Origin of the sequence: Corynebacterium sp. CCUG 51687, from assembly GCF_024453995.1 — a bacterium.
GTDB lineage: Bacteria > Actinomycetota > Actinomycetes > Mycobacteriales > Mycobacteriaceae > Corynebacterium > Corynebacterium pseudogenitalium.
Window position 1 is genome coordinate 285,571 of the sequence record NZ_JAGPYT010000001.1, and the last position, 57,671, is coordinate 343,241.

Annotated in this window: 54 protein-coding genes (1 of these 54 running past the window's edge); 39 read left to right on the forward strand and 15 right to left on the reverse strand. The window is 55.7% G+C overall.

What is annotated here, in order from left to right:
* The 28 genes from KBX13_RS01400 to secG all read left to right on the forward strand — a co-directional run.
* Positions 1-335 carry the end of an aspartate carbamoyltransferase catalytic subunit gene (locus KBX13_RS01400; RefSeq protein WP_071572590.1) on the forward strand. 586 nt of this gene lie to the left of the window's left edge, so the window shows 335 of its 921 coding nt (coding positions 587-921); its start codon lies beyond the left edge, outside the window; its stop codon occupies positions 333-335.
* A 2-nt stretch (positions 336-337) separates the two neighbouring features.
* Entirely contained in the window at positions 338-1,618 is a 1,281-nt protein-coding gene (locus KBX13_RS01405; RefSeq protein ID WP_070362401.1) for a dihydroorotase, read from the forward strand.
* A 14-nt stretch (positions 1,619-1,632) separates the two neighbouring features.
* A complete protein-coding gene (gene carA / locus KBX13_RS01410; protein ID WP_071572591.1) occupies positions 1,633-2,778 on the forward strand; it encodes a glutamine-hydrolyzing carbamoyl-phosphate synthase small subunit in 1,146 nt (381 codons plus the stop codon).
* Positions 2,779-2,802: 24 nt separating this feature from the next.
* Positions 2,803-6,153 carry a carbamoyl-phosphate synthase large subunit gene (gene carB, locus KBX13_RS01415; RefSeq protein WP_070362403.1) on the forward strand — a complete coding sequence of 1,117 codons (3,351 nt, stop codon included), beginning with the start codon at positions 2,803-2,805 and terminating at the stop codon, positions 6,151-6,153.
* A gap of 2 nt (positions 6,154-6,155) precedes the next feature.
* Positions 6,156-6,956: an orotidine-5'-phosphate decarboxylase gene (gene pyrF, locus KBX13_RS01420; protein WP_256005037.1), complete on the forward strand. Its 801-nt coding sequence runs from the start codon at positions 6,156-6,158 to the stop codon at positions 6,954-6,956.
* Between the two features lie 217 nt (positions 6,957-7,173).
* Entirely contained in the window at positions 7,174-7,497 is a 324-nt protein-coding gene (gene mihF, locus KBX13_RS01425) for an integration host factor, actinobacterial type (protein WP_070363511.1), read from the forward strand.
* 4 nt (positions 7,498-7,501) lie between these two features.
* Positions 7,502-8,095, forward strand: a complete 594-nt coding sequence (gene gmk, locus KBX13_RS01430) for a guanylate kinase (RefSeq protein ID WP_070362405.1) — start codon at positions 7,502-7,504, stop codon at positions 8,093-8,095.
* 36 nt (positions 8,096-8,131) lie between these two features.
* Entirely contained in the window at positions 8,132-8,434 is a 303-nt protein-coding gene (rpoZ, locus tag KBX13_RS01435) for a DNA-directed RNA polymerase subunit omega (RefSeq protein WP_240492815.1), read from the forward strand.
* A gap of 85 nt (positions 8,435-8,519) precedes the next feature.
* Positions 8,520-9,737, forward strand: coding sequence for a bifunctional phosphopantothenoylcysteine decarboxylase/phosphopantothenate--cysteine ligase CoaBC (gene coaBC, locus KBX13_RS01440; protein ID WP_256020392.1), 1,218 nt, complete (start codon positions 8,520-8,522; stop codon positions 9,735-9,737).
* A gap of 122 nt (positions 9,738-9,859) precedes the next feature.
* Positions 9,860-11,086 (forward strand): methionine adenosyltransferase, encoded by a 1,227-nt coding sequence (metK, locus tag KBX13_RS01445; RefSeq protein ID WP_070477058.1) that lies wholly within the window; start codon positions 9,860-9,862, stop codon positions 11,084-11,086.
* Positions 11,087-11,097: 11 nt separating this feature from the next.
* Positions 11,098-13,107, forward strand: a complete 2,010-nt coding sequence (locus KBX13_RS01450) for a primosomal protein N' (RefSeq protein ID WP_256020393.1) — start codon at positions 11,098-11,100, stop codon at positions 13,105-13,107.
* 42 nt (positions 13,108-13,149) lie between these two features.
* Positions 13,150-13,650, forward strand: coding sequence for a peptide deformylase (gene def, locus KBX13_RS01455; RefSeq protein WP_256000212.1), 501 nt, complete (start codon positions 13,150-13,152; stop codon positions 13,648-13,650).
* Positions 13,650-14,582 (forward strand): methionyl-tRNA formyltransferase, encoded by a 933-nt coding sequence (fmt, locus tag KBX13_RS01460; RefSeq protein ID WP_070477064.1) that lies wholly within the window; start codon positions 13,650-13,652, stop codon positions 14,580-14,582. The genes def and fmt overlap by 1 nt, the downstream gene beginning before the upstream one ends.
* On the forward strand, positions 14,579-16,033 hold the full coding sequence (locus tag KBX13_RS01465; protein WP_256020395.1) for an RsmB/NOP family class I SAM-dependent RNA methyltransferase: 1,455 nt from the start codon (positions 14,579-14,581) through the stop codon (positions 16,031-16,033). Before fmt ends, KBX13_RS01465 begins: the two co-directional genes overlap by 4 nt.
* A gap of 4 nt (positions 16,034-16,037) precedes the next feature.
* Positions 16,038-16,703 (forward strand): ribulose-phosphate 3-epimerase, encoded by a 666-nt coding sequence (gene rpe / locus KBX13_RS01470; protein ID WP_070362413.1) that lies wholly within the window; start codon positions 16,038-16,040, stop codon positions 16,701-16,703.
* The gene (gene ribD / locus KBX13_RS01475) at positions 16,703-17,665 is read left to right on the forward strand and encodes a bifunctional diaminohydroxyphosphoribosylaminopyrimidine deaminase/5-amino-6-(5-phosphoribosylamino)uracil reductase RibD (RefSeq protein ID WP_370687308.1); all 963 of its coding nucleotides are present in this window, start codon (positions 16,703-16,705) and stop codon (positions 17,663-17,665) included. The genes rpe and ribD overlap by 1 nt, the downstream gene beginning before the upstream one ends.
* Positions 17,665-18,252, forward strand: coding sequence for a riboflavin synthase (locus tag KBX13_RS01480; protein ID WP_256008152.1), 588 nt, complete (start codon positions 17,665-17,667; stop codon positions 18,250-18,252). The genes ribD and KBX13_RS01480 overlap by 1 nt, the downstream gene beginning before the upstream one ends.
* An 11-nt stretch (positions 18,253-18,263) precedes the next feature.
* Positions 18,264-19,532: a bifunctional 3,4-dihydroxy-2-butanone-4-phosphate synthase/GTP cyclohydrolase II gene (locus tag KBX13_RS01485; RefSeq protein ID WP_070977199.1), complete on the forward strand. Its 1,269-nt coding sequence runs from the start codon at positions 18,264-18,266 to the stop codon at positions 19,530-19,532.
* On the forward strand, positions 19,533-20,021 hold the full coding sequence (ribH, locus tag KBX13_RS01490) for a 6,7-dimethyl-8-ribityllumazine synthase (protein ID WP_071572598.1): 489 nt from the start codon (positions 19,533-19,535) through the stop codon (positions 20,019-20,021).
* Between the two features lie 45 nt (positions 20,022-20,066).
* Positions 20,067-20,600 (forward strand): PH domain-containing protein, encoded by a 534-nt coding sequence (locus tag KBX13_RS01495; RefSeq protein ID WP_252930861.1) that lies wholly within the window; start codon positions 20,067-20,069, stop codon positions 20,598-20,600.
* Between the two features lie 15 nt (positions 20,601-20,615).
* Positions 20,616-22,691: an excinuclease ABC subunit UvrC gene (gene uvrC, locus KBX13_RS01500; protein WP_256008153.1), complete on the forward strand. Its 2,076-nt coding sequence runs from the start codon at positions 20,616-20,618 to the stop codon at positions 22,689-22,691.
* Between the two features lie 13 nt (positions 22,692-22,704).
* Positions 22,705-23,595, forward strand: coding sequence for an RNase adapter RapZ (gene rapZ / locus KBX13_RS01505; RefSeq protein WP_070477070.1), 891 nt, complete (start codon positions 22,705-22,707; stop codon positions 23,593-23,595).
* 37 nt (positions 23,596-23,632) lie between these two features.
* Complete coding sequence (gene yvcK / locus KBX13_RS01510; protein ID WP_070976866.1) at positions 23,633-24,601, forward strand: uridine diphosphate-N-acetylglucosamine-binding protein YvcK; 969 nt, start codon at positions 23,633-23,635, stop codon at positions 24,599-24,601.
* Positions 24,602-24,648: 47 nt separating this feature from the next.
* Positions 24,649-25,623 carry a DNA-binding protein WhiA gene (whiA, locus tag KBX13_RS01515; protein ID WP_256020396.1) on the forward strand — a complete coding sequence of 325 codons (975 nt, stop codon included), beginning with the start codon at positions 24,649-24,651 and terminating at the stop codon, positions 25,621-25,623.
* A 381-nt stretch (positions 25,624-26,004) separates the two neighbouring features.
* Positions 26,005-27,018, forward strand: coding sequence for a type I glyceraldehyde-3-phosphate dehydrogenase (gap, locus tag KBX13_RS01520; protein ID WP_070976869.1), 1,014 nt, complete (start codon positions 26,005-26,007; stop codon positions 27,016-27,018).
* 105 nt (positions 27,019-27,123) lie between these two features.
* The gene (gene pgk / locus KBX13_RS01525) at positions 27,124-28,341 is read left to right on the forward strand and encodes a phosphoglycerate kinase (protein ID WP_070362423.1); all 1,218 of its coding nucleotides are present in this window, start codon (positions 27,124-27,126) and stop codon (positions 28,339-28,341) included.
* 24 nt (positions 28,342-28,365) lie between these two features.
* Positions 28,366-29,148 carry a triose-phosphate isomerase gene (gene tpiA / locus KBX13_RS01530; protein WP_070976872.1) on the forward strand — a complete coding sequence of 261 codons (783 nt, stop codon included), beginning with the start codon at positions 28,366-28,368 and terminating at the stop codon, positions 29,146-29,148.
* Between the two features lie 113 nt (positions 29,149-29,261).
* A complete protein-coding gene (gene secG / locus KBX13_RS01535) occupies positions 29,262-29,498 on the forward strand; it encodes a preprotein translocase subunit SecG (RefSeq protein ID WP_070362425.1) in 237 nt (78 codons plus the stop codon).
* Positions 29,499-29,577: 79 nt separating this feature from the next.
* Here the strand turns inward: secG and pgl are convergent, their stop codons facing one another.
* The 5 genes from pgl to tkt form a co-directional block, all read right to left on the reverse strand.
* Positions 29,578-30,306: a 6-phosphogluconolactonase gene (gene pgl, locus KBX13_RS01540; RefSeq protein WP_256000206.1), complete on the reverse strand. Its 729-nt coding sequence runs from the start codon at positions 30,304-30,306 to the stop codon at positions 29,578-29,580.
* Between the two features lie 25 nt (positions 30,307-30,331).
* On the reverse strand, positions 30,332-31,246 hold the full coding sequence (locus tag KBX13_RS01545; protein ID WP_256020398.1) for a glucose-6-phosphate dehydrogenase assembly protein OpcA: 915 nt from the start codon (positions 31,244-31,246) through the stop codon (positions 30,332-30,334).
* Positions 31,247-31,278: 32 nt separating this feature from the next.
* Complete coding sequence (gene zwf, locus KBX13_RS01550) at positions 31,279-32,817, reverse strand: glucose-6-phosphate dehydrogenase (RefSeq protein ID WP_070362428.1); 1,539 nt, start codon at positions 32,815-32,817, stop codon at positions 31,279-31,281.
* Between the two features lie 12 nt (positions 32,818-32,829).
* Positions 32,830-33,915 carry a transaldolase gene (tal, locus tag KBX13_RS01555; RefSeq protein WP_070362429.1) on the reverse strand — a complete coding sequence of 362 codons (1,086 nt, stop codon included), beginning with the start codon at positions 33,913-33,915 and terminating at the stop codon, positions 32,830-32,832.
* A gap of 69 nt (positions 33,916-33,984) precedes the next feature.
* A complete protein-coding gene (gene tkt / locus KBX13_RS01560) occupies positions 33,985-36,087 on the reverse strand; it encodes a transketolase (protein ID WP_256020400.1) in 2,103 nt (700 codons plus the stop codon).
* Positions 36,088-36,392: 305 nt separating this feature from the next.
* On the opposite strand from tkt, the gene KBX13_RS01565 reads away from it, so the two are divergent.
* Positions 36,393-37,307, forward strand: coding sequence for a heme o synthase (locus KBX13_RS01565; protein ID WP_070477079.1), 915 nt, complete (start codon positions 36,393-36,395; stop codon positions 37,305-37,307).
* Here KBX13_RS01565 and KBX13_RS01570 read toward each other — a convergent pair.
* The 5 genes from KBX13_RS01570 to mptB form a co-directional block, all read right to left on the reverse strand.
* On the reverse strand, positions 37,304-38,155 hold the full coding sequence (locus tag KBX13_RS01570; protein ID WP_256020401.1) for a hypothetical protein: 852 nt from the start codon (positions 38,153-38,155) through the stop codon (positions 37,304-37,306). The genes KBX13_RS01565 and KBX13_RS01570 overlap by 4 nt on opposite strands.
* 28 nt (positions 38,156-38,183) lie before the next feature.
* The gene (locus KBX13_RS01575) at positions 38,184-39,131 is read right to left on the reverse strand and encodes a heme A synthase (protein ID WP_256020403.1); all 948 of its coding nucleotides are present in this window, start codon (positions 39,129-39,131) and stop codon (positions 38,184-38,186) included.
* A 70-nt stretch (positions 39,132-39,201) separates the two neighbouring features.
* A complete protein-coding gene (locus KBX13_RS01580; protein WP_370687304.1) occupies positions 39,202-39,963 on the reverse strand; it encodes an ABC transporter permease in 762 nt (253 codons plus the stop codon).
* A 2-nt stretch (positions 39,964-39,965) separates the two neighbouring features.
* The gene (locus KBX13_RS01585; protein WP_070477084.1) at positions 39,966-40,898 is read right to left on the reverse strand and encodes an ABC transporter ATP-binding protein; all 933 of its coding nucleotides are present in this window, start codon (positions 40,896-40,898) and stop codon (positions 39,966-39,968) included.
* A gap of 6 nt (positions 40,899-40,904) precedes the next feature.
* Complete coding sequence (gene mptB, locus KBX13_RS01590; protein ID WP_370687305.1) at positions 40,905-42,554, reverse strand: polyprenol phosphomannose-dependent alpha 1,6 mannosyltransferase MptB; 1,650 nt, start codon at positions 42,552-42,554, stop codon at positions 40,905-40,907.
* Between the two features lie 138 nt (positions 42,555-42,692).
* On the opposite strand from mptB, the gene KBX13_RS01595 reads away from it, so the two are divergent.
* From KBX13_RS01595 to KBX13_RS01635, 9 genes are read left to right on the forward strand one after another with little or no spacing between them, the layout of a single operon-like run.
* A complete protein-coding gene (locus KBX13_RS01595) occupies positions 42,693-43,400 on the forward strand; it encodes a metalloregulator ArsR/SmtB family transcription factor (protein ID WP_071572611.1) in 708 nt (235 codons plus the stop codon).
* Complete coding sequence (gene sufB / locus KBX13_RS01600; RefSeq protein WP_070362436.1) at positions 43,400-44,845, forward strand: Fe-S cluster assembly protein SufB; 1,446 nt, start codon at positions 43,400-43,402, stop codon at positions 44,843-44,845. The genes KBX13_RS01595 and sufB overlap by 1 nt, the downstream gene beginning before the upstream one ends.
* 5 nt (positions 44,846-44,850) lie before the next feature.
* Complete coding sequence (gene sufD, locus KBX13_RS01605) at positions 44,851-46,023, forward strand: Fe-S cluster assembly protein SufD (protein ID WP_070362437.1); 1,173 nt, start codon at positions 44,851-44,853, stop codon at positions 46,021-46,023.
* Positions 46,024-46,046: 23 nt separating this feature from the next.
* Positions 46,047-46,802: a Fe-S cluster assembly ATPase SufC gene (sufC, locus tag KBX13_RS01610; RefSeq protein ID WP_070362438.1), complete on the forward strand. Its 756-nt coding sequence runs from the start codon at positions 46,047-46,049 to the stop codon at positions 46,800-46,802.
* On the forward strand, positions 46,802-48,073 hold the full coding sequence (locus KBX13_RS01615) for a cysteine desulfurase (protein ID WP_252930870.1): 1,272 nt from the start codon (positions 46,802-46,804) through the stop codon (positions 48,071-48,073). Before sufC ends, KBX13_RS01615 begins: the two co-directional genes overlap by 1 nt.
* Before the next feature lie 3 nt (positions 48,074-48,076).
* Positions 48,077-48,520 (forward strand): Fe-S cluster assembly sulfur transfer protein SufU, encoded by a 444-nt coding sequence (sufU, locus tag KBX13_RS01620; protein WP_070362440.1) that lies wholly within the window; start codon positions 48,077-48,079, stop codon positions 48,518-48,520.
* Positions 48,521-48,532: 12 nt separating this feature from the next.
* On the forward strand, positions 48,533-48,925 hold the full coding sequence (locus tag KBX13_RS01625) for a metal-sulfur cluster assembly factor (RefSeq protein ID WP_070362441.1): 393 nt from the start codon (positions 48,533-48,535) through the stop codon (positions 48,923-48,925).
* A 44-nt stretch (positions 48,926-48,969) separates the two neighbouring features.
* Entirely contained in the window at positions 48,970-50,598 is a 1,629-nt protein-coding gene (locus tag KBX13_RS01630) for an ABC-F family ATP-binding cassette domain-containing protein (RefSeq protein WP_256020405.1), read from the forward strand.
* 24 nt (positions 50,599-50,622) lie between these two features.
* Positions 50,623-50,871: a PLD nuclease N-terminal domain-containing protein gene (locus tag KBX13_RS01635; protein ID WP_143000871.1), complete on the forward strand. Its 249-nt coding sequence runs from the start codon at positions 50,623-50,625 to the stop codon at positions 50,869-50,871.
* 18 nt (positions 50,872-50,889) lie between these two features.
* Here KBX13_RS01635 and KBX13_RS01640 read toward each other — a convergent pair whose 3' ends face one another.
* The 5 genes from KBX13_RS01640 to acnA all read right to left on the reverse strand — a co-directional run bounded on the left by KBX13_RS01640 (position 50,890) and on the right by acnA (position 56,794).
* The gene (locus KBX13_RS01640; protein WP_256000199.1) at positions 50,890-52,260 is read right to left on the reverse strand and encodes a PFL family protein; all 1,371 of its coding nucleotides are present in this window, start codon (positions 52,258-52,260) and stop codon (positions 50,890-50,892) included.
* A 12-nt stretch (positions 52,261-52,272) separates the two neighbouring features.
* Complete coding sequence (locus KBX13_RS01645) at positions 52,273-52,542, reverse strand: ACT domain-containing protein (RefSeq protein ID WP_070362444.1); 270 nt, start codon at positions 52,540-52,542, stop codon at positions 52,273-52,275.
* A gap of 39 nt (positions 52,543-52,581) precedes the next feature.
* Positions 52,582-53,310 (reverse strand): glutamine amidotransferase, encoded by a 729-nt coding sequence (locus tag KBX13_RS01650; RefSeq protein ID WP_070362445.1) that lies wholly within the window; start codon positions 53,308-53,310, stop codon positions 52,582-52,584.
* Between the two features lie 26 nt (positions 53,311-53,336).
* A complete protein-coding gene (locus KBX13_RS01655) occupies positions 53,337-53,900 on the reverse strand; it encodes a TetR/AcrR family transcriptional regulator (protein ID WP_070362446.1) in 564 nt (187 codons plus the stop codon).
* A 113-nt stretch (positions 53,901-54,013) separates the two neighbouring features.
* A complete protein-coding gene (acnA, locus tag KBX13_RS01660) occupies positions 54,014-56,794 on the reverse strand; it encodes an aconitate hydratase AcnA (protein WP_256008161.1) in 2,781 nt (926 codons plus the stop codon).
* A 288-nt stretch (positions 56,795-57,082) separates the two neighbouring features.
* Between acnA and KBX13_RS01665 the strand changes: the two genes are divergently transcribed.
* Positions 57,083-57,568, forward strand: coding sequence for a DUF6676 family protein (locus tag KBX13_RS01665; protein WP_252930872.1), 486 nt, complete (start codon positions 57,083-57,085; stop codon positions 57,566-57,568).
* Positions 57,569-57,671 lie beyond the last annotated feature (103 nt).

The following is a 57,671-nucleotide window of genomic DNA, read 5'->3' on the forward strand; positions in this document are numbered from 1 at the left end:
CGGAGGACTGGCCATGCCGTATCAGTTACGACTTTGATGCCGAGATTCCAGACGCGGACGTTGTAATGATGCTGCGCGTTCAGGCAGAGCGTATGCATGGCGGGTTTTTCCCATCGCACCGCGAGTACGCCACGCTGTTCGGACTCAGCAAACAGCGAGCACAGCAAATGAAACCTGGCGCCATCATCATGCACCCGGGCCCAATGCTGCGCGGTATGGAAATCAACTTTGATGTTGCAGACCGCGAAAATACTGCTGTACTGCAGCAGGTCTCAAATGGTGTTTATACGCGAATGGCTGTGCTGTTCGCTTTGTTGGCTGGAGAGGATAGCTAGAAATGTCAGTAATTGCATTGACAAACGTTCGGCCATACGGCGAATCCACCGTAAACGTCCTGATCAAAGATGGGCAGATTGCTTCGGTAGGGGAAGACGTCGATACCTCGAAGGCTGACGAAGTACTAGATGGTCAGGGTTGGGTGCTGCTGCCTGGCCTGGTGGACATGCACGTCCACCTCCGTGAGCCGGGCAGGGAAGATACGGAAACCATCGCCACAGGTTCCGACGCAGCTGCGAAGGGCGGTTTTACAGCCGTGTTTACGATGGCTAATACGCGGCCGGTGATTGACCAGCCATTCCTTGCTGAAGCGGTGTGGAACAAGGGGCAAAGCTACGGTAAGTGTGACGTGTACCCGGTTGGATCTATCACGCAAGGGCTTGAGGGCAAGCAGCTCACCGAGATGGGATTGATGTCGAAGTCCCATGTTCGTATGTTCTCGGACGACGGAAAATGCGTAAACGATCCACAAATCATGCGGCGCGCAATTGAATATGCGAAAGCATATGATGTGCTGCTCGCACAACACGCCGAGGATCACCGTCTGACTGAAGACGCCAGCGCTCACGAAGGGCCAATGGCTGCGAAGCTGGGCCTTCGTGGATGGCCGCGCGTAGCTGAAGAATCGATTGTCGCCAGGGATATGATCATGTCGCGCGATTACGGCGGACGTCTCCACGTCTGCCACGCTTCGACGGAAGGAACTGTTCAGCTCTTGCGCCTGGCGAAGCAGCATTCCTCAAAGATTACGGCGGAGGTTACACCGCACCATCTGCTGTTGACAGATGAGAAGCTGGAAACGTTTAACGGAAACTTCCGGGTAAACCCGCCGCTGCGTGAGCACAGAGACACAATTGCGCTTCGTGACGCTTTGCTGAACGGGATTATTGACGTAGTTGCGACGGACCATGCCCCGCACGGTTCGGAAGAAAAGTGTGTGGAGTTTGAACACGCGAAGCCAGGCATGCTGGGGCTCGAGACATCGCTGGCAATCATCGCGCGTGTCTTCGTTGAAGCGGGGTTGGCGGACTGGCGGTTCGTCGCAAAGGTAATGAGTGAGAGACCAGCTGAGATTTTGAGGCTGGAGGACCAGGGGAGACCGATTACTGCTGGCGAACCAGCAAACCTCACCTTGGTCGACCCGAATTCGCCGTGGACGGTAGAGCCGGAAGAGTTGGCGTCGAAGGCCTCGAACACACCATACGAGGGAATGCAGTTTAATGCGCAGGTCAAAATGACGATGCTGCGTGGAGCTATTACGTACCAAGCTGATAACGAGTAAAGGAACTAAACAATATGGTTAATGAACGTATCCCAGCGCTTCTCGTGCTTGGCGACGGAAAGGTTTTTCGAGGCTTCTCATTTGGGGCGAAGAAGCAGGTCTTCGGAGAGGCAGTGTTTAGCACCGCGATGACGGGCTACCAGGAAACGATGACTGACCCGTCCTACCACAAGCAGATCGTGACCCTTACGGCCCCACAGATCGGCAACACCGGTTGGAACGACGAAGACAATGAGTCCCACGACAACAAGATCTGGGCTGCTGGCCTTGTGATCCGCGATCTTTCCACCGTGCACTCGAGCTGGCGCGCAAAGCGCAGCCTTGCAGAACAGATGGAAAACGAAGGTATCCCGGGCGTCTACGGGGTGGACACTCGTACTCTGGTGCGTCATCTCCGCAATCACGGCTCTATTGCGGCAGGAATTTTCGTCGGTGAAGACACCGAGCGTCCAGTCGATGAGCTAGTGAAGCTGGTGAACGAGCAGCCTGCGATGGCTGGGGCAGACCTCAGCGAAGAGGTCTCGACGAAGCAGCCGTACACTATCCCCGCTGAAGGCGAGAAGCGTTACACCGTCGTCGCCTACGACATGGGTATTAAGACTGCTACGCCTATGCAGTTTGCACAACGGGGCATTGAGACCGTCGTGGTGCCGGCAAATACTCAGCTAAAGGATATTGAACAGTACCGACCGGATGGTGTGTTCGTCTCGAACGGTCCAGGAGACCCATCCACCGCAGACGAAATGGTGGCGATTGTTCGCGATATTATCGCTGCTGAGATTCCGTTCTTCGGGATCTGCTTCGGTAACCAAATCTTAGGTCGTGCGCTTGGCCTCGAGACATACAAGCTGCGCTACGGCCACCGGGGAGTCAACGTTCCGGTGAAGAACCTGCGCACGGGAAAGATTGATATCACGAGCCAAAATCACGGTTTTGCCCTCCGCGGCAAGGAAGGCGACACATTCGAGACAGATTTCGGCCCGGCGTCCATCACACATGTCTGCCTGAACGATGGCACCGTCGAAGGCGTGGCATTGGACAACAACATGGCGTACTCCGTGCAGTATCACCCCGAATCAGCCGCCGGACCGCACGATGCGAACCCGCTGTTTGACCAGTTCATCTCGTTGATGGACTCGAAGAGCCCGAACAACCAGTAACCAGCATTAGAGGAGATTCACACAATGAAGCGCGAAGATATCAACCATGTGATGGTTATTGGCTCCGGGCCAATCGTTATTGGCCAGGCGTGCGAGTTTGACTACTCGGGGACGCAGGCGTGCCGCGTCCTGAAGGAAGAAGGTCTACGAGTCACGCTCATTAACTCGAACCCGGCAACGATCATGACGGACCCGGAGTTTGCGGATCACACCTATGTTGAGCCGATTGACCCAAGCTACATCGACATGATCTTGGCCCGTGAAGCAGAGCAGGGGCATCCAGTCGATGCGATTCTGCCAACGCTCGGCGGTCAAACTGCCTTGAACGCAGCGATCCAACTTGAGCGCCAGGGTATCCTGGCAAAGCATAACGTGGAGCTTATTGGCGCAAACATCGATGCAATTGAGCGCGGTGAGGATCGGCAGAAGTTCAAGGACATCGTCGAGAAGATCGGCGGTGAATCTGCCCGCTCACGCGTGTGCTACTCGATGGGTGAAGTCCACGAGACTGTCCAGGAGCTTGGGCTTCCGGTCGTTGTCCGTCCTTCCTTCACCATGGGCGGTCTTGGCTCTGGTCTCGCGTTCACCATGGAGGACCTTGACCGCATCGCAGGTGGAGGACTTGACGCCTCCCCGGAGGCAAATGTGCTGATCGAGGAGTCTATTCTCGGCTGGAAAGAGTTCGAGCTTGAGCTTGTCCGCGACCGCAATGACAACGTCATAGTGGTCGCCTCAATCGAGAACGTTGATGCGCTTGGTGTCCACACAGGTGACTCTGTCACCGTCGCGCCGGCTATGACGCTGACGGATAGGGAGTTTCAGACCATGCGTGATCAGGGTATCGCCATTATCCGCGAAGTGGGCGTCGATACGGGTGGCTGCAATATTCAGTTCGCGGTGAACCCAACTGACGGGCGCATCATCACAATTGAGATGAACCCACGTGTCTCTCGCTCTTCGGCTCTTGCGTCGAAGGCGACGGGCTTCCCGATTGCAAAGATCGCCTCCAAGCTGGCTATTGGCTACACGCTGGATGAGATTCAAAACGACATCACCGGGGTGACCCCAGCCGCGTTTGAGCCGACGCTCGACTACGTCATCGTCAAGATGCCTCGCTTTACGTTCGAGAAGTTCCCTGGATCAGACGAGACGTTGGGCACCTCGATGAAGGCTGTTGGCGAAGCAATGGGCATTGGGCGCAACTACATCCAAGGCTTGAATAAGGTCATGCGGTCAATGGAAGAGAAGCCGAACGGTTTCTGGACGAAGCCGGATAGCTACTTTGCTGAAGGCCGTGAGAATGATGTGGATGCTGTCCTCCAGGATCTGCGCGTCCCGACCGATAAGCGCATGTACGATGTTGAACTCGCGCTGCGCTTGGGCGCGAGCATCGAGCAGGTCTACGAAGCCAGTGGGATTGACCCGTGGTTCCTCGCTGAGTTGGCAGCGCTCGTTGAGTTCCGCCAGGCGCTTATCGACGCCCCCGTTCTCGACGCTGAGCTGCTCCGTGAAGCGAAGGTTTTCGGGCTCTCTGATGCACAGATTGCTGCCCTTCGCCCTGAGTTAGCCGGTGAAGATGGCGTACGTTCGCTCCGGTGGTCTCTTGGTGTCCACCCTGTATACAAGACCGTTGATACTTGCGCGGGTGAGTTCGAAGCACAGACGCCGTATCATTACTCCGCTTACGAATGGGATCCTGAGGCAGAGTCTGAGGTTGCCTCCTCCGATAAGGAGAAGGTGCTGATCCTGGGCTCCGGCCCGAACCGCATCGGTCAAGGCATAGAGTTTGACTACTCGTGCGTCCACGCCGCGCTGGAGCTCTCGCGGGTTGGCTACGAGACAGTGATGATCAACTGCAACCCGGAGACCGTTTCCACTGACTACGACACGGCTGACAGGCTCTACTTCGAGCCTCTGACATTCGAAGATGTCATGGAGATCTATCGCGCTGAGTCTCTGTCTGGCACGGTTGCAGGCGTTATCGTGCAGTTGGGTGGTCAGACGCCACTCGGGCTCGCGCAGCGACTCGCCGACGCCGGGGTACCGGTAGTCGGAACTACCCCCGAGGCCATCGATTCCGCGGAAGACCGCGGCGAGTTTGGCAAAGTGCTCGACGCTGCCAAACTGCCTGCGCCAGCGTACGGTACCGCCGTTTCTTTCGAAGAGGCACGTCGTGTAGCAAATGAGATTGGATACCCCGTCCTTGTTCGTCCTTCCTACGTGCTGGGCGGTCGAGGCATGGAGATTGTCTACGACGAGCAAAGCCTTGAAGACTACATCAATCGCGCAACCGAACTCTCGCCGGATCACCCAGTGCTTGTTGACCGCTTCCTGGATTCCGCGATTGAGATCGACGTCGACGTGCTGTCGGATGGTAAGGACGTCTACCTCGGTGGCGTCATGGAACACATCGAGGAAGCCGGCATCCACTCCGGCGATTCGGCCTGTGCACTACCCCCGATGACCATTGGGCCAGAGGATATTGAAAAGGTGCGTCGTTCTGCAGAGGCGTTGGCGCACGGTATCGGTGTTACTGGTCTGATGAACGTACAGTTCGCGTTGAAAGACGACATTCTCTACGTCATTGAAGCCAACCCGCGTGCGTCGCGAACCGTTCCTTTCGTGTCGAAGGCGACCGGCGTACACCTAGCCAAGGCGGCTGCTCGTGTGATGATGGGTGCGACCATCGCAGAGCTGAAGGCCGAAGAGATGATCCCGAGTGACTACGACGGTGGCTCGCTGCCACTTGATCACCCAATCGCAGTGAAAGAGGCCGTGTTGCCGTTCAACCGCTTCCGTCGGCCGGACGGTGCGATGCTCGACACCATCCTTGGTCCAGAGATGAAGTCGACTGGCGAAGTGATGGGCTTAGCGCCGTCGTTCGGAGTTGCCTACGCGAAGGCTGAGGCGGCAGCCTTTGGCGCACTTCCGACGGAAGGCACAGTATTCGTTTCTGTCGCTAACCGTGACAAGAGAACCCTGATTTTCCCAATTCAGCGCCTTTCCACAATGGGATTCAAGATTCTGGCTACAGGCGGCACAGCCCAAATGCTGCGAAGGAATGGGATCCCTTGCGAGATCGTATTGAAGGCCTCAGACGTCCGAAACGGGGCGGAAGGCAAATCGATCGTCGACTGCATTAACGATGGTGAGATTGACCTGATTCTGAACACGCCCGCAGGATCTTCAGGTGCACGCCACGACGGATACGATATCCGCGCCGCAGCCGTTGCACACGGCGTACCACTCATGACGACAGTTCAGGGCGTTACCGCCGCGGTCCAAGGTATCGAAGCGCTTCGTGACAATGAAATCGCTGTCATGAGCCTTCAGGAACTTGAGTCCGAAACTCGGACTGAGAACGGAGATAAGTAGCCGTGTCCTTTGCGCTCGACTTGCACAGTGCTGCCCGTGAACACGGGCAGCTGTGTGTGGGCATCGACCCGCATGCACAGATCCTTGAACAGTGGGGTCTCCCAGATACCGTAGATGGCCTTGCCGCGTTTTCCGATGCCTGTGTTGAGGCGTTTGCTGGCCATGCAGCTGTGGTCAAGCCACAGGTCGCGTTCTATGAACGATTTGGATCCGCAGGCTTCCGCGTCCTAGAGCGACTCATTCAACGCTTCCGGGAGTCACGAACGCTTGTGATAGCAGATGCGAAGCGAGGGGATATCGGTTCGACAATGCAAGGGTATGCCGACGCTTGGCTTCGACCGGGATCGCCCCTAGAAGTGGATGCCCTCACGCTGACTCCGTTTCTTGGCGTTGGTTCCCTTGCCCCTGCAATCAACACTGCCTTCGAGTATGGGAAAGGAGTATTTGTTATGGCTGCTAACTCGAACCCGGAGGCGCTGGAGTTCCAATCTCAACAGATAGACGGTGTAACAATTGCGCAGCAGATGGTTGATGCCTGTGAGGCGCTGAATAGCACGCACCGTTCAGATGTGGGGATTGTGGTGGGGGCGACGCTCTCATACGCGCTTGATCTTTCGAGGTTTACTGGGCCAGTCCTTATGCCAGGCGTTGGCGCACAAGGGGCTAGCTTTAACGACGTTCGTGAGATCGCGGGGAAGAGAATTGGGCAGTTTTATCCCAATATGTCACGTGGGATTCTTACTGCTGGTCCGGACCCAGATGAACTGCGAAAACGTGCCGTTGACCAGGCGAATTGGCAATAGAGATAGCTCGTATTTACCAGATTGCATAATTGCTGGTAGTTTAGTTGCGTCGATGCGTTGACGTGGCTAAACGCCATGCAATACATCATGAAGAAAACTTCCTAGTGCTACACTGGCTCGGAGCCGCTTGCTTAGTCCGGTACTATCGGGGCTGGTAAATCGCGGTCCGGTGCCAAAGCACTGGAGCAATAGAACTACTATCTACATGGAGGAAACCGTGGCACTTCCACAGTTGACCGATGAGCAGCGCAAGGCAGCACTTGAGAAGGCAGCAGAAGCGCGTAAGCAGCGTGCAGAGCTGAAGGCTTCGTTGAAGCGCGGCGACACGAACCTCGCTGAGGTTTTGGAGAAGGCAGCTACCGATGAAATCATCGGTAAGACCAAGGTCTCTGCACTCCTGGAGGCTCTGCCAAAGGTTGGCAAGGTGAAGGCTCGCGAGATCATGGAAGAGCTTGAGATTGCACAGACGCGTCGTCTGCGCGGTCTGGGTGACCGTCAGCGCCGTGCCCTGCTTGAGCGCTTTGGTTTCTCCGAGGACTAATCCAGTGTCGACTCCCACTTCACGCGGTAATCTCGTAGTTCTGGCCGGCCCGTCAGCGGTAGGGAAGTCAACCGTTGTGCAGCGCTTGCGCACAGAAGTTCCTGAACTGTACTTCTCTGTCTCAATGACAACGCGCGCACCTCGGCCGGGCGAACAGGACGGCAAGGATTACTTCTTTGTAACGCCCGATGAGTTCCAACAGAAGATTGATTCGGGCGAGATGCTTGAGTGGGCAGATATCCATGGAGGGCTCCAGCGCTCCGGTACTCCAGCTTCTCCAGTGCGCGAGGCGTTGGAGGCTGGTCGGCCAGTCCTCGTCGAAGTCGACTTGGTTGGAGCTCGAAACATCAAAGGCTTGATGCCAGAGGCAGCCACCGTGTTCTTGGCCCCGCCGTCGTGGGAGATTCTTGTAGAGCGACTCACTGGCAGGGGCACGGAGACGCAAGAGGTGATCGAGCGTCGTCTGGAAACTGCCCGCAACGAGATTGCGGCACAGGACGAATTCGACAACGTCGTGGTCAATGACAACATCGATGACGCTGTCGCTGCTATAGTGGACCTTCTTGTGGGGTCTGACGGCCGAGACACTGACAATTAATTGAAGTACAACGAGAAGTAGGTTGAATTGAGCACGATCAACAGCGATCTGTTGCAAGATGGCTCTGCGGGCGACGCGGAAGAAAAAGCATACGACACTCCTGATGGTATTACCGCACCCCCGATTGATGAGCTACTGACGAAGGTTTCGTCGAAGTACGCCTTGGTAATCTTTGCGGCCAAGCGCGCCCGCCAAATCAACAGCTACTACCAGAACTCAGACGAGGGCGTCTTTGAGTTCATCGGGCCATTGGTGACGCCAGAGCCGGGTGAGAAGCCGCTTTCGATCGCGCTTCGTGAGATCAACTCGAGTTTGCTCGAGCACGAAGAGGGCATGTAAATCCCCGCAACCTCATATCACACTCTTGCCCCGCAGCGGCTCCCTAATGGAAGCGGCTGCGGGGTTTTGCGTACACTCATTTGCTATGAACGAAGTGAGCAAGGTAGTCGTTGGCGTTTCGGGCGGTATCGCAGCGTACAAAGCCTGTCAAATTGTTCGCGGATTTCGCGAGCAAGGGGTTGACGTCCGTGTTATTCCGACAGAAAACGCACTGAAGTTTGTAGGTGCGGCCACTTTTGAGGCGCTGTCTGGCGCTCCAGTAGACACTGATGTTTTTTCGCGCGTTGATGAGGTGCAGCACGTACGAATCGGGCAGGATGCGGACGCCATTGTGGTGGCTCCAGCTACTGCAGACTTTCTGGCGCGCGTGGCTGGTGGGCGCGCTGATGATCTCTTAACTTCCACACTGCTCATGGCAACGTGCCCCGTCGTGCTCGCCCCGGCAATGCATACTGAGATGTGGAACAATCGCGCCACGCAACACAACGTGTCGGTCCTTCGCTCTCGGGGGTACACAGTACTGGAGCCAGCACATGGGCGGCTGACGGGCAAGGACAGTGGGGCGGGTCGGCTTCTCGACCCCTCGCAGATTGTCAAGCTGACAGGGACCGTGGCTGCTACCAGGCCAATTGAGCAAACACTCAAGGGTAAAAGAGTTCTGATCAGTGCCGGAGGCACTCGGGAGCCACTCGATCCTGTCCGATTCTTGGGCAATCATTCCTCCGGCAAGCAAGGTTTTGCTTTGGCAGAGATTGCAGCGCAAAGAGGCGCCCATGTTGATATTGTCGCCGGTGCCATTGACCACTTGAGCATCCCCGCTGGTGCTGAGATACATCGTGTCACTACTGCTCTCCAGATGAATGAGGCGATGCGCAGCCTTGCTCCACAAGCCGACATCATCGTTATGGCTGCTGCTGTAGCTGATATGAGGCCACGGCATGCGGCGCAGAAGAAACTGAAGAAAGATGGCAACAGTCAAGAGCTTTCTCAGGTGGACCTGGTTGCAAACCCCGATATTTTGCAGGGACTTGGTGAGATGAGGAAAGAGGGGCTTACCTCTGCGACGATTGTTGGGTTCGCTGCGGAGACCGATAACGAACTTGAGAACGCCCGGCGCAAGCTGCAGCGCAAGGGAGTGGACGGTCTGATGGTGAATTCGGTGGCGCAGGGAGCTGTCTTCGGGCAGGCACACAATCAGGGGTGGTTCCTTGATAGTTCGGGTCGGGAACAGGCGATTCCGCATGGTACAAAGCTGGAAGTTGCAGTGCACCTGCTGGATAAGGTTGAGTCACTCCACAGGTAGAAACGACGTTTGAATTATTAGACCGAGTGGTCTACTCTAAGGTGCATTGCATCAACGGTTGGCGATGGTACGTCTTCGCTGGCCATTCTCTGTAGGAACGAAAGAGCAAAAGGAAGACCGCTTTGTCTACACGTGATACTGGTACGTACTACCGTTTATTCACCAGTGAATCGGTGACTGAAGGTCACCCCGACAAGATCTGCGACGCAATTTCGGACGCGATTTTGGATGACATGCTCAAGCAGGATCCGTCCTCGCGTGTCGCTGTAGAAACCTTAGTGACGACCGGTCAGGTGCACGTGGTGGGTGAGGTGCAAACCGAGGCTTACTCAAACATCGCCAAGATTGTCCGCGACAAGTTGGTCGGAATCGGGTTTTCCTCGTCGGAGGTGGGCTTTGATGGCCGTACATGTGGAGTGAACATCGCCATCGGTGATCAGTCTGCTGAAATTTCGGACGGCGTTAGTTTTTCTCAGGAGTCGCGCGAGAACGACACCATCGAAGCGCTCAACCAAACAGGTGCTGGTGATCAGGGGCTGATGTTTGGTTACGCTACGAATGAAACCGAAGAGTACATGCCGCTACCAATTGCGCTTGCGCACCGACTTGCGCGACGCTTAACCGAGGTGAGAAAGATGGGCACCGTCGTGGGCTTGCGCCCGGACGGTAAGACTCAGGTGACGTTCGCTTACGACGGTGACACTCCAGTGGCACTGGATACCGTGGTTATTTCCACGCAACACGACCCGGACTTCGTTGGAGAGGAACTCGAGAACGCGCTGCGTACCCATGTGCTCGAGTGGGTAATCGCTGACGCTGGGTTAGAGAAGTTTTACACGGATGACACCAAGCTGCTGATTAATCCCTCGGGTTCGTTTGTGCTTGGGGGGCCGATGGGAGACGCCGGGTTGACTGGGCGAAAGATCATCGTAGACACATATGGTGGCATGGCACGGCATGGCGGTGGTGCGTTTTCCGGCAAGGATCCATCAAAGGTTGACCGCTCTGCTGCGTACGCAACTCGTTGGGTTGCCAAGAATATTTGTGCAGCTGGTTTAGCAGACCGCGTCGAGGTGCAGGTAGCGTACGCGATTGGGCGAGCAACCCCGGTTGGCCTCTACGTTGAGACGTTTGGCACCGCAGCTGAAGGACAGACGAACGAGTCAATTCAGCAGGCTGTGGAGAAGGTCTTTGACCTTCGTCCGGCCGCAATCATCAAAGAACTTGACTTGCTTCGCCCAATTTATGCCCAAACAGCTGCGTACGGTCACTTTGGACGCACGGATGTCGACTTGCCGTGGGAGCGTTTGGACAAGGTAGATGACCTGCGCGCTGCAGCAGGGGTATAAGGCACGGCTGAATGTCGAAGCAGCCCGCAACCTTCCTTCCTGTCGCCAAGGTGCTACCCCAGCTTGGGTTGGCACATCTAGACCGCACCTTTGACTACTACGTAGCTGAGGAGCAGTCAGAAGATGCGCAGCCGGGAACGCGGGTGCGGGTGCGGTTCGCTGGTCGACTTGTTGATGGGTTGATTCTTGGCCGGACGGAGGCCCCTGAGCATGTAGGTAACTTACGGTTCCTCGAGCGCGTGATTTCACCGGAGGTCGTCGCTCCAATCCAGTTACGTCAGCTCGTCGACTCGCTCGCTGAGCGCTATGCCGGCGTCAGGTCTGATATCTATCGCTCAGCGATCCCTCCTCGGCATAAGAAGGCTGAAGAGACAGACACTTCTACACCTTGGGCGGAGCTTGGTGAGGCCACCGAGCCAGATCTTTCGGGATGGAGTACATATCAATACGGTGAATCATTCGTCGATGCTGTGCTCGCCCGAAAGCTAGTGCGAGCAGCGTGGCAGGTTGCACCAGGTGCTCCGTGGGCAGGTCCCGTTGCTGCTTTGGCTGCAAAAGTCGCGCTTGACGGTGGTGGAGCACTCATCGTCGTACCGGATCAGCGAGATGTAGATAGCCTCGAAGCACAGTTGAAGAAGGTGGTCGGGCCTCGGCAGATCAGCACGCTCACTTCTGCACAGGGTCCGCAGGCAAGGTATTCACGATATCTTTCGGCATTGCATGGGCAGGCCCGAATCGTGGTGGGGACTCGCTCTGCCGCGTTCGCGCCGGTACAGGATCTTCGACTGCTTGTGCTCATGGATGACGGCAACGACAATCTTGTTGACCCGCGTGAGCCGTATGTGCATGCTCGCGAGGTCTTGACGACGCGCTCCGCGCTTGAGCACGTCCCTTTAATCATCGGTGGTGTCGCAAGAACTGCAGAAACCCAAATGCTGGTCGAATCGGGTTGGATGCATGGGTTGGAGGCGTCGAAAGGCACGATTCGAGAGCGGATGCCGCGGATCTATGCAGCGGGGGATTCCGACATCGCACTAGAACGTGACCCACGTGCAAGGCAAGCAAGGCTTCCTTCTGCGGCGTTCCAAGCAGCAAAGCGGGCACTTCAGCGTAATCGCCCGGTGTTGTTTCAGGTGCCTCGTGCTGGATACATTCGTGCGCTGGCTTGCGGTGACTGCCGCACCCCGTCTCGGTGTCGTGCGTGCAATGGACCGCTCGAGTTGCCACAAAGTGGGGATGCATCCGCACCAACCTGCCGGTGGTGTGGCCGCATAGATCCCTCTTATCGTTGTGCTGCATGCGGTTCGCGAAAGCTGCGAGCAGTGGTATTGGGCACAGATCGGACGGCAGAGGAGCTTGGTCGAGCATTTCCTCAAGTTCGTGTGCGGAATTCCTCGGGCGAAAAGGTACTCGCTGAGGTTGAGCCTCAGGCACAGCTTGTTGTAGCCACGCCCGGCGCGGAACCCGTAGTGGAAGGCGGGTACGGAGCAGCGGTGCTGATGGATGCGTGGGCGCTGCTGCAACGTCCAGACTTGCGAGCGGCTGAAGAGACTTATTCGAGATGGATAGCGGCTGCAGCGCTGGTTGAGCCCCATGAACGCGGTGGGGAGGTCGTCGTGACCGCTGATCCGGGAATTGCCGTTGTGCAGTTCTTTCTGCGCTGGGATCCGTCCGGCTATGCGGCGCTTGAGCTTGGACATCGACGAGAGGTTTCGTTTCCGCCAGCTGCTTACGTAGCTGTGGTGGACGCACCACGTGTCGCTTTGGAAGATTTTTTCGCACATACGACGCTTCCTTTAGCTGCTGAGTTATTGGGGCCTGTCGACTTACCGAGCGGGGTCTCATTACCTGGCACTTGGGACGAGCAGCAGTTCGGCCCTGCGCAGCGCATGCTGGTGAGGTGCGCAGTGCAAGAACGGAATGAGCTAGGTCGTGCTTTACGGGCTGGAGTGATCAGTAGAGCGACGCGCAAGCAGGATTTACCGCTGCGGGTGCAGGTTGACCCTCTGCATATTGGATAGTGTTGCGCCCGTGGAGCCGAGAGGTGGGTAGACTATCGATCCATGACAGTTCGCAGGCTTCGATTGCTCGGGGATCCTGTGCTCAATGAAGTAGCTCAAGAGGTTACTGAGTTTGGCACTGGGATTCGCACGCTGGTCAATGACATGTTCGACACGATGGATGACGCAGGTGGTGTTGGCTTGGCTGCAAATCAGATTGGCCACAGCCTGAGGGTGTTCGTCTTCGATTGTCAGGGGCTTCGGGGACACATTGTGAACCCGTCGTGGTCGCCGCTTTCTGGGGATAGTCAGCTGGGTACTGAAGGGTGTCTGTCCATTCCCGGTGTTAGGGCCGATGTGGAGCGATATCGCTCCGTAGTCTGCAACGGTGTCGACGCAGAGGGACATCCGTTGTCGATCCTGGGAACAGGACTCCTCGCGCGGTGCATTCAGCACGAGACTGACCACCTTGACGGCGTTGTGTTCTTGGAGCGTCTGTCTGCGGAAGAAAAGAAACAAGCTATGTCACAAGTTCGAACATCAACGTGGTGGAAGGAACGGTAATGCGTATTGTGTTTGCTGGGACGCCAGAACCTGCAGTCGTGGCGCTGGAGGCGTTGCTTCATTCAGAGCATGAAGTAGTTGCGGTGCTCACGCGCCCTGACGCGCCGAAGGGGAGGGGGCGGACGCTTCACCCGTCGCCTGTTAAGAAAGTTGCGCTTGAGCATGGCATTGAAGTACTTGAGCCGAAGACATTGCGTGGTAATGCAGAAATCGTCGAACGTCTACGTGCGATTGCTCCAGATGCGATTCCCGTCGTAGCGTACGGCAACCTTGTTCCGCCTGAGCTGCTCGACTTGCCTCAGCACGGGTGGGTGAACCTCCACTTCTCGCTTTTGCCTGAGCTCCGGGGAGCGGCTCCAGTCCAGGCTGCAATCTTGTCGGGATTGACGACGACCGGTGCCACGACATTCCGCATCGATGAGGGACTCGATACAGGTCCAGTTCTGGCTACGTTTGAGGAAGCGATTTTGCCTACCGATACCGCGGACGATCTCTTGACCAGGCTTGCGTACGAGGGTGCTGACTTGCTTGTTGCCACGATGGATGGTCTCGCCAGTGGCAGCATAGTACCGGAACCCCAGCCCGTGGATGGCACATATGCCCCGAAAATTCAGAGCAAGGATGCTCGGATTCAGTGGGATTGTGACGCCGAAGTAGTTGATCGTACGATCCGCGCATACACGCCAGGACCTGGTGCGTGGACAATGCTCGGTGAGCAGCGTGTCAAAATCGGGCCGGTGTCGATTGGTGACTCGGATACGCTTGGCGCGGGCGAAGTGGCCGTCGAAAAGAATCGGGTGCGAGTTGGGACTGGGACAGTCGATGTGATCTTGCAAGAGATACAACCGCCTGGGAAGAAGCGTATGGCTGCAGATGCGTGGGGGCGCGGGCTCGCAACCGAGACTATTGAGGCAGGGGTGAAGTTTGTATGAGCGGAGGGTTCCGATCCCGGTCTGCGGGGCGTCGTAAGCCTGCCGCGGTAAGCAAGAAGACGGCGAAGGTTGCGCAAAAGCGAACCAACCAGCAAGCGCCAAAGGTTGATATTGGTGACCCTGCTCGTGAGGCAGCGTGGTCGACGCTGATGCGCGTCGACATAGACGGGGCGTTCGCGAACTTGGTCTTGCCAGGAATACTCCGTGAACACAAGGTGCGCGGCAAGGATGCTGCATTTGCCACGGAGCTGACGTATGGAGCACTGCGATCGCTCGGAGTGATTGATGCAGTTCTTCAGGAGTGCTCGAGCCGCGCTATTGCTGATCTCGATGCTGAGGTACGCGCAGCTCTGCGATTAGGCGCTTACCAGTTGCTGTACACCAGAGTCGGGCAGCATGCCGCGGTTGATACTTCGGTGCGCTTGGTTATCGGCGCTGGGAAACAGGGCGCGAAAGGTTTTGTTAATGCGGTGCTGCGAACGATGAGCCGGCAACCCTCGAAGCACTGGATTGACACCTGCAAGCCCAATGAGCCACTGGAGCGCATCGCCTTCGAGCACGCGCACCCTGCTTGGATTGCTCGTTCTTTTGCAACGGCGTTAGGGGTTGAAGCAGATGATCCGGAGCTGGCCGAGGCCCTCGAAGCTGACTCGGAGCGTCCCATCGTGCATCTTGTCGCACGACCCGGCGAGATCTCCGCGGAGGAGTTGGCACTCATCACTGGTGGCGACATTGGCAAGTACTCCCCGTATGCCGTGTATTTGCCTGAGGGGAACCCAGGTGAGCTGCAACCGGTACGCGATGGTTTCGCCGCGGTACAAGACGAAGGCTCTCAGTTGATTGCGCGGGCGCTTGTCCAAGCGACCGTCGCTGACGACCAGGGACGCTGGTTGGACCTCTGCGCAGGCCCGGGTGGCAAGGCTGCATTCATCGGTTCCTTGGCGGCAATTGATGGTGCACGCGTTGATGCAGTCGAGGTTGCGCCTCACCGTGCGGAGCTTGTGCAGAAGGCGACGAAAGGTTTGCCGGTCAGTGTTCGCACAGGGGACGCGACAACCATTGAGCTCGAGTCTGGATACGACCGAGTGCTTGTCGACGCCCCCTGTTCCGGCCTCGGATCGTTGAGGCGTCGGCCTGAAGCACGCTGGACGAAGCACGAGTCAGATATCGCTTCGCTCACCCAGCTACAGCTCAAGCTGCTCAACACAGCCATTACTACGACAAAACCTGGTGGCGTAATCGTGTACTCGACATGTTCGCCAGATATTCGGGAGACCAGAGGCATCGTTGACGCTGTGCTGGCCACAGGCAAAGTCGAGGAGTGCGACGCACAGCAACTTGTTGCGCCAATGGAAAACGTCGGACCACATCGTAGTGTGCAGATGTGGCCACACCGCCACGGAACTGACGCGATGTTCTTCGCAGTTCTTCGCAAGAAAACACTAGGGTAGAGGCATGATTTATATTGCGCCGTCCATCCTCGCCGCGAACTATGCAGCTCTCGGCGAAGATGTTGAGAAAGTTCCGAACGCCGACATGCTCCACGTAGACATCATGGACGGTCATTTTGTGCCGAACCTTTCTTTTGGTCCGGATGTGACCAAAGCAGTCAACGGGGTGACCGACCAGTTTCTCGACATGCACCTCATGATCGAGGAACCTGAGCAGTGGTTCGAGACCTATGCCAACGCTGGTGGTGATCGAATGATTTTCCACGTCGAGGCAACGAATGACCACGTCGCTGCTGCGAAGCAGTGCCGTGAATTAGGCGTGCAGGCGGGATTTGCTATTAAACCGGGCACACCAATCGAGCCATACCTCGACGATCTTGAGCATTTCGAGGAAGTGCTCGTGATGAGTGTGGAGCCCGGTTTTGGCGGACAGAAGTTCATGCCGGAAGTGCTCTCGAAGGTGTTTACCCTGCGTGACCACATTCGCGCTGCTGGCTTGTCCACGGTAATTGGGATCGATGGTGGCATCGCCAACTCCACAATTGCTCAGGCGGCCGAGGCCGGTGTGGACGCCTTCGTGGCTGGATCCGCAGTATTCGGCGCAGATAATCCCGCTGAAGCAGTAGATACGCTGCGTCGGATGGCAAAGGAAGCGGCTGGCGTCGCGTGATCGAAGCAGCTATCGCAGCAGGGGATGCAGTCCGCGGGACTACGAGTCCCAATCCACCAGTTGGATGTGCGTTGTATAGCCCAGACGGAGTTCTAGTCGCTACCGGCGCGACGGCCCCCGTCGGCGGGCCACATGCGGAGGTTCAAGCACTTCGTAAGGCAGGAGCTCGTGCAGAAGGCGCTACAGCCGTTGTCACGTTGGAGCCGTGTAACCACACTGGACGAACTGGCCCGTGCACAGAGGCACTGATTTCTGCGGGTGTTGCCAAGGTTGTGTATCTCACGGCTGACCCGAATCCTCTCGCTACAGGCGGTGCTCAGCGGCTTGAAGCCGCGGGTATCGACGTCCGCTTCGAGCCTTACCGCGTTGAAGCCCTTCAGCCTTGGATTACCTCTATACGCCACAATCGGGTCAGCGTGACCGCGAAGTTTGCGATGACGTTGGATGGGTTCACCGCAGCGATTGACGGCTCCAGCAAGTGGATTACCGGACTTGAGGCGCGCCAGTTCGTGCACCGTGACCGCGCTCAACGCGACGCCATCATCGTTGGGACCGGAACCGCGATCGCTGACAATCCTTCGCTCACCGCGCGTAGACCGGATGGAAGTCTGTATCCGCACCAGCCTCGCCGGGTTGTAATTGGCACGAGAGAAGTGCCCGAAGGAAACTTAAGCGAGCTAGGCTTTTTGCAGTATCCGACCCCTGAGGCAGCATGCGCAGAACTTTGGGAACTTGGCTGCCGTGACGTACTTGTTGAGGGTGGAGCGAATCTCCTCAGCAGCTTCTTTACCCGCGGCGTTGTCGACCGGGTGCAAGCATATATGGCGCCAAAACTGCTAGGCCAAGGTCGCTCGGTGTTGGACGCTGCACTGGCGCGTACGATAGGCGACGCATTTGAATTTAAGATCTGCGACGTGCACCAACTTGGCGAGGACGTATTGATAGAAATGGAGACTGCATAGTGTTTACAGGACTGGTTGAGGAAGTTGGTTCGGTGGCATCAATCGAGCCACTCGACGACGCAGTTCGGATCCGTATCGGCGCAGAAACCGTACTTGCAGGAGTGGAACTTGGAGACTCGATTGCCGTCGACGGGGTGTGTCTCACAGTAGTTGAGGCCACAGAAAATTCTTTTACTGCAGACGTCATGCTTGAAACTTTGCGTCGTTCCCGTATCGGTGAATACAAGGAAGCAACCCTGGTCAATCTTGAGCGCGCACTAGCAGTGGGAGACCGACTTGGTGGTCACATTGTGCAGGGGCACGTCGATGCAGTGGCGACACTTCAACATCGCTCGCCTGGTGAGCACTGGGACGTACTGCGGTTTTCGCTCCCTGAAAAAGTACGAAAGTACGTGGTGGAAAAGGGCTCTATCACGATCAGCGGGATCTCGTTGACCGTCTCTGCAGTAGGAAATGGTTGGTTTGAAGTCTCGCTCATCCCTGCGACCCTACAGGCGACGACCGCAGGTTCATGGAAATCAGGCGATTCGGTCAACATCGAAGTCGATATCATTGCCAAATACGTTGAGAACATGGTGAGGCACTAACATTGGGTTCCATGAATGCTCCTCAGGACTCCGTTGGACGTAATTCGCAGCTAGACACCGTCGAAGATGCAGTAGCAGCTATTGCTCGCGGTGAAGCAGTCGTTGTTGTTGACAACGAGGATAGGGAGAACGAGGGGGATCTTATTTTTGCCGCCGAGTTCGCCACCCCGGAACTCGTAGCGTTTATGGTGCGCTACACCTCCGGATACATTTGCGTCCCGCTCGAGGACGAGCGTGCGGATGAGCTCCAACTGCCGCCCATGGTTGCTCATAATGAGGACGCCCGCGGCACCGCGTACACGGTCACTGTCGATGCAGCGACAGGATCGACAGGTATTTCCGCAACATCGAGAGCTGAGACTATTCGACGCCTCGTCGATACGAAGTATGGGCCGCATGACTTCACTCGTCCGGGCCATATCGTGCCTCTGCGCGCACGCAAGGGAGGGGTGCTCACGCGGGATGGACATACCGAGGCCTCAATCGATCTCGCGCGCTTGGCAGGACTTACTCCGTGCGGTGTGTTGTGTGAAATCGTGTCCGAGGAGGATCCGACGGATATGGCGCGGTTTGATGAACTGCGCAAGTTCAGCGACCGGCACGGTCTCAAGATGATCTCCATCGAGCAGCTTATTGCTTATCGACGCCGCCATGAGATGACAGTCGAGCGCACTGTCGAAACCAAGTTGCCGACCGAGTTCGGTACGTTTGCCGCGTACGGTTATCGCAATCGCATCGATGGTTCCGAGCACATCGCATTGGTAGTCGGGGACGTCGCGAACTGTGACGATGTACTTGTGCGGGTTCACTCCGAGTGCTTGACGGGGGATGCCTTTGCGTCGAAGCGGTGCGACTGTGGTCCGCAGCTCCACGAGTCGATGCGTCGGATTCAAGAAAAGGGTTGTGGTGTGCTCGTGTATGTTCGCGGGCACGAAGGTCGAGGTATCGGTCTCCTCGCCAAGCTCGAGGCCTATCGCCTGCAAGACCAGGGCCTTGACACCGTTGATGCCAACCTTGAGCAGGGGCTGCCCGTCGATGCCCGCGAGTATTCGGTTGCCGGACAGATTTTGAAAGACCTTGGTATTATTTCGTTTACACTGTTATCCAATAATCCGGAAAAGGTGGAAGCGCTCAGCGGCTTCGGTCCGATCGTGAAAGAGCGGGCTCGAATCGAAATTGTGCCTACTCACGAGAACATCCGGTATTTACGAACCAAGCAGTTGCGCATGGGGCATGATCTCCCGTTGGCTGCTTCGTGGACTGAGCAGGAGGACGATTAGATGGCAAGTGTCGGTGCACCTGATGCGCAGACGATAAGTGGCGAGGGCTATACAGTCGCCATTGTTTCGACACTGTGGAACCAGAAAATCGTGGAGCGTCTCCGGGACCGGGCGATCTCGACTGCCCGAGAAATGGGTGCTAAGTATGCGGAATTTACCGTCGCTGGCGCGTTAGAATTGCCGGTTGTGGTGCAGGCCTGTGCTCAGCGTTACGACGCTGTCGTAGCGCTAGGGTGCGTAATTCGAGGTGAGACGGCGCACTTTGAGTATGTTTGTGACTCGGTGACCGCAGGGTTGACCCGCATCGCACTCGACGAATCAACGCCGGTCGGAAACGGAGTACTCACCGTCGAAGAAGAAGACCAGGCCTACGAGCGTGCTGGTGGAGAGGACGCGAAGGAAGACAAGGGCGCGGAAGCCGTGCAGGCAGCAATCGGTGCCCTCATCGAGCTTGAAAAAGTCCGAGCGACCCCGAAGAAAGATTCATAACTGAAAGAACGTAGCGTGTGCTACGGCAGCGAGGAGTAAAGAGTAGTGAGCGAAGAACAGTCGGTTGCACGCAAGATTGATGAAGCGGAGCTTGCATACCTCAACGCACTAGACCCACATGCTTCGATCTCGACTAAGCCGTGGGAGCTGACGATTCGGTCCCCATTTCTGAAGAAAGTCGCAGCTGTATGCATTCTTGTGCTGATGGCCGTGCACATCTTCATGGCCGCTGTCGTTGACGTGGAATTTTCGGGCCTCACAATTACGTGGCTCGACAAGTTTGCTTTCGTTGGAGTCGGTATCATCCTCTCGATTCTGACCTGGCTGGTGTTGACGCGGCCGTGCGTCCAGGTCAATGAGGACGGCGTCGAGGTAGCCAACATTATCGGGACGCGATTTTATCCCTGGCTAGTTATCTACGGGCTTTCGTTCCCAAAGGGCGCCCGAATGGCCCGGCTAGAGCTTCCGGACTTTGAATACGTTCCGCTGTGGGCGATTCAGGCTGCAGATAAAGAGTTAGCGTTGCAGGCAGTTGCGGAGTTCCGCGAGCTCGAAGCTAAGTACATGCCGTCAGAATAGGGAGCGCGGAGCGTCTTGGCTGATCCCACTTCCTACCGTCCGGCTCCAGGGACGATCCCCACCGACCCAGGTGTTTATAAGTTTCGCGACCCTCATGGTCGCGTCGTCTACGTCGGTAAGGCGAAGAACCTGCGAGCTCGACTCAGCAACTATTTCCAGCCTCCGGCGCAGCTCCATCCGCGAACGCGCCAGATGGTTTTTACCGCCAGCTCCGTGGAGTGGACCGTTGTAGCGAGCGAAGTCGAGGCGCTGCAGCTTGAGTACACGTGGATCAAGAAATTTGATCCCTGGTTCAACGTCATGTACCGGGATGACAAGACGTATCCCATGCTCGCTGTGAGCGTGAAAGAGCGCTACCCCCGGGCATTCTTCTACCGGGGGCCGAAACGAAAAGGTGTCCGCTACTTTGGGCCGTTCTCGCACGCGTGGGCCGTACGCGAAACGCTTGATCTATTGACGAGAGTGTTTCCGATTCGTACCTGTTCGAACGGTGTGTTTAATCGACATGAGTCGCTCGGGAGACCATGCCTGTTGGGCTACATCGATAAGTGTTCGGCACCGTGCGTACAACGTGTTGATCAACAGGAATATGACGAGATTGTTGCCGGGTTCCTCTCGTTTATGGGCGGACGAACAGAGCACGTTGTCAGATCCCTCAAGCAGCAAATGGCTACTGCGGCAGAACAACTCGAGTTTGAAAAGGCAGCGCGTCTTCGCGATGACCTTGGCGCACTGGACAAAGTGATGGAGCGCCAAGCCGTAGTGCTCAGCAGTGATACGGATGCTGACATCATTGCTATGGACAGCGATGAGCTGGAAGCAGCTGTGCAAATCTTTAACGTTCGTGGTGGTCGCATTCGTGCCCAGCGAGGCTGGGTCGTTGAGAAGACCGGCGACGAACCCGGCAGTTTGGACCGGTTAGAAGAGGGGGAAAAGGACCCTGCAGTTCCCACACTGATGCAGGACTTTCTGGTTCAGTACTACTCAGATGCCGTTGAGCGTGACGCCCAGGAGCGAAAAGAAGACCTGCAAATTACAGAGCAATTCCGACGAAGGGGCGTCGATAAGCAATCGCATCGCGAAGCGGTGCCGAGTATTCCGGTGCCGCGTGAAATCCTTGTTGCGGAACTTCCAGAAGAGTTGGCCGACGTCTCTACGCTATTGACACAGCTTCGAGGTGCGCAGGTTGACATCCGCGTGCCGCAACGTGGCGACAAGGCAGCGTTGCTGGAGACAGTCCACCGCAATGCCGCTGAAGCACTCCATCAGCACAAGCTGAAACGCGTAGGCGATCTCACTGCCCGTTCACAGGCATTGCAGGATATTCAGTCGGCGCTTGGCATGGATGAAGCTCCGTTACGAATTGAGTGCACCGACATTTCTCATATTCAGGGCACAGACGTTGTGGCGTCGCTGGTTGTGTTTGAAGATGGTCTGCCGAAGAAGAACGATTACCGGCGATACCAAATTAAAGAAGCAGCCGGCGATGGGCGCTCCGATGATGTTGGATCGATAGCTGAGGTCACTCGACGGAGGTTTAAGCGCTACCACGAGGACAAACTCGCCAATCCCGACGAAGAAGTAAGCAAGATGATGTTTGCGGAGGAGGCGAGTGAGGTTGCTTCCACTGGCAATCAACGATTTGCCTATCCACCACAACTGTTTATCGTCGACGGCGGAAAACCACAGGTAAACGCAGCACAGGCAGTATTCGATGAGCTTGGCATCGTGGATGTGCAGCTCATCGGGCTGGCAAAGCGACTGGAAGAGATCTGGGTTGCCGATGACGATGAACCAATCATTTTGCCCAGAAACTGCGAGGGTATGTACCTGCTGCAACAGATACGAGACGAGGCTCACCGCTTCGCGATCACCTATCACAGACAGCAGCGTTCGAAACGGATGAGAGCATCAGTACTGGACAACGTACCGGGGCTGGGGCCTGCTCGGCGAAAAGAACTGGTGAAGCATTTCGGCAGTGTCAAACAGATTCGCAAGGCTTCGCTTGAGCAATTGCAGGAGGTAGCGGGGGTCGGGCCGAAGTTGGCAGAGACGATTTACGAGCACCTACACAAGGACATCGAAGCCTAGCTAGTATGGGCCTATGACTTCGCCTTTATTACCTGCATCCGAATCTCGTCGCCCTGTGATAATCACCGGGCTTTCTGGTGGTGGTTTGTCGACTGCCGCGAAAGTTTTTGAAGATAAGGGATACTTCGTTTCCCAGAATCTGCCTCCGCAGCTCATTCTCGATCTTGTCGAGATGTCAACTGCGGACGATTCCCCCGTTGACCATCTTGCTGTAGTCACTGATGTACGTGCCAGGATGTTCAATGGCTCGTTAATGGAGACGATTGAGGCGATTGAGGCAAAAGGCCTATCTCCGTTCATCTTATTTCTCGACGCCCGCGATGAAGTCCTTATCCGCCGATTCGACAGTGTGCGACGTACGCACCCGTTGCAGGGCAATGACACGCTGAAAGAGGGGATCGAACGGGAGCGAAAGGAGATCGCCCCGGTTCGGGAGCGTGCAGATCTCATTATTGATACGACACACCTCTCAGTTCACGACCTGCGTCGGTCGATTGAGGCCTCTGTTGGCGACCTCTCTGCACCGAAACAGCACGTCACCGTGGAGTCGTTTGGGTTTAAACACGGGACCCCTCGTGATGCGGATTTAGTGTTGGACGTACGGTTTTTGCCAAATCCGTTTTGGATCCCCGAGCTTCGGGAGTTTCGAGGTATCGATGCACCAGTCGCAGACTATGTTCTGTCGCAGCCTGGAGCGAAGGCATTCGTCGATAACTTCTTGACAATGCTGAAGGATATGCTCAAGGGCTACCGTCATGAAGGTAAGGACTTTATCACTGTTGGGATCGGCTGTACTGGCGGGCACCACCGGTCAGTCGCAATTTCGGAGGAGATTGTACGCAGGCTTCGGGAGTCCGATGACGTGGACGTCAACGTCTTGCACCGTGACTTGGAACGCAACTAGCTGCTCTTTATCGTTGGAAAGAAGCACTGATTAAATTATGGGACCTGCATTTACTTGCCTTGGGGGAGGGCACGGTTTATACCAAACACTATTGGCGGCGCGGGCGGCTGAGGCTCGAGCCATCCACGCCGTGGTAACAGTTGCTGACGACGGAGGCTCATCCGGTCGGCTACGCCGTGAGATGGATATCATTCCGCCTGGTGACCTGCGGATGGCGCTCTCAGCCCTGACCGCGGATGACGAAGATGGCGCTCTGTGGAGAGATACATTACAACACCGATTTGGCGGAAATGGAGCGATGGCAGGGCACGCAGTTGGCAATCTGCTCCTTGCCGGACTAAGCGAGGAACTCGGCGATATTCAGCAAGCGTTGGACGTCATCGGCTCATGGACAGGCGCACAGGGCAGGGTTGTTCCTATGAGTCCTATGCCTCTCGACATTGAGGCCGATGTCGCGGGGTTAGACGACGACCCCCGTGTTTTGCGTTCTGTTCGCGGTCAAGTTGCCGTTGCCACCACACCCGGAACTGTGCGACGCGTCCGCCTTTTGCCCCACAATCCTCCCGCAACCGACGAAGCAGTGCAGGCGATCATGGACGCAGAAGTGGTGACAATCGGGCCTGGATCGTGGTTTTCGTCGGTGATTCCGCATCTACTCGTTCCGGACATTGTCCGCGCGTTGAATGAGACGTCCGCGTTGGTAGTTGTAGTGCTGAATCTTTCTCCGGAGGCAGGAGAGACACCGGGATTTAGCACGGAACGCCATATTCATGTCTTCGAGCAGCACGCTCCGAACCTGCATGTTGATGTGTTCCTGGCTGATAACTCAATTAGCCCGACGGAGGGCGAACGCGTTCATCTCGGGCGAGCCGCGGATCGCGTGGGTGCAACTGTATTGTTCCGAGATATTCATGAAGTTGATGATCAGTACCGCAACACAAACCGGCATGATCCACGCAAGCTTGCACATGAGCTGCTATCTCTCGTTCGTGATTTTCACGCATAACGTGCGCTACACTAATCCACCGATGTTTTTGTAGAAAGGATCACTCGGTGTCGCTGACCGCCAAAACCAAAGAAGAGCTGCTTCGAACTCCAATAGGAGCGAAGTCTGCCGCGGCCGCCGAGGCATCCGCGTTAGTTCGGTTTGCAGGAAAACTTGACGCCTCAATCCACGGGGTAACTATGATTGCGGATTTCGCGGAAGAGGCGGTGGCACGTCGCTTAATCCTGATTCTTGAAACTCTTTTCATGAGCTCACCAAAGCTTGCCGTGGTTTCACCTGGCTCGGCGACAAAGGAAACGAAATACGAAGTACGTCTAGATACTGGTGTTGAAGCGCTGTATCGGCGTCTAAATCTTCGGACGCAGTCTGGTCATCTCGTGGTAGGTATGCCCCCGCAAATCGTTTCGGGAGAAATTGCTGAAGTTGAAGCCGCGTGGCGGGGTGCGTTCCTCGCTAGGGGAGCGCTCACAGAGCCGGGCCGAACTGCCGCTTTAGAGGTCGAGTGCCCATGCGAGGAGGCTGGGCTTGCCCTAGTGGGGTTAGCGCGTCGTCTTGGGTGCCACATCAGAATGCGGGAGACTCGCGGTGTTGAGCGTGTACATGTCCGTGATGCGGAGACGATAGGGGTGCTTCTCAGTCGAATGGGTGCGCCTCTTGCTCGCCTGGAGTGGGACGCAAAACTTCGGGAGAAGCAAGCGCAGATGCGTGGCGGTCAACGGTTGGCAACTTTTGACGACGCCAACACCCGCAGAAGCGTACATGCTGCGACGGTAGCCGCTCAGCGTGTAGAACGTGCGATGGAGATCCTCGGCGACGATGTGCCTGAGCATCTCGCCGAAGCCGGATACCTGCGTGTTGAGCACCGGCAAGCCTCGCTTGAAGAACTTGGCCGGTTGGCTGACCCACAGATGACGAAGGATGCGGTCGCTGGGCGAATTCGTCGGCTGTTGTCCCTTGCTGACAAGCGGGCTGCTGAGCTCGGTATAGCGAACACTCGCGGTAAAGACACGAAGGCAACATAGAGCGTTCTGGGGCGCTCCCAGACCGCCCTGTGTGCAACATCACAATTCCGGGGGATAGCGCACAAGCAGTTTCGCCAGATACGCCCCGCGGGGGTAAAAGAGATTACCTTTGTCGTTGTTTGAGTCGCATTAGGTGTGGCTTTGGCGGTAAACAGACATTCATGCTTGGTGAAATTATGAGACGATACCCCCGGTTTCGCCGTCTCTTTGGTGATGCACCTTTAGGGCGTCTCTTGCGGCATCGTGGCCATGCACATGTTGAAATCTCTCGCTAAACTGATGAGCAACGGGCTGAACCAAGGAGCTCACCGAGAACGGAAAGAGATTGGTACCGGCCCATCAGCAAGTCTCAACAATTTCCGATATAGAGGAGTAAAGACTGTGACTATTCGTATTGGCATTAATGGCTTTGGTCGTATCGGCCGCTCGGCATTCCGCATCATCCTGGATCAGTACTCGAGCGACCTTGAGGTCGTGAAGATTAATGACCTGACCGACAACAAGACTTTGGCCCACCTTGTCAAGTACGACACAGCGTATGGCCAGCTCGGCCGCGACGTTGAGTACGACGAGTCCTCCATCACCGTTGATGGTCACCGCATCGAGGTTACCGAAGAGAAGGACCCATCCAAGCTCGCATGGGGCGATGCAAACGTCGACATCGTCCTTGACTGCACCGGCCGCTTCACCGATGGCAATGACGCAAAGGCTCACATCGAGGCTGGCGCTAAGAAGGTCATCATCTCCGCACCGGGTAAGAACGTCGATGGCACCTACGTCTGGGGCGTCAACCACACCGACTACAGCAATGATCAGCAGATTATCTCCGCTGCATCTTGCACCACGAACTCCCTTGCACCAGTCGCGAAGATTCTGGAAGAGCAGTTCGGCATCAAGTCCGGTCTGATGACCACCATTCACGCTTACACTGGCGACCAGCGCATTCAAGACGCACCTCACAAGGACCTGCGTCGTGCCCGTGCAGCAGCTCAGAACATCGTCCCAACCACGACGGGTGCTGCTAAGGCAGTTGCCCTGGTTCTGCCTGCACTTGAGGGCAAGCTGGATGGCTTCGCAATGCGCGTGCCAACGATCACCGGTTCCGCAACCGACCTGACCGTCGAGCTGAACAAGGACGTCACCGTTGATGAGGTGAACGCAGCAATCAAGAAGGCTGCTCAGGACCCAGAGTTTGGCAAGGCGCTTGAGTACACCGAGGATCCAATCGTTTCCTCCGACATCATCGGCAACACCCATGGTTCCATCTTCGATGCTGGGATGACCCGCGTCATCGACGGCAACCTGGTCAAGCTGATTGCTTGGTACGACAACGAGTGGTCCTACACCTCTCAGTTTGTCCGCATGACGAAGCACGTCGCGGATAACTTGGCATAAGACCTAGAACGGCCCGGGTGTGCAGTACGCACACTTCGGGCCATTTCTTTCGCTACTGTTTGAAAAGAAAACTACTGCAAACAACAGTCAACTGAGGAGAGTCCCATGACAATGAAAACGCTGCAACAGCTTCTGGATGAAGGCGTCGAAGATCGCCACATCCTGGTCCGTTCTGACTTCAACGTTCCGCTTGATGAGGACGGCAATATTACCGATGCTGGTCGTATCGACGCATCACTGCCAACTTTGAAGGCGCTCTTGGAAGGTGGCGCGAAAGTCATTGTCATGGCTCACCTCGGCCGCCCAAAGGGGGAAGTGAACCCTAAGTTCTCCTTGAAGCCAGTGGCTGAAGCCCTAAGTGAGCGCCTAGGTCAGTTCGTAGCGCTCGCCGGTGATGTTTCTGGTGAGGATGCACATGAGCGGGCAAATGGGCTTACCGGTGGCGAGATTCTGCTTCTCGAGAATGTACGCTTTGACCCACGCGAGACCTCGAAGGACGAGGCTGAGCGCACTGAGTTCGCAGCTGAGCTTGTAGCACTAGCTGCGGACAACGGCGCGTTTGTTTCTGACGGTTTCGGTGTAGTACACCGCGCTCAAACCTCCGTCTACGACGTTGCTAAGAAGCTTCCTGCCTACGCTGGTTACCTCGTCGAGAAGGAAGTCAAGACTCTGAGCAAGGTGAAGGATGCTCCAGATCATCCATACGTTGTTGTGCTTGGCGGTTCGAAGGTTTCCGACAAGTTGGGAGTCATCGAGGCACTTGCGGCGAAGGCCGACAAGGTAATTATCGGTGGCGGCATGTGCTACACCTTCCTGGCTGCACAGGGCTACAACGTTCAAAACTCTTTGTTGCAGGAAGACATGATTGAGACCTGCAAGGACCTCATCGGCCGTTTCGGCGACAAGCTGCTATTGCCTGAGGACCTGATCGCAGCGTCTGAGTTTGCAAAGGATGCAGAGAAGCAGACCGTCGCGGCCGATGCTATTCCGGAAGGCTGGATGTCTCTCGACATTGGCCCGAAGACTGCCGCGCGTTATGGTGAGGCGCTGAAGAGCTCGAAGACCGTGTTCTGGAACGGGCCAATGGGCGTCTTCGAGTTTCCAGCGTTCGCCTCTGGCACAAAAGCCGTTGCTGAAGCAATGATCGCTGCTACGAAGGACAACGGGTCCTTCACGGTGGTCGGTGGCGGCGATTCCGCAGCATCTGTTCGCATTCTGGGCCTCGATGAGGCTGGATTCTCCCACATCTCTACGGGCGGTGGCGCATCGCTCGAGCTGATCGAGGGCAAAGAGCTGCCCGGCGTTGCTGTACTTGGACAGTAGTCGTTGTTGAAAAGGAGTATGAATATGTCTCGCAAACCACTGATTGCTGGTAACTGGAAGATGAACCACGACCATCTCGAAGCAATCGCTTCGGCCCAGAAACTCGCGTTCGCTTTCCCGAAGGACGGCTATGAGTTCGTGGACGTTGCATTGACCGTGCCGTTTACCGACCTTCGTTCTATCCAGACTCTCGTTGAAGGCGACAAGCTGCAGATCACATATGGTGCACAGGACGTGTCAGCGCACGATGCTGGTGCCTACACCGGCGAAGTTTCGGCCACAATGCTGGAGAAGCTTGGCTGCACGTGGGTAGTTGTCGGCCACTCAGAACGCCGTGAGTACCACGGTGAGGACGATGAGCTAGTTTCCCGCAAGGCAAAGAAGGCACTTGAGCACGGCATGAACCCAATCGTGTGTGTCGGTGAGCCGCTAGACATTCGCGAACAAGGCACCCATGTCGACTACGTCGTAGAGCAGACGAAGAAATCCCTGGACGGTTTGAGCAACGAGGAGTTGGAGAAGACCGTCATTGCATATGAGCCGGTATGGGCTATCGGCACTGGCAAGGTTGCCTCTGCCTCCGATGCGCAGGAAGTGTGCCAGGCTATTCGCGGCCTGATCCGTGACTTGGCCGGTGATGCGGTTGCTGATGGCATCCGTATTTTGTACGGCGGATCCGTAAAGACGGAAACTGTCGGTGAGATCATCGCTCAGCCTGATGTTGACGGTGGTCTTGTCGGAGGTGCGTCTCTTGACGGCCAGGATTTCGCGAAATTGGCTGCTGCGGCTGCCCAGGCAGTACAGTAGATTTGCAAGACATGTCGCTCGGACCAGAGCGCGTCGAATAACACCATTCGGTGACTTCGTGTATTCTGGTCCGAGTTACATCAATGTAGGTTTTATAGTGAGGATTTACCACCATGACGTTGGCTCTTGAGATCGTGCTCGTAATCGCTGCGGTCTTGATGACAGTGTTCGTGCTGCTTCACAAAGGCAAGGGAGGCGGGCTTTCGAGCCTGTTCGGTGGTGGCGTGCAGGCTAACCTGTCCGGCTCCACTATCGTGGAGAAGAACCTCGACCGTTACACGGTTATCATTACGCTCATCTGGCTTGTATGCATCGTGGGCCTGAATCTTATTCAGACTTTTGCTGCTTAGCCGCTAGCAAAAGGCCCGCCTGGAGCAATAAGCTTCCGGCGGGCCTTTTCGTTGGTCAGAAATCCGAATCTGCGGGAATCTAACGTGGTGCCGCGTCCTCGGTGACCCACAAGATCGTTTCTTCCTTGCCGACAGCACCGGCCGCTGGCCAGTCAAGATACTCTGCCCGGTTTGCAACTGCGGACGCAGCTTCTGCCTTCTCTGCACCAGAAACAAGAAGCCAGACCTTTTGTGCTTTCCGAACAGCAGGTAGTGTCAACGAAACACGTTCCGCAGGTGGTTTTGGTGAATCCGTCACAGCAACAACCAGAGCGGCGTCCTCTCTCACAGCAGGCGTATGTGGGAATAGCGAATTAATGTGGCCTTCACCGCCCATTCCCAGTAGATGGAGGTCGAACCCCTCAGGCGCCTCAACTTTCAGGTGCGCTTCATAACGAGTGACAGCGGGCTCCATCGTCCCTCCGTCCAACCCATACCCGAAAATGTTTCCTTCTGGGATATCTATATGATCGAGCAACGCTGCCCGGGCCTGGCCTTCATTCGAATCAGGATGGTCGACGGCTACGTTGCGCTCGTCGCCAAAGAATAGCTTCACCCTGGACCAGTCGATATCTGATGAAACAAGCGATTCAAGGAACCGGATTCCGGCTGTCCCACCGGTAAGCACAACACGTGCGGTTCCGTCGCCGTTTACGCCACCGGTAGGGGAGCTGTGGATCTCTGAAATCAACGTTTGGAATGCGGAGGTGGAGACGTCGATAAGCTGTTCGAGGTTTGTAAAGGTGTTGGTCTTGACCGTATTGGACATCCGTCGACCCTCTTTCGGTGCGAAGTTAAGGGAGGTTATGTAACAATGCCCGAGCATACATGGCGTCAGGATCGAGGTGGCGTAGCTCCTCAGCGAGGCATTCTGCGTCCGAGCGAGCACTCAGTGCAACAAACGCATCAGGGTATCCCGGTACGGAAACTCGCACGGTGTGCTCATCAACAATTTGTACCTGCACAGAGCCTTGTTCGCAGTCCAGCGATAGGTGTTGGATTGGGGAGCCAGGAATGGCGTCGGCGCCTGCTACGTTTTGCACGGTTACCTCAACGCCAAAGCAGGCATCGAGCCAAGAGGCTGCGATTTGTACGCTTGGATGCTCGGTAATACCGCTGAGCAAGATCCGGCGTGGTTGCTGTTTATAGCGGTCGAAAGCTGAGGCGACAACGCCGCGCCATGGCGTGATTTTAGACCACATCATGTCCGAATCACCTGGGACGTACGCCTTAGCCAGCTGCTCTATGCATTCTGCCCCCATAGTGCGCCACGCATTCGTGATTCTGCGGTGCGCGATATTACCCAGCTCTGCTTCTGCAGGAACATCTGGCACAGTTGTGGGCCACCAAGCAACGATAGGGGTATCGGGCAGCAACAGCGGGGTGACCACCGCGTCAAGATGCTGGGTAAGTTCACCGTGGACAGTCATGACAACCATCTCAGAGGCGCCAGCGTCCGCCGCGACGATTACCTCTGCATCCATCCAGGTTTGCTCGCTCTGGCAGTCGAGCAACAAGACGAGAACTCGAGCCGGGTGCTCCATGGTCGCGTTCCGGACCGTCTCCAGAATAGAATCGACATCATCCTCGGCATGTGCAGCGACCAAGAGTGTGAGCACGCGCCCAGTCGCCAACGAGTAATTTTCACGAGCCTCTAGGAGCGCTGTGGACACATCGCGGGTGGTCGTGTCGGGAAGAGTGACAATCAAGGATTAAGCCTCACGTTCGTTGTTTGCACACATTATGGACGACGCCATTGGCGGCCGTCCTTGGCCAGCATCGCGTCTGCTGATGCGGGCCCCCAAGTGCCCGCACGATATTCATCTGGATGTCCGTGCGACTCCCAGTAGTTGAGAATTGGATCGAGGATTTCCCAGCTCCGCTCGACTTCCGCATTGGTTGGAAACAAGCTAGATTCGTCGAGTAGTGCATCGAGGATGAGCCGCTCGTATGCTTCGGGAGACTGTTCCGTAAATGCCTCCGCGTACGAGAAATCCATGTTGACATCCCTAACTTCAAATGCAGTTCCAGGCACCTTGGAACCAAAGCGCATCAGCACGCCTTCGTCCGGCTGCACGCGGATAACGACTGCATTGTTCGTAAGTAGTTTTGTCTGATCGTCTTCGAACGGCTGGTACGGAGGACGCTTAAAGACCAGGGCAATCTCAGTCACTCGACGCCCGAGGCGCTTACCAGTGCGAAGGTAGAAAGGAACACCTGCCCAGCGACGCGAGTTTATCTCTAACGTACAGGCCGCATAGGTTTCGGTTGCAGAGTTGGGGTCAAACCCGGACTCCTCCCGGAGCCCGATTACGCGTTCAGAACCTTGCCAGCCCGCTACGTATTGGCCGCGTGCGGTCGTCTCATCGAACGGCTCGACGGGAGTCGTAGCGCGGAGGACCTTGAGTTTCTCCGCACGAAGACGCCCCGGGGAGAACGACGTCGGCTCCTCCATAGCGATCAAGGCGAGCAGCTGAATCAGGTGGTTTTGGATGACGTCTCGTGCTGCACCAATACCGTCGTAATAGCCTGCGCGGCCGCCGAGCCCAATATCTTCAGCCATCGTGATTTGTACGTGGTCGATGTAGTGCGAATTCCACACTGGTTCAAACATCTGGTTTGCGAAACGCAGCGCCATAATGTTCTGCACGGTTTCTTTGCCGAGATAGTGATCGATTCGGAATACGGATCGCTCCGGGAACACTGAATTCACTACTCGGTTTAGCTCTTTGGCGGATTCCAGATCATGCCCGAATGGCTTCTCGATGATCACTCGGCGCCAGCCGTGGTCTTGAGGCTGTGCCATTCCACTGCGGTCCAGCTGGTGGACAACGCTCGAAAAGTGCTCGGGCGGCACAGAAAGGTAAAAGGCCCAGTTTCCGTTCGTCCCCCGTGTTTCATCGGTCGAGCGCAGTGTATTGGCTAGGGCGTCGAACGCGGCGTCGTCATTAAACGAGCCCGAGACGAACTGCATACCTTCTGCGAGCCGGTCCCAAACGTTCGTATTAAACGCGGTGCGGGAAGATGCTTCAACGGCTTCACGCACATAGTCCTCAAAATCTTGTTTAGACCAGTTTCGACGCCCAAACCCGACGAGAGCAAAGCCCGGTGGGAGGAGACCCCGGTTCGCGAGGTCGTAAATTGCCGGCAGGAGCTTTTTCCGAGCTAGATCTCCAGTTACACCGAAGATCACCATCCCAGACGGACCCGCAATGCGGGGAAGCCGCTTATCCTCGGGGGACCGAAGCGGGTTCACCCAATGCGTGCTCTCGTCACTCACATGTACTCCTTTTTATTGCAGCTTTTCCGACATGGAATTTAGCAATTCTTGCCACGCATCAACAAACTTATCGACGCCCTCCTGCTCGAGGACTCGCACGACATCAGACAAGTCGATTCCTGCAGCGGTGATAGCGTCAAACGTCTTCTGCGCGTCGTCAGCACTGGCAGACAAAGTATCGCCGTGAAGACTGTCGCTAGCCAGGGTGGCGTCGATAGTTGATTCCGGCATGGTGTTGACCGTGTTTGGGCCAGCCAGCTCAGACACATACAACGTGGCAGGGTACTCAGGGTTCTTTACACCAGTCGAGGCCCACAGCGGGCGTTGAACGTTGGCACCAGCTGGAAGGTCATCCAACGAAGAAAATTCCTCAAGGAACAAGCGGTATGCCAGTTGAGCGTTTGCCACGCCTGCTTTGCCTCGCAACGCAAGTGCTTCAGAAGTAGCAATTTGCTCAAGGCGAGCATCGACTTCGGTGTCCATGCGAGACACGAAGAATGAGGCAACAGAATGAATGGTTGAGACATCGTGGCCGTTGGCTGCAGCCTGCCGAATACCTTCCTTGTACGCGCGAATGACCTCGCGGTAGCGCTCCACAGAGAAGATCAGCGTGACATTCACTGAAATACCAGCTGCCAGTGCTGCTGTGACTGCTGGCAACGAGGCGTCTGTGGCTGGAATCTTGATCATTGCATTCGGTTTACCCACGCGTGCCCACAGCTCTTTCGCTTGAGCGATCGTCTTCGCTTCGTCGTGAGCATAGCGGGGGTCAACCTCGATGGAAACGCGACCATCAAGGCCGTCGGTCGCATCGTAGATGTCCTGGAAGATGTCGCACGCGTCGCGGACGTCGTCAATGCTCATCGCGTAAACCGCCTCGTCGGGGCTGGCACCTGACGCTCTCAACTGTTGGATTTGCTCGTCGTACGCGCTTCCAGTCGACATTGCTGAAGCAAAAATTGCAGGGTTGGTTGTCACGCCAACGACCGACTTCTCACGTTTGACTGCTTCTAGATTGCCAGTGGCGATGCGCTGGCGAGAGAGATCATCCAGCCAAGTGGACGTGCCGAGCTCCCGAAGCCTTTCAACTGTGTTCATGCTCAGATTCCTTTCTAAAAAATGGGCCTGGCCAAGCTAGGGGAGGGCTTGACCAGGACAACTCTTCAACTATCGCTGCACCGCTGCTACAGACGCGCGTCCGGCTGCTGCAACGTTGTCTGCTGTAAAGCCGAACCGCTCGAAGAGCTCTGGACCTGGTGCGGAGGCACCAAAGTGCTCCAAGGAAACACACTGACCGGCGTCGCCTACAAAACGATGCCATGGCATGGACAGACCGGCCTCGACAGAGACCCTTGCTCGAACCTCTGCAGGAAGTACCGATTCAATGTACTCCGGCGATTGCTGCGTAAACCACTCCATGCAAGGCACCGAGACAACTCGAGTTCCGATACCTTCGGCTTCCAAGGACTTCGCAGCCTCAACAGCAAGCTGCACTTCCGAGCCAGAAGCCATCAGAATCAAATCAGGCGTCGGGGTAGAGGAGTCCACGAGTACGTACGCACCGCGAGCAACACCTTCGAATGCCTTTTCCTTTGTGCCCTCAAGCACAGGGAGGTTCTGACGGGAAAGCGCCAGTGCCTTCGGCATCGGCTTAGCCTCCAGCGCAGACTTCCACGCAGCAGACGTTTCATTCGCGTCGGCCGGTCGGATCACCGCCATATCCGGGATGGCTCGAAGAGCAGTGAGCGTTTCAACCGGCTGGTGGGTCGGACCGTCTTCGCCCAGGCCGATCGAGTCGTGCGTGAAGACGTAGTAGCCGTCGATACCTGAAAGTGCTGCGACGCGAATTGCCGGGTAGAGATACTCGGAGAAGATCAGGAACGTACCGCCGTAAACTCGTGTGTTACCGTGCAGTGCAATGCCGTTCATGATCGCGCCCATGGCATGTTCGCGGATACCGAAGTGCAAATTGCGACCGTACGGCTCAGCGCTGAACATATCGGTAGAAATCGCCTGAGGCCCGAACGATGCAGCCCCCTTGATAAGGGTGTTATTGGAGCCTGCCAGGTCTGCGGAGCCACCCCAAAGCTCTGGAAGGGCCGCAGCCGCAGCCTGGATTACTGCTTCAGAAGCCTTACGGGTAGCAAGGCCCTTTTCGTCAGCGTCCCAAGTTGGGAAGTCCTGCGACCAGTTGGATGGGAGCTCTCGAGCCGTCAATCGGTCAAACAGGGCCTTCTTCTCTGGGTTGGCCTCAGCCCAAACAGCAAACGTCTCGTCCCACTGTTTACGCTTCGCAGCACCACGGTCCTGGAGCTTTCGAGTATGGGTGATAACGGACTCTTCCTCCGGGAAGTGAATCTCCGGATCAAAGCCGAGAATGTTTTTGACAGCTGCGATTTCTTTCGCACCGAGAGCTGCGCCGTGTACTGCACCCGTGTTTTGCAGCGTAGGAGCAGGGAAGCCGATGACCGTCTTTACCTGAATGATCGTTGGGCGATTGGTGTCGGACTGTGCTTCCTTGATCGCTTTCTCAATCGCGACGACGTCCTCGCCGGACTCAACCGTTAGTGTTTGCCAGCCGTAGGCCTCGTAGCGCTTCATAACGTCTTCAGTGAACGCGATCTGGGTATCATCCTCGATCGAAATCCTGTTGTCATCCCAGAATACAATCAGGTTTCCGAGCTGCTGCGTCCCTGCGAGAGATGAAGCCTCCGATGTGACACCTTCTTGAAGACAACCGTCTCCAGCCACGACGTAGATGAAATGATCGAACGGCGATTCGCCAGCCGGAGCCTCAGGGTCAAACAGGCCACGTTCCCGGCGCGAAGCCATCGCCATACCAACTGCTGATGCCAACCCCTGGCCGAGCGGGCCAGTTGTAATCTCTACGTGGTCCGTGTGGTTGTACTCAGGGTGACCAGGAGTCTTAGCACCCCAGGTACGAAGCTGCTGGAGGTCTTTGAGCTCAAGTCCCATGCCCCCCAGGTAGAGCTGAACATACTGTGTCAGGGAAGAGTGGCCGTTTGACAATACGAAGCGATCGCGCCCTGCCCAATGTGGGTCAGCGGGGTCTACATTCATCACCCGCTGGTAGAGCGTATATGCAAGAGGTGCGAGCGACATCGCGGTGCCTGGGTGCCCAGAGCCGCAGTTTTCCACGGCGTCAGCCGCGAGGATTCGGGCTGTATCAACTGCCCGCGTATCCACGTCGGTCCAGTCTTCGGGATAGTTACGTACAGTTTTTGCTTGAAGTTCAGCTGAAAGCGTCACAGAATCCTCGATTCATGCTATGGAAACAGAACAGGACCCAGCCTAGTGTAAAACTCGCTTTGTGGTGGTGACACCCAACGGTGTTGTGCGAAGAAAACTCGCGGGTGTAGCCGCCACGTTAATTCTGACAAATTGGTGAGCGGAGGCTAACATCACCGGGAGGGTCAAAGTATAAGAGGGCTGAAAAGATCATCGTGTAATGCGTTGCGGTACCATATCAGCCGAAATGCTCGACACCTGAACGCGAACCAATGTTGCGTAAGAGTTCTAGCCGAACGGTTGAAGTTTGATGTGGAGGAGAAGTATTGGAGACCATCAAGGCATACTTCGCGCTTACGAAGCCCAGGGTCATTGAACTTCTTCTAGTGGCAGCTATCCCCGCAATGTTGCAAGCAGACCGTGGCACTGTGCACGTGTGGCTCATTCTTGCAACGCTGTTCGGTGGTTGGATGGGGGCCGGTGCGGCAAATGCATTTAACATGGTCGCCGACTACGACATTGACCAGAAAATGGGGCGAACGCGTGCACGGCCACTTGTCCGGGCAAAGGTCACCAAACAGAAAGCCGCCGTATTTGCTTGGGCGCTTCTCGTCGCGAGTGTGCTTTGGCTTGGATTCCTGTGTAAGTCGTGGCTCGCGGCGTTCTTTATCATTCTGACCAACTTCTTCTATATCTATGTGTATACAAAGTGGCTGAAGAGGCGAACTTGGCAGAACGTCATCTGGGGCGGCGCAGCAGGTTGTATGCCCGTGATGGTCGGTTGGGCGGCAATTAGAGACAATGTCACCGACGGCTCCAAGGATGCGTGGTGGCAGGCGATCGTGATGTTCATGATCATCTTCTTCTGGACGCCACCGCACACCTGGGCGCTGGCAATGAAGTACCGAGCGGATTACGCCCGCGCTAATGTCCCGATGCTGCCGGTGGTAGCCTCCCCTGCGGAGACAACCCGTCAGATTCTCATTTACTCATGGTGGACCGTCGGGGTGTCCCTGCTCCTGGTTCCCGCCACCTCGTGGATCTATCTTGCAACCGCGCTGATTTCGGGTGCATTGTTCCTCGCCGTTGCCACACAGCTGCATGCTGGGGTAAAGCGCGGGGAGAAGGTGAAACCGCTCAAGCTGTTTATTCTCTCCAACAACTATCTTGCGGCGTTGTTCTTGGGGCTTTCCGTTGATGCGGTGCTCGGTTGGACTCCACTATTCGCTACCTTCTTCTAGCACGTGGATCCTTGGAGCTTGATGGCTCCAAGGTCATTGTCACAAACCTCCGAAGTTTCGGAACCCAGTAGCGAGCTGGCGTCATCTATTGATTCACACACGTGAACTGGCGGTTCCCATCGTGTTTCTTCGAGCACTCTGGTCACGGTCTGTGCATGCTTACGGAAGCCGTTGGCATCCATTCGTATCGACGCTAAGTCCTCATAGCAACACGTACGCGCAGAGCTGCGCCCAACTTCGTGCGCAAAGCCATTTTTGAAGTCAGAGCGTGCCAGCACAACTGCATCCACCCCGATCCCATCATTGAGCGCTTTGATCTGTGCAGCAGTACCTAGCTGGCCACTGAATACGGCTGTGGCTCCAGCCTCATCTGCTGCTACTCGGCCTTCCTCGCTTTCCGAAACGGCATACACGATGATGTCCTTCTCTCGAGCGATTGCAATCATGTACAACCCAATTGCGGAACCTGCATTCGTGACGACGACAGCTTCACCTTGCACAAGCTTCAATACTTCGAATAGCGAATAACTTGCGGCCATTCCCGGCCTCAACATTGAAGCACCAATGTGTGGGGCGATCAGGTCCGATACAGCGACTACCCGGCTTCGGTCAACGACAACCTGCTCGGCGATGGGGCCGGTGGCATCGCTCCACGCAACCACAGTTCCTGGCGCAACCTCGTCGAGGGGGTCTTTCAGGACACGACCGCATCCTTGGTTGCCGAAGGAGGTGTCGTGAAGAAAAAACCCAGCGTAGAGGACTTCGACTAGAAGTTCTCTATCGCTGGGGAACGGTGAAGCGATATCAATGCAACGCACCTGCTGCGCGTCGAACTCAATCGCTTTCATACTTTCTCAGGCTACATGGTGTTTGCGTCTAGCGATACAGCAACTCACGACGCACAGCGTGCGCGTACAAGAACGCCGTGAACGCTACAACTAGAGAAGACAGCCCAATATGGATCGGAATCGTCCAACGCGGCACGCCCATGTAGTACTGGCTTAAACCTACTGCCCACTGGACCACGATGAGTCCAAGAAGAATCCAGGAAGTTTTCTGCGCTGCATGCGGGGCCTTCGCTCTACGTAGCAAGAAAAATGTGATCACTGTAAGAAGTAGATACGCGTACATGCACCCTGCGTGAATATATGCCAACAACGCTGTGTCAATCGCAAGTCGACCTTCCATACCGACGCTTGCGTCACCCGAGTGCGGGCCGGACCCTGTCACCATCGTTCCTGTCACAAGTACACAGCTCAACGCAACGGCAGCGATCACGGCGATCACTCGGATGTGCCCGGGGTAGCGGTCTTGAGCAACCGTGGACTCGTCTTCCGCCAAACGCATGTACAGCAATGCTGCGACCCACACAAGCACCATCGAAGGCAAGAAGTGCACGGCGACCGCCCACCACTGCAAATCAAGGCGAACAGAAATACCGCCGATAATCGCCTGGACAACGACGCCGGCGAGGGAGAACCATGCCAAGAATTGGGCATCTCGACCGCGGGATGCGCGGTAGACAGCCCAAAGCACGGCGATCGCGGCAGCCGCGACCACGAAAGTAAGCAGACGGTTACCAAACTCAATGGTTTGGTGAATCCAAGGCGCGGCACCAGCGACGGGGACAAGCGAACCTTCGTGGCAAAGTGGCCACGTATTGCAACCAAGCCCCGAACCGGTCACTCGCACCAACGACCCTGTTACGGTGATTCCGCCTTGGCAGAGCAAGAGAATCATGGCTAGAGTTCGTTGCAACTTCAGACTGGGGGCTTGCTTTTTATCCTGATGCGTCATCGGCGCACCGGTCTGTTGTAAAGTCATGCACTTTCCTTGGACGTATAAAACACGTTCGACTATTCAGGCTCGAATCTTAGTCGATGAGCGCATGGCCTTAATCATCGAAACGGAAGAAGCGAACGCTTGAGCCAACGCCGACGATGAGCCACGCTAGCAAGCTAAGCAACGCAGGACCATTCGCAGTCAGCGCGAGTGCATCAGAAATACCAGCTGCCAGCGAAACCGTGGGTACTAGGTTCCACCAACCAGCGTGGCTAAGGTCGCCAGAATAGGCGACCCAACCCACGATTCCCATCATGATCACCCACATTAAATTCGAAATGGCAAGGACCATCTCGGAACTTAGCGAGCCGCCCATGAGCAAGCCCAAGGAAGTAAAGCACGCAACCCCCAGGAACAAGACGCAGGCACCAAGCACCGCGCCAACGACTGAGGGGCGCCAGCCAAGGAAACATGCAACGGCTCCTAGCACCGCAATCTGGACGCAGACCATCGCGACCACGCCAAGGATTTTTCCGACGATGATCGTCCACGGTGGGACTCCGGAAGCACCGGTCCGCTTCAGCGCACCGTATCGGCGGTCAAAGGCGAGCGAAATCGCCTGGCCCGTAAATCCAGAGCTGGTCGCCGCGACGGCAAACACCATCGGCACCAGGGTGTCGAGGCTGTAGTCATCCCCAAAAACAGGCAAATATACTGATGCGATGAGCAACGCTGCCGGGATGAAGATGCTGAGCACCAACTGTTCGCCGTGACGGAGCATCAGCTTGCTTTCGATGAGTCCCTGAGCGCTGGCCATCGCAAACTTCGAAGACCGTTGCGGGGCGGGCGTAAAGGTTCCTTCCTTGATGTGCACCGCTAGCTCCTTAATTCCTTACCGGTGATGTTCAAAAACACTTCTTCCAACGCCATGTGGCTTACTTGCATATCCCGAATCAGCACGGATTGGCGAAGTGCTTCTTCGGTAATACAGGCGACAAGTTCAGGAGAAACCGAACCGTTGACTACGTAGCGCATTGGGCGAACTTGGGCCACAGCTGTATCGATCTGACACAAAGCCACGTGCTGCTTCAGCTTCTCGAGGTCGAGTGGTTGCGCCGTACCAAACGTGATTTGCTGCTCAAATGATCCGCTGGTCAGGTCCGCCGGTGAACCTTCGGCGACAACCTTTCCATGATCCATGATCACAATGTCATCGGCGAGCGACTCCGCCTCGTCCATCAGGTGCGTAGTCAGGACGATCGTGGTTCCGTCACGTTTTAGTGCAGAAACAATATCCCACACAGCGTTGCGTGACTGTGCGTCCATGCCAGCGGTTGGCTCATCAAGAAAAACCAGCTCCGGACGACCTATAAGTGCAAGCGCCAGGGACAAGCGTTGCTTTTGCCCTCCGGAGAGGCGTCGATACGTGGTATTGGCGACTCCCTCGAGCCCTAGGAGGGCCATGAGCCACTCAGGGTCGTGAGGATTTGCGTTGTATGAAGCCGAAAGCTTCAGCATTTCTCTGACTTTGACGCCCGAATATGATCCGCCACCCTGCAGCATGATCCCAATTCGGTCTCGCACACGCTGAGGGTGGGTTGCAGGGTTTTCGCCTAGTACCGTGATTGTCCCTGAGGTTGGCCGGGTGAATCCTTCACACATCTCGATGGTCGTTGTCTTGCCGGCTCCATTCGGACCGAGCAAGGCCAGCACGGTTCCTTCTTTTGCGGCAAACGATGCTCCATCTACAGCAGTAACGTCCCCAAAAGTTTTCTTCACATTGTCAACTGAAAGAACAGGCGCGTTCATGGATAGCTAGTGTAGCCTGCCGGCACCAAAGCGCCGATACAACAGGAAACTGAGCCCAACAAATACGACAAAACAACAGGCTGCGACACCGTAAATAGTGAAAACTGTCTTTGCTTGCAGGCCGAGACCACGCGGTAGCACCAGAAAACTAAACACAGCAGAGTACACAGCCACCCCGGCGCGGAAAAAGAACCTATTTGCCCATGCAGCAAGGGGATAAATAGCCCACAGAGGGTACCAAGGGTGTACGACTGGGAAGAATATAACAAGCACGAGCGTTGCGACGCCAAGTCCACCTGCAGGGTGAATGGCTCCCCGCAACGTAGCCCACAGTAGGCGAACCAGAAACGCCACCGCGATGGCCACTCCAATCCCGCGGGTGACAATGAGAACTGCGTCAATGTGGTCGCCGAGACCAAGCAGCATTCCTAGAAAGCCGCTGATTACGCCCACGTCTGTTGAGATCGAGAGCCAGCTACGAATCGACGCTGCTCCGCCTTGACCAGTGACCCATCCGAGCCCAATGCTTGTTATAAGTGAAACGGCGGCAGTAGTGACAATGAGAATAACTGTCTGAAAAAGCACCGCGATGCTAAGGGCTGTAGCTTTGCGCTGGCGTTGCCCAAGCACACGAGCGATTGCCATGCCTATAAAACCGAGACCGAGAAAGCCTGTCACTTTGACTAGTCCTCCGCAGGTAATGGTGATCGCGGAGAGAGCCAGGTAACCCCACGCTTGCGCTGAACTGATGGTCCTCAACCTGTCGGCCCCGCGAAGTCCTAGCTCAAACCCGACTAACACCAATCCGAGCATGATCGCTTCATTATGGATGCCACCAATGAGATGCAGAATCGTTAGCGGATTGAGCACCCCGAGCCACAGTGCGGCAGTCTCTGGTACGCCACAGCGGCCGGCAATCTTTCGGATTCCCCATGCTGCGGCGAGCACTCCGACGAGTGATACGACGCGGTGCGCAATCACCCCGAGCACAATAGAGTCGGCAGTAATACGAGAAATTGCCGCTGCAATACCTAACGCGACAGGCCCGTAGGGGCTTGGAGAATGCGCCCAAATAAACGGGACCGAGCGCGCTAGATGGTGTTCTGGCCCGAGAAGCTCGACTGGTCCAGCGGAGTACGGGTCAAGACCAAACCGGACAATTGCACCATTAGCTAAGTATGAATAGATGTCTTGAGTAAAGAGAGGAGCGGTAATCAACAGAGGAGCAACCCATGCAACGAATGTTCGCATGAGAAGCGGCGTCGAAACGCGGGGCCTCTGGCCACTTACGCCAACGAAGGGGCCCATACACAACCAAGCGGAGACCAAGAGTCCTACTCCGAACTGAACTATGGAAGACGACGCTTGCATCATTCGGCCAAGCAAGGCCCCGCCAGGCAGAGAGAACCAAGGATTATCGACGACCGGCAAGGCCCCGCCCCCGAGGCCTCCCAAGCCAATGAGAAGTGTGCCGACCAAACCCAGCCATCGAAGTACGGCGAACCGGTTCTGCTCAGCGTAGTTGGTTGAACGAAAGTCTTGTCCTCGCCAAACCTCTTTAGAGACTCGGTGCAGCCCAGCCGACCGTGATCCAGGCTTGCCGATGCGAGGAAACGCATCAAGCAAAGACTTTATCGGTGAATCCTGGAACAACACAGGCAAGATTGTAGCCGAACGACCGGGTTAAACGTGCACATTGAATTAGGACACAGTAGTGTTGTGTAAAGGCCGGTCGGTGTACAGCCAATCGGTTGGAAAGTCAGAGATCAAAGCAGATCGAAGCGAGGTGAGCCAGTGTTGAACCAAGCGCGGTCAGTTGACGGTGGCACTCGCAAGCGAGTGATGGCGCTCTTGCTGAAAAGCGGACCGGTGACTGCATCAACACTTGGTGAGCAAACTGGAATTTCAGCTGCCGGTATCCGTCGGCACCTGGATAAGCTCACTGAGGCTGGACTCATTGAGACGTGTGAGCCACTGCCGGTTGCTGGAGAAGAGCCACCGCGAGGCCGTCCCGCGAAGCACTACTGCTTGACGGAAGAAGGCCGAGAAAGCTTCGGTAGCAACTATGAGAATATGGCGCTTGATGCAATCGAAGCTCTTGAAGAACTTGGCGGCCATGAAGCAGTCAAAGAGTTCGCCAAAACTAGGATTGAACGCATCCTTGAAGAAGTGGAGCCGATTTCGGAGCGATCAAGCAGTGGCGACCTTGAATCAGTCGTGCTCGAAGTCGTGTCCGTTTTAGAGCGTCACGGCTATGTTGCCTCGGTGACTCAGGCAGGGACTGGAATTCAAATTTGTCAGCATCACTGCCCGGTGTCACAAGTAGCGTCTGCGCATCCCGAAATTTGCGAAGCAGAGCAAGAAATGATCGCTAAGATCGTAGGCCGACATATCCAACCACTTGCCTCCATTACAGAGGGCAATGGTGTCTGCACAACAAACATTCCACTCGCTGCTGTTCACGGGCCGAAAAATAACGTATCTGAAAGGAGCGGAAAATAATGACGAAAGCTAATCCCGCACCCGGTTTAGAGAAACCAATGAACGACGAAGAGATTATCGAGTCAATCGGTAGCTACAACTACGGGTGGCACGACCCAGACGCTGCCGGGCAGGCAGCAAAGCGTGGTCTTAACGCTGGGGTAGTCAAGGACATTTCTGGCATTAAGGAAGAGCCAGAATGGATGCTGGAACAGCGCCTCAAGGCTTTGGACATTTTTGAAAAGAAGCCACTGCCGACTTGGGGCGCAGACCTGAGTGGCATCGACTTTGACAACATTAAGTACTATGTCCGCTCTACGGAGCAACCAGCTACGAGCTGGGATGACCTTCCTGAAGACATTAAGAATACGTACGACAAGCTTGGCATTCCTGAGGCAGAAAAGCAGCGCCTAGTCGCTGGTGTTGCTGCGCAGTACGAATCTGAGGTTGTCTACCACCAGATTCGTGAGGATCTCGAAAAGAAGGGTGTCATCTTCGTAGACACTGACACCGCGCTTCGCGAGCACGAGGACATCTTTAAGGAGTACTTCGGCTCGGTCATCCCCGCTGGCGATAACAAGTTCTCAGCTCTGAATACGGCAGTATGGTCAGGCGGTTCGTTTATCTATGTTCCGCCGGGCGTCCACGTCGATATCCCGCTCCAGGCATACTTCCGTATTAATACCGAGAACATGGGCCAGTTCGAGCGCACGCTCATCATCGTTGATGAGGACGCCTACGTCCACTACGTAGAAGGATGCACCGCCCCGATTTACAAGTCCGACTCGCTTCACTCCGCGGTCGTTGAAATCATCGTGAAGAAAGGTGGCCGCTGCCGGTACACCACGATCCAGAACTGGTCGAACAACGTTTACAACCTCGTCACCAAGCGCGCTAAGGCCGAAGAGGGCGCAGTGATGGAGTGGGTCGACGGCAATATCGGTTCAAAGGTGACGATGAAGTACCCAGCAGTCTGGATGACTGGCGAGTATGCCCGTGGCGAAGTGCTTTCCGTCGCATTTGCTGGTGAAGGACAGTTCCAGGACACCGGTGCCAAGATGACACACATGGCTCCGCACACCTCGAGTTCAATCGTTTCAAAGTCAGTTGCGCGCAGTGGCGGACGCGCGGCCTACCGTGGCCTGGTACAGATCAACGCAAACGCGCATGATTCCGCCTCGAACGTTGAGTGCGACGCGTTGCTTGTCGATGACATTTCTCGTTCTGACACTTACCCGTACAACGACATTAGGAACGATCGGGTTACGCTCGGACACGAGGCGAAAGTCTCCAAGGTCTCTGAAGAGCAGCTGTTCTACCTGATGTCCCGCGGTATTGCCGAAGAAGAAGCTATGGCGATGATTGTCCGTGGCTTCGTCGAGCCTATTGCCAAGGAGCTCCCGATGGAGTACGCCCTGGAGCTCAACCGTCTGATTGAATTGCAAATGGAAGGATCAGTGGGCTAATCACCATGACTTCAACGATTAATCCCGTATCGAATGCAACTCCTCACAACAACAAGGGAGATCTGTTTTCGTCGTTCAATGTTGAGGATTTTCCCGTTCCACGTGGACGTGACGAAGTCTGGCGGTTCATTCCACTTCGCCGCATCCGAGGTCTGCACAACGGGGAGTTCCCGCAACAGGCTGACGCCCAGATCACGATTGATGCGCCAGATGAGGTCGTCGTCACGGAGCTTGACGCAGCTGACGATCAGCTCAAAGTAGCCGGCGCGCCCGTAGACCGCGTTGCTGCACAAGCATGGTCGAGCGCGAAAACCGGCACCTTGATTACCGTGCCTGGTAACAGCAAGTTGTCCAAGCCCATCACCGTCACCATCACTGGTGCCGGCGCCGACGTGACATCCTTTGCAACGATCCTTTTTGAAGTTGGGACCCATGCAGAGGCTGACATCGTTGTCAAGTACACCGGCACAGGTGTGCATGCAGACAACGTCAATTGGCATATCGGCGCAGGCGCGCACGTACGCGCAGTCGTAGATACGGACTGGGACTTGGACGCAGTACACATTGGTCAACAGTCCATCTTGATGGAGCGCGATTCGGTACTGCGCCACAACGTCGCAGCTTTCGGTGGCGAGATCGTGCGCATCACCCCACGCGTAAAGTTCCAAGCTCCGGGGGCAGACGTCGAGCTCAACGGCGTTTACTTTGCGGACGCGGGTCAGTACATCGAAAACCGTATGCTGGTCGACCACAGCGTTCCGAACTGCCGGTCGAACGTGCTGTACAAGGGTGCGTTGCAAGGCGACAAGGCGTCGGATCTGCCAGAAGCACGAACCTGCTGGGTCGGTGATGTGCTGATTCGCGCAGGCGCGCACGGCACAGATACATATGAAACGAACCGGAACCTGGTCTTGACGGATGGTGCTCGCGCTGACGCAATTCCAAACCTCGAGATCGAGACTGGTGAAATCGCTGGAGCCGGCCATGCCGCAACCGTTGGTCGGTTCGATGACGAGCAAGTGTTTTATCTCCGGTCCAGGGGCATCCCTGAGGACGAAGCCACGCGCTTGATCATTCGCGGATTCTTTAACGAGGTCCTCAATCAGGTCCCGCTCGAAGACCTCCGTGAAGAACTCGTTGCACGTGTGGCCGGAGAGCTCGAGCAAACGAACCAGTAAAACGAAAAGGAATCAGTAAAACAATGTCTACCCTGGAAATCAAGAACCTCCACGCAAACGTCCTGCCGACCGAGGAAGGTCAAGAGCCAACGCCGATTCTCAAGGGCGTAAACCTCACTATTAAGGGCGGAGAGACTCACGCCATCATGGGGCCGAATGGTTCCGGTAAGTCCACGCTTGCCTACACGCTCGCTGGTCATCCACGCTACGAAGTTACTGAAGGCGAAGTACTCCTCGATGGTGAGAACATCCTCGAGATGGATATCGACGAACGCGCTCGCGCCGGACTCTTCCTGGCAATGCAGTACCCAGTTGAGGTGCCGGGCGTCTCTTCTTCGAACTTTATGCGCTCTGCTGTGACTGCTGTTCGTGGGGAAGCGCCGAAGCTTCGCGATTGGGTTCGTGAACTCAATGATGCTCGCGACTTGTTGAAGATGGACTCTTCCTTCACTGAGCGTTCGGTCAACGAAGGCTTTTCTGGCGGTGAGAAGAAGCGACATGAGGTCATGCAGTTGTCGTTGCTCAAGCCGAAGTTTGCTGTGATGGACGAAACGGACTCCGGCCTTGACGTCGATGCGCTGCGAATCGTATCCGAGGGGATCAACCGCTACCAGGAAGAAACCAACGGCGGTGTCCTAATGATCACCCACTACAAGCGGATCCTGGAGTATGTGAAGCCTGACTTCATTCACATCTTCTCGGATGGCAAGGTCATCCAGACTGGCGACGCCTCGTTGGCTGATGTTCTCGAGGCAGAGGGATACGAAAAGTTCATCTAATGGGATACTTACATTCCGATGGAACACTGAACACAGACGCGATTCGCGCAGAGTTCCCGATCCTGAGTCGGACCGTGCGCGATGGGAAGCCCCTCGTCTATTTGGACTCCGGGGCTACGTCCCAGCGTCCGCAGTCTGTGTGGAACGCTGAGCAAGAATTCGTCCTGAACACATTTGCACCAGTCCATCGTGGCTCCTACCAACTGGCTGAGGAGGCGACAGACGCTTATGAAACTGCCCGTGAGCGTATCGCTAACTTTGTTGGTGCTGACGGGGAGGAGATTGCATTCACGAAGAACGCTACTGAGGCTCTGAACCTCGTCGCATATGTTCTTGGTGATGATCGTGCCGGTAAGCACCAGATCAAACGCGGAGACACGATTGTTGTCACTGAACTGGAGCACCACGCGAACCTCGTGCCTTGGCAAGAACTGGCCCGCCGCACTGGAGCAACGCTCAAGTGGTACTCGATGACTGCTGATGGACGCATCGACCTTGACAGCTTGGAACTCGACGATACTGTAAAAGTTGTTGCGTTCACGCACCAATCAAACGTAACTGGTGCAGTAGCGGACGTCGATGAAATCGTGAGGCGTGCTCGCGCAGTAGGAGCACTCACGGTCCTTGATGCGTGCCAATCTGTTCCGCATATGCCTGTTAACTTTCACGAGCTTGACGTCGACTTTGCAGCGTTCTCAGGGCATAAGATGTGTGGACCTTCTGGTGTGGGCGCCGTATACGCGAGAAAGTCGATCTTCAGGGAACTTCCACCATTTTTGACAGGTGGATCCATGATCGAGATCGTCAAGATGGACTCTTCGACGTATGCGCCGACGCCCCAACGGTTCGAAGCTGGCACGCAGATGACAAGCCAGGTCGTTGGCCTTGGTGCTGCCGTCGAGTTCTTGGAATCCATCGGAATGGAAAATGTCCAACGCCACGAGCATATGTTGACGGAGTATGCCCTGGAACGAATGCAAGAGATTCCAGGATTAGTTATCGCTGGTCCTGCGGTGGCTGAACAGCGCGGCGGTGCGATCGCTTTTACCGTCGATGGCGTGCATCCGCATGATTTAGGACAGGTGCTTGATGCTCACGGTGTTGCTATCCGCACCGGCCACCACTGCGCGTGGCCCGCTCACAGAGAACTCGAGGTGCAGGCAACCTCTCGAGCAAGTTTCTACCTGTACAACACCAAAGAGGAAGTAGACGCCTTGGTTGAAGCCATTCGCGAAGCGCGCCGCTTCTTCGGAGTCGAGGAGGATTCCTAGACGATGAACCTAGAGTCTATGTACCAAGAAGTGATCTTGGACCATTACAAGAACCCACGGCATAAGGGGCTGCGCGAACCGTACGAAGCGGAGGTGCACCACGTCAACCCATCTTGCGGTGATGAGCTGACGCTGCGTGTGCACCTGTCTGCCGACGGAAAGACGGTTGAAGACGTCTCTTACGATGCTCAAGGTTGCTCGATCTCCCAAGCCTCAACCAGTGTGATGACAGAAGAACTGGTGGGGCTACCTGTTGCGGATGCGATGGAAAAGTTGCACTCGTTTGAGGAAATGATCACCTCTCGCGGGACCAAAGAAGGGGATCCGGAAGCCATCGGCGATGGCATTGCGTTCGCAGGTGTTTCTAAGTTCCCAGCTCGCGTCAAGTGTGCGTTGTTGGGCTGGAAAGCATTTGAAGCCGCCACGTCCGAGGCGTTAGACAAATAGAAAGGCGAAAATATGGTGGATAACGATCACACTTCGAACCTTGGCGATGGCGACGAGCGGCCAGCACAGACCGAGGAACAGCTCAAAATCTGTGGTGAAGTAGAGGAGTACCTACACGACGTCATTGACCCCGAGTTGGGTATCAATGTTGTTGACCTTGGACTTGTCTATGACGTGTGGGTAGAAACTAACGATAATGTCCACCGAGCAGTCGTCAACATGACGTTGACTTCGCCGGCTTGCCCGCTTACCGATGTCATCGAAGAACAAGCTGATCACGCTATCACGACGAATACTGTGTGTGATGAAGTCGTCATCAATTGGGTGTGGATGCCACCATGGGGACCGCAGATGATTACGGAAGAAGGGCGCGAGCAGTTGCGTGCACTAGGTTTCGCTGTTTAGACCACGTTTTCGTCTACTCACGCGGCCTTGTAGAGTAACCCTTTGTGATTGTTACTAATGATCTCGAAGTCCGTGTAGGAGCCCGGACGCTTCTCGAAGCGCCTGGGCAGCATCTCCGTGTTCAACCTGGTGACAGAATCGGTCTCGTCGGCCGAAATGGTGCCGGGAAGACCACTACGATGCGAATCATCGCAGGTGAAACAGAACCCTACGCGGGCACGGTTACTCGTACTGGCGAGATCGGATACCTGCCACAAGACTCCAAAGAAGGCAATATCGAGCAGAGTGCCCGAGATCGCGTTCTTTCGGCGCGAGGCCTTGATCAGATCCAACGCTCGATGGATCGGCAGCGTTCCATCATGGAAGAGTCAGATGGTGCGACCCGTGATAAAGCAATCGAGAAGTTTTCCCGGCTCGAAGAGCAGTACCACGCGCTAGGCGGTTACGAGGCGAACGCAGAGGCTGCGCAGATATGTGACAACCTCGGGCTTCCAGCACGAGTGCTCGACCAACAGCTCAGTACCCTCAGCGGTGGTCAACGCCGTCGCGTGGAGTTGGCACAGATCCTTTTCGCCTCTCGGGCGGGTTCTGGAAAGTCCCAAACCACACTGCTTCTCGACGAGCCCACTAACCACCTCGACGCGGACTCTATTACATGGCTGCGTTCGTTCTTGAGCAAGCACGATGGTGGCTTGATCATGATTTCGCACGATGTTGAGTTGCTTGAGGCAGTATGCAATAAGATTTGGTTCCTTGATGCAGTGCGCGCTGAGGCTGATGTCTACAACATGGGCTTCAAGAAGTACCAGGATGCCAGGGCACTCGATGAAGCACGACGCCGCCGTGAACGCGCTAATGCGGAAAAGAAAGCTTCCGCACTGCAAAAACAAGCGGCCAAACTCGGAGCGAAGGCGACGAAGGCTGCAGCTGCTAAACAGATGCTTGCTCGCGCTGAGCGCATGATGGGTGAGCTTGATGACATTCGTGTAGCGGATAAAGTAGCGTCTATTTCCTTTCCGAAGCCAGCACCATGCGGCAAGACACCCTTGTTTGGCAAGGGCCTTACCAAAATGTATGGCTCCCTCGAAGTGTTCGCTGGCGTCGATCTAGCTGTTGATAAAGGATCCCGAGTTGTAGTGCTTGGCACCAATGGTGCAGGCAAGACGACGCTGCTCAAGTTACTTGCTGGCGTTGAACGCACGGATGGGGAAGGCGGAATCGTGTCAGGGCATGGCCTCAAGATCGGGTACTTCGCCCAGGAGCACGACACGATCGACGGTAACAAAACAGTCTGGGAGAACACGATCGAAGCCTGCCGCGATGCAGGGCAGCAGGATCTACGCGGTCTACTCGGGGCGTTCATGTTCTCGGGAGACAAGCTAGACCAGCCAGCTGGAACACTGTCTGGTGGTGAGAAAACGAGGTTAGCGCTGGCAACGCTCGTTTCCTCGCGCGCAAATGTCCTTCTTCTTGACGAGCCGACAAACAACTTGGATCCGCAGTCCCGACAGCAAGTATTGGATGCGCTGAAAACCTATACCGGCGCTGTCGTTCTCGTCACGCACGACCCTGGAGCTGTCGAAGCACTCGAGCCAGAGCGAGTGATCATCATGCCTGAAGGCGATGAAGACCTGTGGAGCGACGAGTATATGGAGATCGTCGAATTGGCGTAGTCGACTCAGTGTAACGTGGAGGTCGTGAATACGACACGATTCGAAACACTGTTACTTGACGTACGTAATAGCTGGAGCGGCATGTCCGCGCAGGAGCGCAGGCTCATTGCATCGCTCGCCTCCATCGATTTACTGGGCAAAATTACGGCGCTAGTTCATTTGGCCAGGACTGATAACCGGAAAATCCGCGGCTCGAAGTGGGTATGGGGCCCTGCCGTGGGCGGCGTGAATATGTTTGGATGGATTGCTTACTTCCTCTTCGGGAGGAAGTAAGCCCCACCGCTGGGGTGTTTAATTCCGGAACCCGTGGACCGGCGCAGGGATGAAGCCACCGCGCTGAATAAACTCCGTATTTTGTTTTGTACCTACCTCGATTACAGGGGCGTAGCCAAGGAGGCCACCGAAGTTCACCTCGTCGCCCGGCTTGGTGCCCGGTACGGGGATGAGGCGCGCTGCGGTGGTCTTATGGTTCATGACGCCGATTGCAGCCTCATCAGCGATCATCCCCGCGATCGTTTCCGCCGAGGTGTCGCCGGGGATGGCGATCATGTCAAACCCGACAGAGCAGATCGACGTCATCGCTTCGAGCTTGTCCATACTGATGGATCCAGCGCGGACCGCGTCGATCATGCCCTTATCTTCCGAAACCGGAATAAAGGATCCAGAAAGCCCTCCGACACGGGAGCAGGCCATCATGCCGCCTTTTTTGACGGCGTCGTTAAGAAGCGCGAGCGCAGCCGTCGTGCCGTGCGTGCCAACCTGCTCTAGCCCCATGTGTTCGAGGATATGCGCAACGGAGTCACCAACTTCAGCGGTCGGTGCCAAGGAGAGATCGACGATGCCAAATGGCACTCCGAGACGTTCTGAAGCAAGGTTGCCAACCAGCTGGCCTGCGCGGGTGATCTTGAACGCAGCCTTCTTGATCTCTTCAGCTACCTCGTTCAAGCTGGCTTTTCCGAGCCGCTGGATCGCATTGTCGACGACACCAGGGCCTGATACACCAACTGAAACAACCGCGTCAGGCTCCTCAATGCCATGGAACGCTCCGGCCATAAATGGGTTATCACCCACAGCATTTGCGAACACAACAAGCTTTGCGCACGCAATCGAAGAACGGTCTTTGGTCAGCTCCGCTGCCTCTTTCACGACGCGCCCCATCTTCGCGACAGCATCCATGTTGATACCAGCACGGGAAGTAGCGATGTTCACCGAGCCACACACGTTCTCCGTGACGGTCAATGCCTCCGGAATGGACTCGATGAGACGCATATCAGAGGTGGTTGCCCCCTTTTCAACGAGCGCCGAGTAACCACCTACGAAGTTGACTCCCAGCTCACCCGCCGCTTTGTCAAGCGCTTTTGCAATGTCGACCGGATTGCCGTCCACCCCAGCTGCGACCAAAGCAATGGGAGAAACGGAGACTCGCTTGTTCACAATGGGAATACCGAGCTCGCGTTCAATGTCCTGGCAAACTTCTACCAGACGGGCTGCCTTCGTCGTCACTCTGTCGTAGACCGCCTGGCACGTTGCATCCATAGTGGGACGTGTACAACCGATGAGTGAGATTCCCATTGTTACAGTACGAATGTCCAGCCGGTAGTCCTCAATCATCTTGATGACGTCAAGAATGTGTTGGGACTTGAAATCAAAATCAACAGCCACAGCAACCCCTCCCTAGATTTCGTTCATGGCGGTGAAAAGGTCCTCGGACTGGATCCGAACAATGACCCCCAAAGATTCACCAGCTGCTGAAAGGTGAGTTTGCAGTGATTCCATGTTTACATCGCCTTCGGGAAGTTCCACACGCATGATCATGGTGAAGAAGTCATCCATGAGAGTTTGGGAAACATCTACGATATTGAGGTTTACCTCAGCCGCGGCGATCGCAACTCCTGCGATGATGCCTACACGGTCTTTACCTGTGGTTGTGATGATTGCATGCATAAGTAGGAATTCTAGCTACCAGAAACAAGTTGTTTCTACTCAACCCACGCAGTATTGCGTAAATGATTGTAAAATTCTGTTTGCCCACGAAACATCGTGAAGAGGCAGCCCCTTTACGATCTTGTCGTAGTCTTCCGGAGAGAAGTACCCATAGTTAGCGAAGAAGTCCATACGAGTCTGCATTGCTTTGGCATCCATCTCCGCATGAAATTGCGTCGCCCAAACATGATCACCGTACCGAATCATCTGAACCGGACAACTATTCCCAACTGCCAATATCTCAAGTGAGGGCGGGAGGGTGGACTCGTCAGGATTCTCGGTATGTCCGGTCAGCGCTGTGAAGTTCCCTGGGAACCCCTGAAGCAGTACGTCACGTTTACCGGCGTCTGAAAGCGAAACCTGTGTCGGGCCAGAGTCCTCTGGATGCGTGTGAACGATGTTTCCTCCGAGGTAGTGCACCAGCCAGCTCGTTCCGAAACAAACGAAGAACACGGGTTTTCCAGATTCCACAACCTCAGTGAGCACAGCATCTACATGCTGCGCCCACGCTGAGGTATGTGCATCTGAAACGTTTAAAGAGCAGCCTCCAACGATCACGCCTTCAACTGAATCCAGTGACTTCAGCTGGGCGTGCTCGTCAGAGATATGACAGAGCTCTATAGCTGTCTGATCCATCTTCGTCGCTTTGAGTACGTCGTTGTACTCGGCGTGAGCAACGTCAGCACCGATCTCACCATTTCGCAGCGACACCATAAGCAACTTAGACATGACGAACAGTCTATATCGCCCGGTAGCTAGCTAGAAACCGAAGATCGAACAGACTGCTCGACAACGTCTAGCATTGCTTCCAGCTGCTCTGGTGGCTCACCTGCGGCCAATTTGATTATGAACCCTTCCAGAACTGTCTCTAGATAGGTCTGCATTACTTCAATTGGCACATCTTGCCGCATCGCCGTATTCGATTCCAGCCTTTTCCGCACGGCCTCATCAAGTACTTCCTGGTGCTTCCTCCACCGAGCCTCAAATGCAGGATCCGTGCGGAGCTTTCGAACAATCTCAGAACGCGTCACGAACCAGTCATTTTCTTCCGGATGTTGCAAGAGGTCGTGCATAACTTCTACGAGCCCCTGTCGGCTAACTACCTCAGCTTGGCGTTCAGCGTCCTCGCTGGCGATGGCGAGAAACAACGTTTCCTTGTCTACGAAGTGATGAAAAATAGCACCACGCGTTTTGCCAGTGGCCTTTTCCAAACGAGCTACGGTAGCTCCTTCAAACCCATACTTGGCGAAGCATGCTCTCGACGCATCCAAGATTTCTTTGCGACGCCGCGCGAGCTCTGCATCACTAATGATCGGCATAGTCAGGCGCCCAACCTTTCGAGCTACTTAATAATTGCATTGGAGAAAAAGAAAGACTTAAGGGGTCACCACATACCGCGGAGACCCCTCAAGCGTGTTACGTAACTACGGTGTTAGTTCTTGACCATCTGGCGAAGAACGTACTGCAAAATACCGCCGTGACGGTAGTATTCAGCCTCACCTGGTGTATCTACGCGGACTACAGCGTCGAATTCTACGGTCTCGCCGGAATCCTTCGTTGCGGATACACGGACGGTCTCAGGGATCGTTCCGTTCTCATTGAACGCTGTGATGCCGCTAATGGAGATCGTCTCTGTGCCGTCGAGCCCGAGCGATGCGTGAGACTTTCCTTCTGGGAACTGCAGTGGAAGCACGCCCATGCCGATGAGGTTCGAACGGTGAATACGCTCGAAGGACTCAGCGATGACAGCGCGGACGCCGAGCAGCTTCGTGCCCTTTGCGGCCCAGTCGCGGGAAGAACCAGTGCCGTATTCCTTGCCTGCCAGGACGACAAGCGGAATACCAGCGGCCTGGTAGTTCTGTGCAGCATCGTAGATGAATGCCTGCGGTGCACCTTCCTGGGTGAAGTCGCGAGTGTAGCCACCAGCGTCTTCAACAAGCTCGTTGCGGAGACGGATGTTGGCAAAGGTACCGCGAACCATGACCTCGTGGTTACCACGACGTGAGCCGAAGGAGTTGTAGTCCTGGCGCTTGACGCCGTTTGCATCGAGGTAGTTTGCTGCCGGCGTACCTGGCTTGATGGACGAAGCAGGGGAGATGTGGTCCGTCGTTACAGAGTCACCCAACTTGGCAAGGACGCGAGCACCATCGATGTCCGAAACGTCGTTTGGCTCAGCTGGCATTCCATCAAAGTACGGGGCCTTGCGGATGTACGTGGAATCGTCGTTCCACTCGAATGTCTTGCCGGTTGGGATATCCAGATCCTGCCACTGCTTGTCACCTTTGAAGACGTCGGCGTAGTCAGCCTCGTACATCTCACGGGAGATTGTGCCAGCAATGGTGGATTCAATCTCCTCAGTTGATGGCCATACATCCTTCAGGAAGACGTCGTTGCCATCCTGGTCCTGGCCGAGTGGCTGGGTCTCGAAATCGAAGTCCATCGTGCCAGCGATGGAGTAGGCGATGACGAGCAGAGGCGAAGCCAAGTAGTTCATCTTGACGTCAGGAGAAATGCGGCCCTCGAAGTTACGGTTGCCAGACAGGACTGCGGTCGCGGTCAGGTCGTACTCGTTGATAGCGTCGGAGACCTCTGTTGGCAGAGGACCAGAGTTACCGATGCAGGATGCACAGCCGAAGCCGGTGAGGTAGAAGCCAACAGCCTCGAGATCCTTCCAGAGATCGGCGCGTTCGTAGTAGCCGTCGACAACCTGGGAACCCGGTGCCATGATTGTCTTAACCCATGGCTTCGCCTTCAGACCCTTTTCCGCAGCCTTGCGTGCGAGCAGAGCAGCGCCAACCATGACCGATGGGTTGGAAGTGTTGGTGCAGGAAGTAATAGCTGCAATCGCAACCATGCCGTGATCCAGGGTGTACTCGCCACCCTGCGGCGACTCAACGATAACGGGCTTCGAAGCACGACCCTCTGCGCCGACCGCTGCAGATTCTCCATTTGCAGGCCAGGACTGATTGAAGTCAACTGTCTCAACCTTCGCCGCACGAACTGGCTCAAAGGTCTCGTTGCCAGCATCGTTGTAGTCCGGCAGCTGCTTACGGAAGGTGTCCTTGGATTCGGACAGGAGGATGCGGTCCTGCGGACGCTTCGGGCCAGCGATTGACGGAACGACCGTTGAGAGATCAAGCTCCAAGTATTCGGAGTACTTCGCCTCTGGGGCGTCCTGCTCAAGCCACATGCCCTGAGCCTTCGCGTATGCCTCCACACGGTCGATGTCCTCCTGGGAACGACCGGTAAGGTGCAGGTAGTTGATGGTCTCTTCATCGATTGGGAAGATCGCACAGGTGGAGCCGAACTCAGGCGACATGTTGCCGATCGTCGCACGGTTTGCAAGCGGGATCTGCTTTACACCATTGCCGTAGAACTCGACGAACTTCTGAACCACGCCGTGCTCGCGCAGCATCTCGGTAATCGTCAACACAACATCGGTAGCGGTGACGCCGGCAGGAATCTCACCGGTGAGCTTGAATCCGACAACGCGTGGGATCAACATCGAAACTGGCTGGCCAAGCATTGCAGCCTCAGCCTCAATACCGCCAACGCCCCAGCCCAGGATGCCAAGGCCATTTTCCATGGTGGTGTGGGAGTCGGTACCAATACAGGTGTCTGGGTATGCAACGCCATCGTTATCGAATACAACACGGGAGAGGTACTCAATGTTGACCTGGTGAACGATACCGGTCCCCGGTGGCACAACGCGGAAGTTCGAGAAGTTCTCAGCACCCCAACGCAGGAACTGGTAGCGCTCCTCGTTGCGTTGGTACTCGATTGCGACGTTCTTGTCGAGAGCGTTGGTGGAACCGAACGCCTCGATGATCACAGAGTGGTCGATGACCATCTCTGCTGGGTTCAGCGGGTTGACCTGATCAGGATCACCGCCGAGTGTGGAAACTGCCTCACGCATGGTGGCCAGGTCCACGACACAAGGAACACCGGTAAAGTCCTGCATAAGGACGCGGGCAGGGGTGAACTGAATTTCTACAGATGGCTCGGCATCTGGATCCCAGTTCGCAATAGCCTCGATGTGTTTCTTGGTCACGTTCTTGCCATCCTCAGTGCGGAGGAGGTTTTCACCAAGAACCTTGAGGGAGTATGGAAGTTTCTCCATGCCTTCAACCGCATCAAGTGCGAAGTAGTCATAAGACTTCTCGCCGACCTGAAGCGACTTCTTGGCGTTAAAGGAGTTCTTGCTTTCGGTCACAGTAAGCTCCGTTTCTCGTCGTAAACCAGATAAATTGGAACAAGGTCCAAACGGTCAACCTCAAAGATATGCGATTAACCGCCTATGCGTAGCAATGATAACAGTACGGATGTAATGTTTGTTGTCCAACAGGGAAGATTTGAGAAAAAATGGAGCTAAACCCCCCATTTGGGGCACAACCCAACAATCTCCGCAGTTAAGGCGAACTGTACGGGGGAGTGCAAGGTGACTATCGCCATACAGGATAGAATGAGGGGCCCATCGACCACAGAGGAATGTAGCCGCGACATGCAATACCAAAATCCAGACCCACGATTCGATAGCCTTGTAGATCAGCTCAATATTGACGGTATCGCATTCGAGACTGCCAATGAAGGCACCGGCAGCCTGGAACAGTCACTATCTTCCACCTTGTCGAGCGCGCATGATCATTCTGGCCTTAATGTGGGGCTCGTTTTTCTCGACTCGACGCCTCCCCGCATTCCTGAGTTAAGAGATCTGGCGCAAGACCTCAATCTTGCCACCGGAATCGAAACTATCTATATCCGAACGCCCGATGTCGCCATTGCTACATCAGAAAAGTTTCCACGGTCCTCAATCGAGGCTGGCCAGCTCGCCTCTGTACGGGCCTCAAGCTACGAAGATGGGGTGGCGCAGTTTCTGCAAGAGGCATCCTCTAGGCAGCTTGATTGGATTTCGGTATTGATTGCGGTTGCAGTAGTCCTCATCGTCACGTGTGGAGCCACCGCTATCCAGAATTGGCGTCAGGCGTAGAGCCTTGACGTTTCGATTAGCGACTTTTAAGTGACAATAATCACACTGCCACTTTTGTGCCTACATAATCCAAGGTTAGGGCTCTCGTCGTCAAGTGAAAATC

Bases quoted from the DNA above. Each gene is read 5' to 3' on its own strand.
- carA (WP_071572591.1), top strand. From the start codon at position 1,633: ATGGTTAATGAACGTATCCCAGCGCTTCTCGTGCTTGGCGACGGAAAG.
- sufU (WP_070362440.1), top strand. From the start codon at position 48,077: ATGAACCTAGAGTCTATGTACCAAGAAGTGATCTTGGACCATTACAAG.
- tpiA (WP_070976872.1), top strand. From the start codon at position 28,366: ATGTCTCGCAAACCACTGATTGCTGGTAACTGGAAGATGAACCACGAC.
- KBX13_RS01615 (WP_252930870.1), top strand. From the start codon at position 46,802: ATGGGATACTTACATTCCGATGGAACACTGAACACAGACGCGATTCGC.
- yvcK (WP_070976866.1), top strand. From the start codon at position 23,633: ATGGGACCTGCATTTACTTGCCTTGGGGGAGGGCACGGTTTATACCAA.
- KBX13_RS01465 (WP_256020395.1), top strand. From the start codon at position 14,579: ATGAGCGGAGGGTTCCGATCCCGGTCTGCGGGGCGTCGTAAGCCTGCC.
- KBX13_RS01585 (WP_070477084.1), bottom strand. From the start codon at position 40,898: ATGAACGCGCCTGTTCTTTCAGTTGACAATGTGAAGAAAACTTTTGGG.
- sufD (WP_070362437.1), top strand. From the start codon at position 44,851: ATGACTTCAACGATTAATCCCGTATCGAATGCAACTCCTCACAACAAC.
- KBX13_RS01655 (WP_070362446.1), bottom strand. From the start codon at position 53,900: ATGCCGATCATTAGTGATGCAGAGCTCGCGCGGCGTCGCAAAGAAATC.
- pgk (WP_070362423.1), top strand. From the start codon at position 27,124: ATGACAATGAAAACGCTGCAACAGCTTCTGGATGAAGGCGTCGAAGAT.
- sufB (WP_070362436.1), top strand. From the start codon at position 43,400: ATGACGAAAGCTAATCCCGCACCCGGTTTAGAGAAACCAATGAACGAC.
- KBX13_RS01665 (WP_252930872.1), top strand. From the start codon at position 57,083: ATGCAATACCAAAATCCAGACCCACGATTCGATAGCCTTGTAGATCAG.
- KBX13_RS01570 (WP_256020401.1), bottom strand. From the start codon at position 38,155: ATGAAAGCGATTGAGTTCGACGCGCAGCAGGTGCGTTGCATTGATATC.
- KBX13_RS01450 (WP_256020393.1), top strand. From the start codon at position 11,098: ATGTCGAAGCAGCCCGCAACCTTCCTTCCTGTCGCCAAGGTGCTACCC.
- KBX13_RS01485 (WP_070977199.1), top strand. From the start codon at position 18,264: ATGAATGCTCCTCAGGACTCCGTTGGACGTAATTCGCAGCTAGACACC.
- KBX13_RS01405 (WP_070362401.1), top strand. From the start codon at position 338: ATGTCAGTAATTGCATTGACAAACGTTCGGCCATACGGCGAATCCACC.
- rapZ (WP_070477070.1), top strand. From the start codon at position 22,705: ATGACTTCGCCTTTATTACCTGCATCCGAATCTCGTCGCCCTGTGATA.
- coaBC (WP_256020392.1), top strand. From the start codon at position 8,520: ATGAACGAAGTGAGCAAGGTAGTCGTTGGCGTTTCGGGCGGTATCGCA.
- KBX13_RS01650 (WP_070362445.1), bottom strand. From the start codon at position 53,310: ATGTCTAAGTTGCTTATGGTGTCGCTGCGAAATGGTGAGATCGGTGCT.
- rpe (WP_070362413.1), top strand. From the start codon at position 16,038: ATGATTTATATTGCGCCGTCCATCCTCGCCGCGAACTATGCAGCTCTC.
- tal (WP_070362429.1), bottom strand. From the start codon at position 33,915: ATGAACACAGTTGAAAGGCTTCGGGAGCTCGGCACGTCCACTTGGCTG.
- KBX13_RS01575 (WP_256020403.1), bottom strand. From the start codon at position 39,131: ATGACTTTACAACAGACCGGTGCGCCGATGACGCATCAGGATAAAAAG.
- KBX13_RS01645 (WP_070362444.1), bottom strand. From the start codon at position 52,542: ATGCATGCAATCATCACAACCACAGGTAAAGACCGTGTAGGCATCATC.
- carB (WP_070362403.1), top strand. From the start codon at position 2,803: ATGAAGCGCGAAGATATCAACCATGTGATGGTTATTGGCTCCGGGCCA.
- ribH (WP_071572598.1), top strand. From the start codon at position 19,533: ATGGCAAGTGTCGGTGCACCTGATGCGCAGACGATAAGTGGCGAGGGC.
- def (WP_256000212.1), top strand. From the start codon at position 13,150: ATGACAGTTCGCAGGCTTCGATTGCTCGGGGATCCTGTGCTCAATGAA.
- pgl (WP_256000206.1), bottom strand. From the start codon at position 30,306: ATGTCCAATACGGTCAAGACCAACACCTTTACAAACCTCGAACAGCTT.
- sufC (WP_070362438.1), top strand. From the start codon at position 46,047: ATGTCTACCCTGGAAATCAAGAACCTCCACGCAAACGTCCTGCCGACC.
- secG (WP_070362425.1), top strand. From the start codon at position 29,262: ATGACGTTGGCTCTTGAGATCGTGCTCGTAATCGCTGCGGTCTTGATG.
- fmt (WP_070477064.1), top strand. From the start codon at position 13,650: ATGCGTATTGTGTTTGCTGGGACGCCAGAACCTGCAGTCGTGGCGCTG.
- KBX13_RS01625 (WP_070362441.1), top strand. From the start codon at position 48,533: ATGGTGGATAACGATCACACTTCGAACCTTGGCGATGGCGACGAGCGG.